Source organism: Acinetobacter sp. YH12218 (assembly GCF_013417925.1).
GTDB lineage: Bacteria > Pseudomonadota > Gammaproteobacteria > Pseudomonadales > Moraxellaceae > Acinetobacter > Acinetobacter amyesii.
Genome location: NZ_VPDB01000011.1, coordinates 1 through 57,671, shown reverse-complemented (window position 1 = coordinate 57,671; position 57,671 = coordinate 1). Strand labels below are relative to the sequence as shown.

Annotated in this window: 54 protein-coding genes (1 of these 54 running past the window's edge); 18 read left to right on the top strand and 36 right to left on the bottom strand. The window is 39.5% G+C overall.

Features of this window, described 5'->3' with window-relative positions:
• Nucleotides 1-563, bottom strand: partial view of a 3-deoxy-7-phosphoheptulonate synthase gene (locus FTV03_RS05225; protein ID WP_180040338.1) — the 5' portion only. 520 nt of this gene lie to the left of the window's left edge; only the first 563 of its 1,083 coding nucleotides appear in the window; its start codon is at nt 561-563; its stop codon lies beyond the left edge, outside the window.
• A gap of 699 nt (nt 564-1,262) precedes the next feature.
• On the opposite strand from FTV03_RS05225, the gene FTV03_RS05220 reads away from it, so the two are divergent.
• Nucleotides 1,263-2,846 carry an ATP-binding cassette domain-containing protein gene (locus FTV03_RS05220; RefSeq protein ID WP_180040336.1) on the top strand — a complete coding sequence of 528 codons (1,584 nt, stop codon included), beginning with the start codon at nt 1,263-1,265 and terminating at the stop codon, nt 2,844-2,846.
• Between the two features lie 123 nt (nt 2,847-2,969).
• Here the strand turns inward: FTV03_RS05220 and FTV03_RS05215 are convergent, their stop codons facing one another.
• From FTV03_RS05215 to FTV03_RS05205, 3 genes are all read right to left on the bottom strand, one after another.
• Entirely contained in the window at nt 2,970-4,139 is a 1,170-nt protein-coding gene (locus FTV03_RS05215) for an acyl-CoA desaturase (RefSeq protein ID WP_180040334.1), read from the bottom strand.
• 35 nt (nt 4,140-4,174) lie between these two features.
• Complete coding sequence (locus FTV03_RS05210) at nt 4,175-5,194, bottom strand: flavin reductase family protein (protein WP_180040332.1); 1,020 nt, start codon at nt 5,192-5,194, stop codon at nt 4,175-4,177.
• A gap of 292 nt (nt 5,195-5,486) precedes the next feature.
• Entirely contained in the window at nt 5,487-6,602 is a 1,116-nt protein-coding gene (locus FTV03_RS05205) for an S-(hydroxymethyl)glutathione dehydrogenase/class III alcohol dehydrogenase (RefSeq protein WP_180040330.1), read from the bottom strand.
• Nucleotides 6,603-6,727: 125 nt separating this feature from the next.
• Between FTV03_RS05205 and FTV03_RS05200 the strand changes: the two genes are divergently transcribed.
• Nucleotides 6,728-8,284, top strand: coding sequence for a phospholipase D family protein (locus tag FTV03_RS05200; protein WP_180040328.1), 1,557 nt, complete (start codon nt 6,728-6,730; stop codon nt 8,282-8,284).
• Nucleotides 8,285-8,384: 100 nt separating this feature from the next.
• Here the strand turns inward: FTV03_RS05200 and FTV03_RS05195 are convergent, their stop codons facing one another.
• Nucleotides 8,385-9,047: a class I SAM-dependent methyltransferase gene (locus FTV03_RS05195; RefSeq protein ID WP_218950613.1), complete on the bottom strand. Its 663-nt coding sequence runs from the start codon at nt 9,045-9,047 to the stop codon at nt 8,385-8,387.
• 138 nt (nt 9,048-9,185) lie between these two features.
• Between FTV03_RS05195 and FTV03_RS05190 the strand changes: the two genes are divergently transcribed.
• The gene (locus FTV03_RS05190) at nt 9,186-9,623 is read left to right on the top strand and encodes a hypothetical protein (RefSeq protein WP_180040326.1); all 438 of its coding nucleotides are present in this window, start codon (nt 9,186-9,188) and stop codon (nt 9,621-9,623) included.
• Nucleotides 9,624-9,697: 74 nt separating this feature from the next.
• Here FTV03_RS05190 and FTV03_RS05185 read toward each other — a convergent pair whose 3' ends face one another.
• Nucleotides 9,698-11,089: a PLP-dependent aminotransferase family protein gene (locus FTV03_RS05185; protein ID WP_180040324.1), complete on the bottom strand. Its 1,392-nt coding sequence runs from the start codon at nt 11,087-11,089 to the stop codon at nt 9,698-9,700.
• Between the two features lie 253 nt (nt 11,090-11,342).
• Here FTV03_RS05185 and FTV03_RS05180 point away from each other — a divergent pair, with 253 nt between their 5' ends.
• Both FTV03_RS05180 and FTV03_RS05175 read left to right on the top strand, forming a co-directional pair.
• A complete protein-coding gene (locus FTV03_RS05180) occupies nt 11,343-12,218 on the top strand; it encodes a DMT family transporter (protein ID WP_180007797.1) in 876 nt (291 codons plus the stop codon).
• A 132-nt stretch (nt 12,219-12,350) separates the two neighbouring features.
• The gene (locus FTV03_RS05175; RefSeq protein WP_180007801.1) at nt 12,351-12,845 is read left to right on the top strand and encodes a pyridoxamine 5'-phosphate oxidase family protein; all 495 of its coding nucleotides are present in this window, start codon (nt 12,351-12,353) and stop codon (nt 12,843-12,845) included.
• A 39-nt stretch (nt 12,846-12,884) separates the two neighbouring features.
• Here FTV03_RS05175 and FTV03_RS05170 read toward each other — a convergent pair whose 3' ends face one another.
• Complete coding sequence (locus FTV03_RS05170; RefSeq protein WP_180007796.1) at nt 12,885-13,493, bottom strand: uracil-DNA glycosylase family protein; 609 nt, start codon at nt 13,491-13,493, stop codon at nt 12,885-12,887.
• A gap of 39 nt (nt 13,494-13,532) precedes the next feature.
• Nucleotides 13,533-14,249 carry an SGNH/GDSL hydrolase family protein gene (locus FTV03_RS05165; protein ID WP_180007795.1) on the bottom strand — a complete coding sequence of 239 codons (717 nt, stop codon included), beginning with the start codon at nt 14,247-14,249 and terminating at the stop codon, nt 13,533-13,535.
• A 192-nt stretch (nt 14,250-14,441) separates the two neighbouring features.
• Between FTV03_RS05165 and FTV03_RS05160 the strand changes: the two genes are divergently transcribed.
• Nucleotides 14,442-15,842, top strand: coding sequence for an alpha/beta hydrolase-fold protein (locus tag FTV03_RS05160; protein WP_180007794.1), 1,401 nt, complete (start codon nt 14,442-14,444; stop codon nt 15,840-15,842).
• 64 nt (nt 15,843-15,906) lie between these two features.
• Here the strand turns inward: FTV03_RS05160 and FTV03_RS05155 are convergent, their stop codons facing one another.
• The 5 genes from FTV03_RS05155 to FTV03_RS05135 all read right to left on the bottom strand — a co-directional run bounded on the left by FTV03_RS05155 (nt 15,907) and on the right by FTV03_RS05135 (nt 21,179).
• Nucleotides 15,907-16,953: a fatty acid desaturase gene (locus FTV03_RS05155; RefSeq protein WP_180040322.1), complete on the bottom strand. Its 1,047-nt coding sequence runs from the start codon at nt 16,951-16,953 to the stop codon at nt 15,907-15,909.
• A 294-nt stretch (nt 16,954-17,247) separates the two neighbouring features.
• A complete protein-coding gene (locus FTV03_RS05150) occupies nt 17,248-17,991 on the bottom strand; it encodes an SDR family oxidoreductase (RefSeq protein WP_078193819.1) in 744 nt (247 codons plus the stop codon).
• Nucleotides 17,992-18,010: 19 nt separating this feature from the next.
• Nucleotides 18,011-18,709, bottom strand: coding sequence for a histidine phosphatase family protein (locus FTV03_RS05145; RefSeq protein WP_078193820.1), 699 nt, complete (start codon nt 18,707-18,709; stop codon nt 18,011-18,013).
• Nucleotides 18,706-19,827 carry a phosphotransferase family protein gene (locus tag FTV03_RS05140; RefSeq protein WP_078193821.1) on the bottom strand — a complete coding sequence of 374 codons (1,122 nt, stop codon included), beginning with the start codon at nt 19,825-19,827 and terminating at the stop codon, nt 18,706-18,708. The genes FTV03_RS05145 and FTV03_RS05140 overlap by 4 nt, the downstream gene beginning before the upstream one ends.
• Nucleotides 19,828-19,937: 110 nt before the next feature.
• Complete coding sequence (locus FTV03_RS05135; protein ID WP_078190971.1) at nt 19,938-21,179, bottom strand: acyl-CoA dehydrogenase family protein; 1,242 nt, start codon at nt 21,177-21,179, stop codon at nt 19,938-19,940.
• A gap of 93 nt (nt 21,180-21,272) precedes the next feature.
• Here FTV03_RS05135 and FTV03_RS05130 point away from each other — a divergent pair, with 93 nt between their 5' ends.
• The 5 genes from FTV03_RS05130 to FTV03_RS05110 all read left to right on the top strand — a co-directional run bounded on the left by FTV03_RS05130 (nt 21,273) and on the right by FTV03_RS05110 (nt 25,667).
• A complete protein-coding gene (locus FTV03_RS05130) occupies nt 21,273-22,190 on the top strand; it encodes a LysR family transcriptional regulator (protein ID WP_180021744.1) in 918 nt (305 codons plus the stop codon).
• Between the two features lie 185 nt (nt 22,191-22,375).
• Nucleotides 22,376-22,930, top strand: coding sequence for a thermonuclease family protein (locus tag FTV03_RS05125; RefSeq protein ID WP_180040320.1), 555 nt, complete (start codon nt 22,376-22,378; stop codon nt 22,928-22,930).
• A gap of 139 nt (nt 22,931-23,069) precedes the next feature.
• On the top strand, nt 23,070-23,846 hold the full coding sequence (locus FTV03_RS05120; protein ID WP_180040318.1) for a DUF805 domain-containing protein: 777 nt from the start codon (nt 23,070-23,072) through the stop codon (nt 23,844-23,846).
• 191 nt (nt 23,847-24,037) lie between these two features.
• Nucleotides 24,038-24,484 (top strand): MarR family transcriptional regulator, encoded by a 447-nt coding sequence (locus tag FTV03_RS05115; protein ID WP_180040316.1) that lies wholly within the window; start codon nt 24,038-24,040, stop codon nt 24,482-24,484.
• Nucleotides 24,468-25,667 (top strand): MFS transporter, encoded by a 1,200-nt coding sequence (locus FTV03_RS05110; protein WP_180040314.1) that lies wholly within the window; start codon nt 24,468-24,470, stop codon nt 25,665-25,667. Before FTV03_RS05115 ends, FTV03_RS05110 begins: the two co-directional genes overlap by 17 nt.
• 7 nt (nt 25,668-25,674) lie before the next feature.
• Here FTV03_RS05110 and FTV03_RS05105 read toward each other — a convergent pair whose 3' ends face one another.
• Complete coding sequence (locus tag FTV03_RS05105) at nt 25,675-26,661, bottom strand: GlxA family transcriptional regulator (RefSeq protein ID WP_180040312.1); 987 nt, start codon at nt 26,659-26,661, stop codon at nt 25,675-25,677.
• A 122-nt stretch (nt 26,662-26,783) separates the two neighbouring features.
• On the opposite strand from FTV03_RS05105, the gene FTV03_RS05100 reads away from it, so the two are divergent.
• Complete coding sequence (locus tag FTV03_RS05100) at nt 26,784-28,571, top strand: acyl-CoA dehydrogenase (protein ID WP_180040310.1); 1,788 nt, start codon at nt 26,784-26,786, stop codon at nt 28,569-28,571.
• Between the two features lie 153 nt (nt 28,572-28,724).
• Here FTV03_RS05100 and FTV03_RS05095 read toward each other — a convergent pair whose 3' ends face one another.
• The 5 genes from FTV03_RS05095 to FTV03_RS05075 all read right to left on the bottom strand — a co-directional run bounded on the left by FTV03_RS05095 (nt 28,725) and on the right by FTV03_RS05075 (nt 34,101).
• A complete protein-coding gene (locus FTV03_RS05095; RefSeq protein ID WP_180035736.1) occupies nt 28,725-29,327 on the bottom strand; it encodes a nitroreductase family protein in 603 nt (200 codons plus the stop codon).
• A 205-nt stretch (nt 29,328-29,532) separates the two neighbouring features.
• Nucleotides 29,533-30,024, bottom strand: coding sequence for a hypothetical protein (locus tag FTV03_RS05090; RefSeq protein ID WP_078193829.1), 492 nt, complete (start codon nt 30,022-30,024; stop codon nt 29,533-29,535).
• Nucleotides 30,025-30,385: 361 nt separating this feature from the next.
• Nucleotides 30,386-31,780, bottom strand: coding sequence for a class II fumarate hydratase (fumC, locus tag FTV03_RS05085; protein ID WP_111884341.1), 1,395 nt, complete (start codon nt 31,778-31,780; stop codon nt 30,386-30,388).
• Nucleotides 31,781-31,978: 198 nt separating this feature from the next.
• Nucleotides 31,979-32,986: an SDR family NAD(P)-dependent oxidoreductase gene (locus tag FTV03_RS05080; RefSeq protein ID WP_180040308.1), complete on the bottom strand. Its 1,008-nt coding sequence runs from the start codon at nt 32,984-32,986 to the stop codon at nt 31,979-31,981.
• A gap of 518 nt (nt 32,987-33,504) precedes the next feature.
• On the bottom strand, nt 33,505-34,101 hold the full coding sequence (locus FTV03_RS05075; RefSeq protein ID WP_168378645.1) for a phosphatase PAP2 family protein: 597 nt from the start codon (nt 34,099-34,101) through the stop codon (nt 33,505-33,507).
• 302 nt (nt 34,102-34,403) lie between these two features.
• Between FTV03_RS05075 and tusD the strand changes: the two genes are divergently transcribed.
• The 4 genes from tusD to FTV03_RS05055 are packed head-to-tail and all read left to right on the top strand — an operon-like array spanning nt 34,404 to nt 35,829.
• Nucleotides 34,404-34,772, top strand: a complete 369-nt coding sequence (tusD, locus tag FTV03_RS05070) for a sulfurtransferase complex subunit TusD (protein WP_180040305.1) — start codon at nt 34,404-34,406, stop codon at nt 34,770-34,772.
• Between the two features lie 45 nt (nt 34,773-34,817).
• Complete coding sequence (locus FTV03_RS05065) at nt 34,818-35,168, top strand: hypothetical protein (protein ID WP_078193833.1); 351 nt, start codon at nt 34,818-34,820, stop codon at nt 35,166-35,168.
• Nucleotides 35,169-35,181: 13 nt separating this feature from the next.
• Nucleotides 35,182-35,469: a DsrH/TusB family sulfur metabolism protein gene (locus FTV03_RS05060; protein WP_078190986.1), complete on the top strand. Its 288-nt coding sequence runs from the start codon at nt 35,182-35,184 to the stop codon at nt 35,467-35,469.
• A gap of 48 nt (nt 35,470-35,517) precedes the next feature.
• Nucleotides 35,518-35,829: a TusE/DsrC/DsvC family sulfur relay protein gene (locus FTV03_RS05055; RefSeq protein WP_111884335.1), complete on the top strand. Its 312-nt coding sequence runs from the start codon at nt 35,518-35,520 to the stop codon at nt 35,827-35,829.
• Nucleotides 35,830-35,911: 82 nt separating this feature from the next.
• Here the strand turns inward: FTV03_RS05055 and FTV03_RS05050 are convergent, their stop codons facing one another.
• Both FTV03_RS05050 and FTV03_RS05045 read right to left on the bottom strand, forming a co-directional pair.
• Complete coding sequence (locus FTV03_RS05050; RefSeq protein ID WP_078191046.1) at nt 35,912-36,391, bottom strand: helix-turn-helix domain-containing protein; 480 nt, start codon at nt 36,389-36,391, stop codon at nt 35,912-35,914.
• Between the two features lie 148 nt (nt 36,392-36,539).
• A complete protein-coding gene (locus FTV03_RS05045) occupies nt 36,540-37,439 on the bottom strand; it encodes a LysR family transcriptional regulator (protein WP_180007851.1) in 900 nt (299 codons plus the stop codon).
• A gap of 97 nt (nt 37,440-37,536) precedes the next feature.
• On the opposite strand from FTV03_RS05045, the gene FTV03_RS05040 reads away from it, so the two are divergent.
• Both FTV03_RS05040 and FTV03_RS05035 read left to right on the top strand, forming a co-directional pair.
• The gene (locus tag FTV03_RS05040; protein ID WP_180040303.1) at nt 37,537-37,989 is read left to right on the top strand and encodes a CidA/LrgA family protein; all 453 of its coding nucleotides are present in this window, start codon (nt 37,537-37,539) and stop codon (nt 37,987-37,989) included.
• The gene (locus tag FTV03_RS05035; RefSeq protein ID WP_171262654.1) at nt 37,986-38,696 is read left to right on the top strand and encodes an LrgB family protein; all 711 of its coding nucleotides are present in this window, start codon (nt 37,986-37,988) and stop codon (nt 38,694-38,696) included. The genes FTV03_RS05040 and FTV03_RS05035 overlap by 4 nt, the downstream gene beginning before the upstream one ends.
• Before the next feature lie 66 nt (nt 38,697-38,762).
• On the opposite strand, the gene FTV03_RS05030 is transcribed toward FTV03_RS05035, so the two are convergent.
• From FTV03_RS05030 to FTV03_RS04960, 15 genes are all read right to left on the bottom strand, one after another.
• Entirely contained in the window at nt 38,763-39,509 is a 747-nt protein-coding gene (locus FTV03_RS05030) for an adenosylcobinamide-GDP ribazoletransferase (RefSeq protein ID WP_180040301.1), read from the bottom strand.
• On the bottom strand, nt 39,506-40,129 hold the full coding sequence (locus FTV03_RS05025) for a histidine phosphatase family protein (RefSeq protein ID WP_180040299.1): 624 nt from the start codon (nt 40,127-40,129) through the stop codon (nt 39,506-39,508). Before FTV03_RS05025 ends, FTV03_RS05030 begins: the two co-directional genes overlap by 4 nt.
• A complete protein-coding gene (gene cobT / locus FTV03_RS05020) occupies nt 40,130-41,182 on the bottom strand; it encodes a nicotinate-nucleotide--dimethylbenzimidazole phosphoribosyltransferase (protein ID WP_180040297.1) in 1,053 nt (350 codons plus the stop codon).
• On the bottom strand, nt 41,179-41,700 hold the full coding sequence (cobU, locus tag FTV03_RS05015) for a bifunctional adenosylcobinamide kinase/adenosylcobinamide-phosphate guanylyltransferase (protein WP_180003751.1): 522 nt from the start codon (nt 41,698-41,700) through the stop codon (nt 41,179-41,181). The genes cobT and cobU overlap by 4 nt, the downstream gene beginning before the upstream one ends.
• Entirely contained in the window at nt 41,697-42,371 is a 675-nt protein-coding gene (locus FTV03_RS05010) for a 2'-5' RNA ligase family protein (RefSeq protein ID WP_180040295.1), read from the bottom strand. The genes cobU and FTV03_RS05010 overlap by 4 nt, the downstream gene beginning before the upstream one ends.
• Nucleotides 42,372-42,561: 190 nt before the next feature.
• Complete coding sequence (gene mtlD, locus FTV03_RS05005) at nt 42,562-44,733, bottom strand: bifunctional mannitol-1-phosphate dehydrogenase/phosphatase (RefSeq protein WP_180040293.1); 2,172 nt, start codon at nt 44,731-44,733, stop codon at nt 42,562-42,564.
• A 234-nt stretch (nt 44,734-44,967) separates the two neighbouring features.
• Complete coding sequence (locus FTV03_RS05000; protein ID WP_180026282.1) at nt 44,968-46,188, bottom strand: MFS transporter; 1,221 nt, start codon at nt 46,186-46,188, stop codon at nt 44,968-44,970.
• A 111-nt stretch (nt 46,189-46,299) separates the two neighbouring features.
• Complete coding sequence (locus tag FTV03_RS04995) at nt 46,300-48,567, bottom strand: TonB-dependent receptor (protein WP_180040291.1); 2,268 nt, start codon at nt 48,565-48,567, stop codon at nt 46,300-46,302.
• A gap of 15 nt (nt 48,568-48,582) precedes the next feature.
• Nucleotides 48,583-49,854 carry an MFS transporter gene (locus FTV03_RS04990; protein ID WP_257220679.1) on the bottom strand — a complete coding sequence of 424 codons (1,272 nt, stop codon included), beginning with the start codon at nt 49,852-49,854 and terminating at the stop codon, nt 48,583-48,585.
• Nucleotides 49,830-50,222, bottom strand: coding sequence for a hypothetical protein (locus FTV03_RS04985; RefSeq protein WP_180040286.1), 393 nt, complete (start codon nt 50,220-50,222; stop codon nt 49,830-49,832). The genes FTV03_RS04990 and FTV03_RS04985 overlap by 25 nt, the downstream gene beginning before the upstream one ends.
• Nucleotides 50,219-50,851 (bottom strand): GNAT family N-acetyltransferase, encoded by a 633-nt coding sequence (locus tag FTV03_RS04980; protein ID WP_180040284.1) that lies wholly within the window; start codon nt 50,849-50,851, stop codon nt 50,219-50,221. Before FTV03_RS04980 ends, FTV03_RS04985 begins: the two co-directional genes overlap by 4 nt.
• Nucleotides 50,852-50,905: 54 nt before the next feature.
• Nucleotides 50,906-52,741 carry an IucA/IucC family siderophore biosynthesis protein gene (locus FTV03_RS04975; RefSeq protein WP_180040282.1) on the bottom strand — a complete coding sequence of 612 codons (1,836 nt, stop codon included), beginning with the start codon at nt 52,739-52,741 and terminating at the stop codon, nt 50,906-50,908.
• On the bottom strand, nt 52,741-54,198 hold the full coding sequence (locus tag FTV03_RS04970) for a lysine N(6)-hydroxylase/L-ornithine N(5)-oxygenase family protein (RefSeq protein ID WP_180040280.1): 1,458 nt from the start codon (nt 54,196-54,198) through the stop codon (nt 52,741-52,743). The genes FTV03_RS04975 and FTV03_RS04970 overlap by 1 nt, the downstream gene beginning before the upstream one ends.
• The gene (locus FTV03_RS04965; protein ID WP_180040278.1) at nt 54,191-55,975 is read right to left on the bottom strand and encodes an IucA/IucC family siderophore biosynthesis protein; all 1,785 of its coding nucleotides are present in this window, start codon (nt 55,973-55,975) and stop codon (nt 54,191-54,193) included. Before FTV03_RS04965 ends, FTV03_RS04970 begins: the two co-directional genes overlap by 8 nt.
• A gap of 590 nt (nt 55,976-56,565) precedes the next feature.
• Entirely contained in the window at nt 56,566-56,835 is a 270-nt protein-coding gene (locus tag FTV03_RS04960; RefSeq protein ID WP_180040275.1) for a hypothetical protein, read from the bottom strand.
• Between the last annotated feature and the right edge of the window lie 836 nt (nt 56,836-57,671).

Genomic DNA, 57,671 nt, shown 5'->3' with positions numbered 1-57,671 from the left:
CTCGAGATTTCACGATGAATTTGTGATTCGCTGGTACGCGCACCGATTGCACCCCAAGCCAAAAGGTCATCAAAATAACCCGTCGCCATTGGGCTTAAAATTTCAGAGGCAATTGGCAAACCCATTTCAATAATTTGTAAGTACAGCTCACGTGATTTTTCTAAGCCCAACTGCATATTAGATGAACCATCTAAACTTGGGTCATACATATAGCCTTTCCAGCCCACTGTAGTACGTGGTTTCTCAATGTATGCGCGCATCACAAGAAAAATTTGATCTGAAACCTGTGCCTGTAATTGTTTTAATTTTTCAGCATATTCCAACGCAGCAATTGGATCATGGATTGAACATGGGCCGCTAATAATCATTAGACGCGGGTCTTGACCCGTCAAAATATTTTGAATCGTTGCACGATGTGCAGCAATTTGCTCTGCAGCATGAACTGATAAAGGTAATTGTTGTTTCAATTGATGTGGCAAGCTCAAAAGTGTTTCTTTTGGCTGTGTAGATTTCTGAATTTCTGAATTTTGAGTTTGTTGTAAAGCTGTATTTAGCGCATTCATTGGTTCTATTCCTTTGGACTGTATACATTAACAGTCCGATCTTTTATCTGAGCGTTATGGGACTTTGGGACTTCAAGGCTTTAGACATAGACTGACTAAAGTAAAACCAATAACCGTTGCTAAAATATGAATTATTTACAGTAAACATGAGATTTCTCCAAAAATATTATAAAAATCAAGACATAAAAAAACCTGATCAGGGTTGCCGATCAGGTATAAACTTGGTGGGCAACCTTTTTCATGCCCGAACGCGTTCAGGCAATTATCTAAACTGCCAGAAGTAATAATATGCGTTTGAGATTAAAGGTTGCTTTAACATCTTGATTTCATCAAAAAGTATCTGTCTGAAAATTAAAATACGCTGTATTCATCGGTTTGACAATAGTTTTTTGCTATTTTGTTGTATTAAATAACTCTGCTGTAAATAATTGCGACCTATTTTTAAAATTTGATGTATTGATTAATAAATAAACATTTATTAGACTGCACAACATTAGGCTGTCTTAAGATTTTTTCCATTTATTTTTAATTCGAGTATTTGCCAATGAAGTAAGCCCTGTTTTTTTCATCATCAAATCCATTTTTTGATGTGCAAACACATGGCTAATGACTTCGACTGCATTTTCTCAAATATTGTCTTTTTTATAGAATAAAATTAGTTATTTGTATTGCGCATCTTTGCTATCGCAAGGTGCATCTATGACTCAAACAGCTTGTACAATTTCCAAACTAAGCTTGGAATTTCCTTCTAAAACACTTTTTAAAAACCTGAAATTTAACCTCAATCAACAACAGCTTTCGGCATGTATTGGTCGCAATGGTTTAGGAAAGTCCTGCCTCCTTAAAATCTTACATGAGCAAAATCTGAAAGATCTCCCCTATGAAGGTGAAATTTTATGGAATGTACCACATGCTTATTTATCACAATTTTCTCGACTAGAAGCTGACACGATTGCTTCTGCACTCGGTGTGGAAGATTTATATAACGCATTTCAACGTATCGAAATAGGCAATGCCAGTTTTGAAGACTTTGAGCTGACTGAAAACCAATGGCACCGTCCTGCACTATGGCAGCAACAACTTAAGCAGGCTTCACTTCCAACAGATTTAAATTTCCCAGTCGCTCAGCTGAGTGAAGGTCAAAAAACCAAATTGGCTTTGTGTGCATTATTTTTAAAACCCGACCATTATTTGCTTTTGGATGAGCCAAGTAATCATTTAGATGTATCTTCACGTTTATGGCTCATCGATCGCTTAAAAAACCATCCTGCCGGTGCATTTTTTGTCAGTCATGATCGAGAGTTGCTGCAACATGTAGAGCATATCTACGCTTTAAATGAGTTTGGAGTCACGCATGTTACTGGTAACTATGAAGAATACATTCAAAAAAATGATCTGCAAAATAAAGCCTTACAGCGTAATGCTATGCAGCATCAGCGTGAGTTAAAACAACTCAAATTACAACAACACGAAACACAAATGAAAGCACAAAAACGAGAACAACAAGGTCATGCACTACGCAAGTCAGGCTCCCAAGCCAAAGTATTACTCGATTTTAAAAAAGAGCAAGCCGGTCAAAGCCTCGCGACAGTTCAAACGCAACAGCAGAAGCAATTGGAAGAAAAGAGAACCCAACTGCTTCAATCACAGCAACAACTTGAGCATATCAAAGAGCAGCAATTTGTTTTTCAACATCGCACTGAAAAAACAGGAGAAATCTTAAGAGTTAAAGATTTTCATAGCAAAACATCTCAGCACCAGCCTTTCGACTTGGCCTTACAGGCAGGTGAAAAAATTCATTTAAAAGGAAAAAATGGTATTAGTAAATCTACATTTCTAAAGTATTTGAGTCAGACCACATCACAGTCTAGCCATGAAACGTTTTTGTCTGTGCATACCCTGTATTTAGATCAAAACTTGAGTAATTTATCACCTGAACTGAGTGTTTTGGACAATTTGGCAAAGTTTAATCCTGAGGTTTCGTCAACGGAATGGCGTAATCAACTCGGTCAACTTAGAATCCGTGGTCAAAAAGCGGAACTGCCATTTCACTGTTTAAGTGGTGGTGAGCGTTTAAAAGTGACCTTGTTAGGCTTAAATTATTTAACACCGAATATTGAGCTTTTATTGTTAGATGAACCTGAAAATCACTTAGATATAGAGTCTAGAATGTTATTGGCTCAAGCCATTCAGCATTATACAGGTGCGGTGATCCTCGTTTCACATGATGCATATTTTGTAGAATCTTGTGGCATTCAGAATAGCGTGCAATTAGTTGAATAACTCTCGCTCGCTAGATATATCTAAAAAAAGCCAAAGTAGATGAACGCTACTTTGGCGAATTTAATGCTTTAGAAATCATCCATTGGAAGCATTAAGGGCAATATTGCTAAACAATACTGTATTTTAACGCCCGATTTTCTTCATGATTTTTTGTTTAACATGCTGCTGAAGTGATGCTGAGCGTTCCTTGAACTCGGCACGCCAGTCATTCGGCACTGAGCATTTCGCGAGGCGAACCCAAACGCTGGCAAACTGTTTTATAAAACTGGCTTCATTGTAGTGAATACCATATTCCTCACAAAGTGCTTTAATTTTAGGTGCGGCTTCTGCATAGCGGTTTGCAGGCATATCAGGGAATAAATGGTGTTCAATTTGGTGACTCAAATTACCACTGAGTATATGCAACCATTGTGTTCCACTAAAATTACTGGAGCCACGAATTTGACGGAGATACCACTCTGCTCGAGTTTCATTTTCGGTATTGTCCATCTCAAAGTTTTCCGCATCTTCAGTAAAATGGCCATTAAAGATGACAGCGGAAGCCCATAAGCTACGAATCACGTTGGCTACAGCATTTCCTGCAAATACAGGAATCGCATTGGGACCTGCAATAAGCGGGAAAAACACATAATCTTTAATCACTTGGCGCTTAATTTTCTGACGTACATCGGCTGCTTCATGCCATACATCTTTCCAAGTTTTGGTTTTATACGCAATAACATCTTCTAAATGTAAACGTTGAATGCCGACATACCACTCAAAGAAAACCATGAGTTGGGCAGCCAGTGGGATATTAAAAAGGAAACGTGGCTCCCACTTTTGCGATTCACTTACACGGATTAAGCCATAGCCGACATCATGGTCCATACCGACAATATTGGTATAGGTATGATGCACATAGTTATGGGTATATTTCCAGTCTTGACCTGTGGCAATGGTATCCCAATCATAATTAGCACCATTTAAACTCGGGTCATTTAACCAATCAAACTGACCATGCATCACATTATGACCGAGTTCCATGTTCTCTACGATTTTAGAAATACCCAATAAACCGGTACCCAGTAACCACACCGGTGGAATCCAGCCTGCAAACATCAACATGCCACGAGATGCGATCTCGCTATAACGGACAAAATTGCGAATTTTATAAATATACGCTGCATCTTTTTCACCTACACTCTGCATGATTTCACGGCGAATTTGCTCAACTTTTTCGCCAAATTCAGCAGTTTGTTCTGGAGATAAATAACGTGACTTACTATTCGGACGAATATATATCGATTGATTCATGATGATGCCCTTGATTTGTTTTTATGCGGCTTGGGTTAGAGTTGAATACGTACAGGTGAAATGGCCTGAGAGACACATAATTTGATTTGTGTGTTATTCGCATGATCGATTTCGCCAGTGAGTAAGTTTTTCACCGAACCCTGTAATTTGGTACACGAACAAGTATTACAAATACCCATCCGACAGCCATGCGCAGGTTTTAAACCGGCTTTTTCAGCACTTTCAAGTAAGTTACCTTCTGCTAAAAAATCTTGCTGGGCTAAACTAAAAGTGACAGGTTGAGCAGGTACTGAATCATCAGCAATCATTTGAAAATATTCAGTGTATAAATAATCTGAAAGCTTGAACTCACGATACAGTTGCTCAATGCTTTGCATCATTGGCGCTGCACCACAGGCATAGCAATCTCGCTGCTTAAAATCAGGGACCATGTGATTTAGCACCTCTGGTGTGATATGCAATTTGGTTTTCAGCGTATTAATCCCATGTAAATGTGCATGGTTAGATTGCTTCGCCAGTTGAATCAATTCATCCAAATAAGCATCATCTCGATTGAAATAAATCAGGTCAACCGTACGCCCAAGCTGAATTGCTTGTTTAAACAAAGCCATGATTGAGGTAATGCCACTACCAAAAGCAAGCAGCAAAATTGGTCGATCCGAATTTAGCTTTAAGCCAAACTCACCTTGCGGTTGCGATAATTCAACAACCTCACCTTTTTTTGAATGAGTTAAGCAGTTGGAAACTTTGCCTTGTTGTTTGACTGCGATTACTACATGACCAGATGTATTGATTTCGACGATGCTATAGCTACGTTGATGACGTACACCATCTTTGACAACTGTCACCAGAACACATTGGCCTGGTCGATAGTTTGCTGCTTTAAAATTTTGATTCGCTAAAAAACTCAGTTCATAAAACCCGATCCCCACACAACGTGATTTGACTAATTGTGCTTTTACACGTTTGTAGGCCCAAATTGCATCAAATTTTTCTGCAATAAAATCAATAAAATCTTCCCGAATCCACTCAGGCTTGTAACTTGTAGTTGTCATTTTTTGCCTCGGATAATGCATTAATATACATTTGTTTTTTAAATTATGCTTACATTAAGTTTAGTGCTAATTCCCCACCATGTGAATTCGGGACAAAATCTATCATTTGGCATTTTTTATCATTTTATGTCTAACAATCTGTCACTTTTTGCAAATCCAAATTTGAAGTTCTGATTTGTCGTAACAACACAAATAAAAAAAACTAGGCCAAAGCCTAGTTTTTAAAACAGTGAAAGTTAACGCATTAATATTTAATGATTAGTAGATAAATCAATAATATTTAAATCAATGTTTAGTCTTCAAAATGCACAACAGAGCGAATTGATTTACCTTCATGCATTAAATCAAACGCTTCATTGATTTTATCCAACCCCATGGTATGGGTCACGAATGGTTCAAGTTTGATCTCACCTGACATGGCTTCTTCTACCATACCCGGTAATTGTGAACGACCTTTAACACCACCGAATGCAGTGCCTTTCCAAGTACGACCAGTAACCAATTGGAATGGACGGGTTGAAATTTCTTGACCTGCACCTGCCACACCAATAATCACAGATTGACCCCAACCACGGTGAGCACATTCCAAAGCAGAGCGCATCACATTGGTATTGCCAATACATTCAAATGAATGGTCGACGCCCCAGCCCGTCATTTCTACAATCACTTCCTGTACAGGACGTTCATAATCTTTTGGATTAACAAAATCTGTAGCGCCAAATTCTTCAGCCAGTTTGAATTTGTCAGGATTGGTATCTACGGCAATGATACGACCTGCTTTGGCTTTTTTAGCACCTTGTACCACAGCCAAACCAATACCACCTAAACCAAAGACTGCAACTGAGTCACCTTCCTGAACTTTAGCGGTATTTTTAACTGCGCCTAAACCTGTAGTTACGCCGCAACCCAACAAACATACATGTTCGTGGTTCGCTTCAGGGTTAATTTTTGCCAAAGACACTTCTGCAACCACAGTATATTCAGAGAATGTTGAACAGCCCATATAGTGATAAATCGGCTGACCATTATACGAAAAACGTGTTGTGCCATCCGGCATTAAACCTTTCCCTTGTGTCGCTCGTACAGATACACAAAGATTTGTTTTACCCGATTGACAGAATAAACATTCACCACATTCTGCGGTATAAAGTGGAATAACATGATCACCTGGTTGCACTGAAGTCACACCTTCACCGACTTCAACCACAACACCTGCACCTTCATGCCCTAAAATTGCTGGAAATACGCCTTCAGGATCATCACCTGACAATGTAAATGCATCTGTATGACACACACCTGTATGGCTAATTTTGACTAAAACCTCACCTGCTTTAGGTGGTGCCACATCAATTTCTACAATTTCTAAAGGCTGACCCGGTCCAAAAGCAACGGCTGCACGTGATTTCATGTCTAAAAACATCCTGTATGGCTTATATTAACAGATGAGTTACAGTAACCTCTTTTTAAGCCTAAATACAACCTTAAAACATGATGTTATGATGAATTTTTCAAGGAATGATTAATGCTATTCGAATGATACAATTACGTGAAATAAGTTGTACTGTCGGTTTAACTGTTTCGATCAGCCTATTAACTGGATGCAGCTTACCTAGCAATCAGTCAAAAAAAGATGTCCCTATACAATCACATGCAGAAAAATGGATTACGTCTGCTACGGATTTTGAAAAATTAAAACAAAAACAAACGGCTTATTTAGCCTTAGATGATGCTTTCTTAAGCATTGCTTCTCGCCTACATTTAATTCGAAATGCAAAATACACCATCGATTTGCAATATTACATTTGGGGAAATGATGCTATTGGGCATCTGATGTTTCGAGAATTACTGCATGCCGCTGACCGTGGGGTAAAAGTAAGGCTATTAATTGATGATCAAAACGGGACGAAACTCGATCCGACCTTACAATCCCTTTCAGCTCATCCCAATATTTCAATCAAACTGTTTAATCCCTATAAATTCAGAAATTTACGTGTCATTGATTATGCATTTCGCTTAAAGCACATTAACCATCGTATGCATAATAAATTAATTATTGCCGATGGTTTTATGGGCGTAACTGGCGGTCGTAACATCAGTAATGAATATTTTGATGCCAGTGAAAGTTTTCAATTTACAGATTTGGACATCCTTTTCTATGGCGAAGCCATACAACAAGCCAATCAGGTGTTTTTGAACTTTTGGAATGATGATTTGAGTTATTCTGTCCAGCAATGGATTGGTGCAGGTACAAAAGAAGAATTAAATCAATTAAGACAAACATACCAAGAAAATTCTACAACGTTAACTAAAGATCAGCAGCGCATTAACTATGCACAGCAACAACTGGCGGCTCAGCTTAAACTAATACCGGTGAATTGGGCCGAAGCACATTTCATTGCGGATAGTCCGAATAAAATACGTGGTGAAGCCAAAGAACAAGAATTGATTTATAACCAATTTTCGACCTTGATGGGACAGCCCAAAGAACGCATGGAATTGGTTTCAGCTTATTTTGTTCCCACACAACAAGGGACTGACTTTCTGACAGGCCTTGCAGGTAAAAATGTAGAAGTCCGCGTCTTAACCAACTCATTTTTAGCCAATGACGTCGCTGTCGTTCATGCCTTTTATCAAAAATATCGCAAAGACTTACTCGAAAATGGCGTGAAAATATATGAATTTAAACCCTATATAGAACGCTCTAAACGCACATGGTATGAAGTCATGACTGGAAATATCATCCCTGCGAAAGGCAAAAATGCCTCTAGTTTGCATGCAAAATTTTTCGATATTGACGGTATGGTGTTTATTGGATCGTTTAACTTTGATCCACGTTCCGCAAATTTAAACTCAGAAGTTGGCCTAGTCGTTAAATCTGATCGATTACAAAACGATATTTCTGCCGCATTAAAACAGTATTTACCGCAAATTGCATATGAATTAAAACTGGATAAGAACGGCGAAATCATTTGGTTAGAGCATCAAAAAAATGGAAAAATCAAAACCTATACTCATGAACCTGAAACAACTCGATTCCAACGATTTAGCATAAAAGCAGTGTCATACCTCCCGATTGAATGGATGATGTAATGACAATGTACTGCTAATTAGCTAAGTTTTTCTCATCAATAAGATCTAATAGGAACGATTTAAGCAGTTTCAAGCAACTCAATAATGCTCTTATTCAGTCTCATTCATTTGAGTGTTGGCTTTTGAAAATAACCAAACCATTGATTTCGCCAAGAAATTCCACTTGCCCATAATTGGCTGCTTTAAGCGCTGTTAAATGCTCCTCAACTGACATATACAACTCATGATTTTGCTGCGCATGTGGTGCATATAAATGATCACATACAAAATACACGCCTTGAGTATTTAACAACGTTTTTACAGTCCGATGAAACTCTGCTGCATACGCCTTATGTCTCAATTCATGTAAGGCCTGATGAATAATAATCACATCAAAGGTACTTTTTTCATTGAAGTGAAGAGATTTTTCCCAATCCGATTGTTTGAAATCCCCTGTTATAAAATTGCATTTTAAGCGTTGCGCTACACTTAGTTTTCCTTTTGCCAAGTCATGCATAGCTTCGGAAAAATCAAATGCTGTGTAGTGAATATTTGGACAATGATTAATTAAAAATTCAGCCAAATAACCTGGACCTGAACCCAGTTCAAGTACACGGGCATTCGGGTTGAAAGCCAAAATAGAGTCAACATACATTTGAAAGATGTCATAACGCCACGGTCGTTTAAGATTCACTTCAGCGGCCCATTGTTTAGCTTCGATTGTATCTTTTAAGTCTATAGGGCTGTGCACATCATTTATGTGAATATTATTTTCGCAATTCATTTTTCTTAGACTTAATTTAGATAGATTGAATGCTATTTATACATAAAATATCTCAATAAAAGCAAAGGTTTTACTCACACTTGATGATGCTTTAACATCCACCTCTTATTTTGTTTTATCTCCCTCTAAAGTTTTCTAATGCAATTTTTTGATTTAAGCCGCCAATTTAATTTAAGTGATATTTTAACGCCTTTTACAACGCTCTCTGACCTTGGTCATCAAGAATGGTTTTTGTCGAAAGTGCGGGTTGAGCATGACTGCTTATCTGACAATGAAATGATTGAAGGCCAAGCTGTACTTAAATCTAATCACAATATACAAATTGAGTTGGAATGGTTAATCCAAGATACAGGTCATGAATTACAGCTTTTATTTAAAGGCATTGAAACTGCAGCTAGCGAAGAAACTTTGGTGATCGTGAAAGGCGCGCAAATTGTAGATGATGCAAACAAAAAAGTTTCATCTCAGACATTGAGTTTATGGATCGATGGCACTTTACTACCTATGCTGCCGAATATTCGCAAAGAAATTAAAGCGCGTTTAAACCTTTGGGATTATGTTGAATATGATGGCTAATGCCTCGCCTGAAAAACTGTTTGGCCTTAAAAAAGGTAATCAATCACAGACCTGAAATCTGCATCATTTTTTAGTTAAGCTGTATCTTGCAATTTCAGCTCATTCAGACACTGCTGCAAAACATCAAATACTTTTTTGTCGATGCACTGCGCGACATTAAAACGCATGTATTGCCCTGCGTTCTGTGCTGAGCTGAATGAATTGCCTGGTGCAAGAATGATACCTTGCGTCAAACAGCTTTTTGATAGCTGTGCTGCATCAATATTTGCAGGTAATTGACACCATAAAAAAATGCCAGCTTTGGGCATAACGACTGGATGAATGTCTAGAGCTGCAAGTTTCTTTACGGCATCCATCATATGTTTTTGTAGCTGTTTTTTGACCCATTCAATATGCCTTATATAACTACTGTCCATAAGGGCTTGATAAATAATCTCTGCATTTAAATGACTGGTATTAAAATGAGTTGCAATATTCAAATCAATCAGCTGATCAATTATTGATTCGTGAGCAATGATATAACCACAGCGCACCGCAGCAGAAAGCGTTTTGGTAAAACTGCCAATTTGAATTACCTGCTTTAAACCCAATAAAGTTAAATAACGTGGCGCATGTAGATACTCAAATTCGGCAAAAATATCATCTTCAACGATGATTAACCCACTTTGCTCTGCCAATTTAGCAATTTCAAATGCCGTTTGCATAGAAAGTGCTGCACCAGTTGGGTTGTGTATGCCTGAGTTGGTTAAATAGATTTTGGGCTGAAACTGCAGCACTTGCTTAAATACTTCTACATCTGGACCATTTTTGCCATACGGTAATGTAATGCAATTCAGCCCATGTGCCTTAATCAGTGCCCTAAAATTAAAGTAACATGGATCATCGATCAGAACCGTATCACCAGTTTTAAGTAAATGCCGAAAAATCAGATCAATAGAATGTGTTGCAGAATCACTAATGAAAATCTGCTTCAAATTAAGCATTACATCATAAACCTCACCTTTACGAGCAATATAGCGGCGTAAATTTGTATGACCGTGTGGCGCCGAATAATCTATTAAGAAACTGCTATCAGATTTAGCAGCCGTTTTTAAGGCTTTACGTAAAGTCTGCTCTGGCATCCATTCTTTTGGCAGCCAGCCGCAACCGGGAATCAGCATACCTTCATGAGCATCTAGCGATTGGCGTGAAATCCACAACGGATCGACCTCTCGGTTATATTCAATAGCATGCTCACTTAATAAAACATTTGCAGTAGAACGTTTGCAGACATAATAGCCAGCTCCAATTCTTGACTCCAATACACCGCTACTGACCAACCGTGCATAGGCTTCTACAACAGTTGAAACCGAACAGCCCAACTGTTGGGAAAATTGACGTACCGAAGGAATGCGGCAGCCTTCAGAAAGCTGTTTCTGATCGATCAGTGTTTGGACTTGCTGCATGACCCATTCGATTTTTGTCATCTTTTCATTTCCTTATTCATGCAGTTTTAGTGAAATATTACGACACACTTTGAACTTATTAACTGACAGTTCAGTCTATTAATCGTTCTAAATCTTGGCTTTACAGCTTATTCAAAGATGGCTATAGATGCAAATTGTATGGGTATTTTATCCATAACAGTTCTTTTTAATTGTATTTGACTGTATCTATTTCAGTCATACAGTACGGTATAAATTTTATTACATATCTTTAGACCAAAAATATGGAATGAACATGCAATTTGACCTCAAAGAAGTTCATCAGGGCTGGCTCAACGGTTTTATTGGCGTTGTTATTTTTGCAGGTTCTATGCCTGCAACCCGTGTTGCCGTTCAAGGCTTTAGCCCCGAATTTCTGACAGGCGCTCGCGCCTGTATTGCAGCTATTTTAGCATTGATACTTTTATTCGTTTTAAAGCAGCCTAAGCCATCTATGCTGCAAATTAAATCCTTATGTATTGTTTCAACAGGTGTTGTCATTGGTTTTCCATTATTTACGGCACTGGCTTTACAAACAGAAACTGCGGCTCACTCTTTAATTTTTGTAGCTTTACTACCATTGGCCACGGCTTTTTTTGCAGTGCTACGTGCCAAAGAAATCCCTAAAAATGCCTTTTGGCTGTTTGCAGGTGCAGGCAGTGCTTTAGTCATCTTTTTCATGCTACATCAATCTGGTGTTAAAGGAATTTCTCTCGGTGACATCTATATGATTATTGCTGTTCTGCTCTGCGGATTGGGCTATGCCGAAGGTGGCGTACTGTCTAGAGCTTTAGGTGGATGGCAGGTCATTTGCTGGGCTTTAATCATTGCTTTGCCACTGATGCTGCCACTCTGCTGGCTCTATTTCCCAAACGATTTTCAACATATTCCTCTCAGCGCATATATTGGCTTAGCGTATGTGTCATTGTTCAGCATGTTAATCGGCTTCTTTTTTTGGTACAAAGGCTTAGCTTTGGGTGGAATTGCCAAAGTCGGTCAAATCCAGCTAGTACAGCCCTTTATTGGCCTTATGCTGTGCGCCGTATTATTAAATGAACAGATTAGCCTACTGATGATTGCGGTATCTTTAGCTGTAGTGAGCTGTGTTGTTCTAGCTAAAAAGTACGCTTAAATATTTTTTAAATTGCCTAATTTTAAAGCAAATACAGTGGCATGAATGACCAGTTTATTGCCATTGTTTAGCACAAAAATAGTGAAAAACTCTGATAGAGTGATATGCATAGACAATAATAAAAAAGGCAAAATCATGAATCATCAGAATTGGACTCAAATTCGTAAAGTCGTTGCAAATGCCCAACGTGCGTCTATGCATTGCTCGATTGCTACGGTTGATCAAAATTACCAACCAACAATCACCCCAATTGGCACTTTATTTTTACATGAATCAACCTTTTCAGGTTTCTTCTTTGATACTTATTCAGCGTCACTGCGGGATAATTTAACAATGAATCCAAAAGCCTGCATACAAGCGATAAATAGCAGCAAAGCCTTTTGGCTAAAATCATTAATCAATGGTCAATTTCAAGAATATCCAGGGATACGCCTATATGCTGAAATTGGTGAGTTACGGCCAGCAAGTGAAACAGAATTCGCTTTGGTTCAACAAAGAATTAAGGCATTAAAATGGACTAAAGGTAGCCGCCTAATTTGGAATAATTTTCATCAAGTGCGTGATTTTTCTGTACATGACTTCAAATGGGTACAATATCCTGCAATGATGCCTAAATCATCTTTCTAAGGAAAGCAACCATTGATAAAAGATTACACCAAAGCTTTCTTATAGTAAGTCAATTTCTTTAAATAATTTACTATACGCTTCGGCTTTTTTTTCCAATGCTAGTGGATAAGCTCTAGATGATGACGGCATACGGTATAAAGTCAAATCTCTGCCTGCAAATTCGGTACGAACAGCATGCCCAATGCGTGGTTTTTCAGTATTTTCTGGCATCGAGAGCATCAACGTATCAGTCGCCTTGTCTCCCGTCGTCATAATACTGCGGCAATTCGGCATCTGCGTGAGTAACTTCGCAATATCGGTTGGCTGATAAATCTGTAAAAACTTGTCTGATGCATTACCTTTCAAACGAATCACTTGATAGGCAGTATCAAAAATGCCTATACCTTTTTCATTTAAAAAATCTCGAATGAGCTGTTCTTTAAAAGTCTTGCTCTCTAGATTGAGAAAATGATTTTTATCCTGAAAAAAACATAGGCCAAAGATTTTCCACATGTCATTTTGAAAATTTGGATAATAAAAATCCATCTTCCAGCGGGTTTTTGGAGGTGGAAAACTCCCTAACATCAAGAGTTTCCCATTTGATGGCAAAAATGGCGCTAAAGGATGTGTTTCGATTTGCGGATTCACGCCTGAAATATCTTTGCTCATGTAAATTTAACTTCGCCCAGTGGTTGAATCATAAAATGTCTATGAAAATTGTTCAGTGATTTGTTTTGCTATTTTTTCAGCCCATAACTGATAAATTTCTTTGCTCGGGTGAAAGCCGTCTTTTGCCATTTGTAAATTTTTTTCACGATATTCTTGTAAATCGTATTCAATTAGCCTCGTATTAGGCTTTGTTTTAATAAAATTTTTTAACAGCGCATTCATCTTCTGAGAATATTGTCCAAACAGCCATGACAATGGAAACGGTAAAGCTGGAAACTCATCCATTGGTGGCACACCTGAAATGATCAATAGCTGTGGTTGAAACTTTTCCTCGACAGTTTGATATAAACGCTGCTGGAGCTTCAACCACTGGTCTGGTTGTTTTAATGCTGTGACATCATTGACACCAACAGAGCTGATCACGACATCAAAGTTCTGCGTTGTGACATTATCCAAAGCATTGATGATTTGCTGGCTGTTAAGCCCCGTTGTGGCTTCAAGGCAAAAGTGAACTTGATAATCAGGCGATAAAATTTTAAGCAATTGTCCCAATAGCGCATCTGACTGATGCTCGACGCCGACACCTGCTGCTGCTGAATCACCTAGTATTAATAGCGATAATGGTCGATTACCCTGACCACTCATCCCACAACGTTCTCCCATCGGTTCTGCTAAACGTGGGGTATTTTTTTTCACACGGTAACCTTGGATCAGTAACGCAGGTAACAGCAGCAGTGTTGATACTTTGACTAGCATAATATTTGGGTAATGATTTAAAGCTTATCGTCTTCATTATTTTAAATAGTTTAAGAAACAAAGCATTGACTCTATTGTTATTTTTCTACATTTTCTTTTATTAAAAGCATCATTCTGGGGCATATTGCTAGTTTTTTATATTAATAATGATTATCATTTATTGGTTTTCATCCTACCTATTTTATTATTTCAATGAAAGAACTTTCCCCACTTTTTTTAGCTTGCTCAATTAGCTTTGCTGTTACTTCTGCTTTTGCCCAAACTCAAAATTCACCCGCTTTAACCGATACAATAGAAAAAAAACATTTTCCCTATGCTGCTGCATGTGAAGATGTCAAAGCGCAAAGCCAAATATTATTAAACCTACAACATCAGTTAAATCAAAATCCAAAACAACATGCTCAAATTATTGAAGATTTTTGGAAGCGTGTAGAGCTTATAGGTACACCAATCATTGAAAACTATGATGAAAAACATGACCGTATAATTTTTTTATGGAAAGGTGCGCAGCATAATGTACGCCTTATTGGTGGCCCGAGTAATGACCATGAATGGTTAACACGCCTACCAAATACCGATATTTGGTTTAAAGAATCGATTATTGATCATCGTTATATTGGCAGTTATAGCTTTGCTGTCGACTTACCGAACTTAGAAGGTTATCTGTCAAATTATTGTCCGCATCTGAATCCTAAACTTAAAGAATCAAGAACGCAGCGTCGTGCTGTGATACAAGTGCAACGGATTGATCCTTTCAACAAAAACACTTATCTCGCAAGTAATGATACATCAGGCTTGCGTAATGAAAATTTAGTGGCGCTTAAAGATGCCCCGCCTTTTATTGATCCAAAACAATATCCAAATGTGAAACAGCCCAAATTACTAGAGTTTGTTCTAGATAGCAAAATTTTGAATAACTCACGTAAAATCCTAATTTACCAATCTAAAGCCAAGAAAAACCAAAGCTATATCACTGCTATATTTTTTGATGGTCAGCAATATAACGAGTTGCTTAATGTTCCAAAGGCATTAGATATATTAGTTGAGCAAGGTCAGTTACCGCCAATTCAAGCCATTTTTGTTTCTCCACCGAATGATCAGGAACGACCGAAAGAATTAACACCCAATGCTAAATTTTCAGCATTTTTTAGTGATGAACTGATGCCTTGGATTCAAAAAAATGCACCGGCAAAAGTCGATTCGAAAAAAACGGTATTACTCGGCTCAAGCCTAGGCGGTTTAAGTTCAGCTTATTTAGCCTTAGAAAATCCAAATCAAATTAGTCACGTCGTACCGTTATCTGGATCATTTTGGTGGCAAAATGAAGCGACAGACCTCCCAAATGGCATGAGTAAAATCATTCGTGATAAAACCTCACAACCTAAACAGCATTGGTTTATTACTGCCAATAGTTATGAAAGCTCACGAAATAATAATGAACTGAGTATTTTAGAGACTTCGCCTATTGTTGCAGCCGACTTAAAAAATAAAGGTCATGATGTGCATTATCAATCGTATATCGGCGGACATTCCTACGCGGTATGGCAAGTTGCCTTGCAAGATGCACTCAAACATTTTTTTGCGCAAAAGTAGTTTATAAACGTTTAGATCATAAAAAAGCCCTCAATTGAGGGCTTTTTTTGAAGATTGTATTTAATTAATTCCAGCGGTTTATGCGTTTAAAGGTTCCAAAATCATTGAAACGTACACCAACTTCACGCATGACTTGGTGTGCCGTTTTTGCAGTTAGGTGACGAATATAAAACGGCTCTTTGACCACAAAATGGTGAATGGCATGGGTCGAACCGAAGTTAAAGCAAAACAATTGCATTGGGAACAACCACCACGGATTTAACACCTGAGTTTGTTTAATGACATCACGTGGGTCAATATCACCATAATAATGCATATTTGAGCTGATAAATTGTAAGCAGAAAGAGCGTATAAAGTTCGGAATAATCCAAACCACGGCTAGAAAATTAATCGTTGGAATTAACTTCACTAAATTAACTGACCAACTAATACTTTGTCCTAACATCGGAGCAATACCATTCACCACATGATAAATGACAAAAACATACCAAATGCCGTAATAAACAAAACTTAAAGGAAAAAATCCAGTCAGTTGAGAGATCAATGCAGTTTTACGTTCTTTTTCAGGTTGTTTTTCAATGAATGTCCCAATCATTTTAAACATTTGAAATGGGCGCAAATACACCGTCATCAATTGATCGCTAATGACCAATAGACGACGCAATCCCCACGGCATGCCATTACTGATGCCCCGTTCTTCCAAGTCATATTCTGAACCTGAATACTTGTGATGATTGAGGTGCAAACGACGACGTGCCCAAGGACTAATGGTATTGGGACGTGCTAACCAAACCAAAGCCAACATGAGATGGTGAGCCCATGGCATCTTTTTAAAATACATATAATGAATCAGGTCATGTTCTAATTCATGTGTCAGTGAAGCAAACATCGCCACCAAAATCACACAAGCCCATGCAGGTAAAATGCCAACAGCAAACGCCCAAGCTGAACCCAACATTCCCAGTAGCGCAAAAATAAGGATGGCTGCGCCTATAAAGTTTTGATGCTTTAAAATGGGATATTGCTGACGTAAGTCTTCACCAGCTTTCGTTACGACAGTTCTGACTTTGTTAATTCGCTGTTGATCTGTCATATCGGAAGACATAGACATAGTACAAACCTAAAAATTAATGAACAGTTGTACATTAAAGCAAATTAAAAAAAAGGAAATCGCTATTTTGAGAACAAATCATCGTCTGTTCAAATATTCAACATTTTATTTATTTTCAATATCTTATTTATAAATAATCTGAGTAATTACTCCATTTTTTCTTTGCAAAATCGGCTGCTTTTAATGTCTTTTCATCACAGGTTTTATGTATTCCTTTTTAACCTACAGAGGATGGCGAATATTATTTGAGAATAAAAAAGCCCTAATATTGGAGCTTTTTTATTATATAAAGAATTAACCTAATTTATTCACGATCTTCAACGGCAATACTTTCATCGCAAGACCTAAAGGCAACCACGGCCATTGTGGTACATAAGCTTTAACTGGTGCTTTCTCAATGGCTTTTGCTAAAAGATGTGAACCAGTTTTTTCATCGACTTCAAATGGCAGTTTTTTCGCACCTTCATTGATCTCCGTACGAATATAACCTGGGAAAATAGTCGTCACTTTAATTGGGGTATCAATCAGCTCTGCACGAATACCTTCAGCTAAAGCAGCAACACCTGCTTTACTTGCACCATAAGCCGTTAAATGTTTAGGCATACCACGCATAGCACTCATCGACGAAATCACCACCAAATGCCCTGCATTTTGGCTACGGAAAATTTCAACCGCAGCTTCGCATTGCGCTAATGCAGAGATAAAGTTAGTTTCAACTGTGGCACGGTTAATTTCAAAATTGCCTTTACCAATACGACGACCTTCACCGACACCTGCGTTGACAATAACACGATCAATACTGCCAAAATCTGCTTTAAAGGCACGGAATACTTCAAACACTTGATCGTAATTTGTGACATCGAGGGTTTTCGCAATCACTTTGATGCCATATTGGCTTTCCAGTTCATTTTTTAGCGTTTCTAGACGCTCTAAACGACGTGCGCAAATGGCCAAGTTGTAGCCTTTTTGTGCAAACTCGCGTGCCATTCCTGCACCAATCCCTGAGCTTGCACCTGTAATTAAAATTGTTTTAGCCATGATAATTCCTTTGTTTATCTTAGATCCAAGTCAATAAATTTGGATCAACTGCTTTTATAAAATGGTGTTCATTTAAACTGAGTAATTGCGGTTCATTTCCAACCAAACGCAGTGTTGTCATACTGGTATTGGCAATGGCCCAATTGAGTGCAAATGTTTTTTCTGGACTCAGCCCTAAAATTTTACCTACGGCAACGGAGATCACTCCACCTGAACTAAACACAACAGCATAGCGTGGTTTGGTTTCAGCCAGTTGAGTGCATAACTTTTCTAGCGCTGTTTCGACTCGACTTTTAAAATGTGGCCAAGATTCATCATATTCATGATGAAATTCTCCACCTGTCCAACGCTCAATGGCGCCTTCAAAAATTTTCGATAAATAAGCACGTGGGTTTTCATGCTTAGATACATCTTCTTTTAATAAATGCGGTTGGTTAAATCGAGGTTCATATTGAGCAAAAACTTGCTGATGATTAAATTCATTCCATGCGTTATCTGTATCAACTTGTGCTTCTGGAAAGCATTCAGCCAATGCAAGATTGGCTGTTTGTTGATGACGTTGCATGGAGCCCGCAACCACATAAGGACTTTCTTTTAAAATACGGTCGAAATACTGTCCCAGCACCTTAGCCTGTAGCTCACCGTTGGGAGAAAGCTTGTCATAGCTTTCCGCACCAAAAGAAGCCTGACCGTGCCGAATTAAATATATCGTGGTCATTTCCCTAAAATATCCTTCATTTTTTCAATATATTTTTGTGCCACGTCATTGGCTTCAAGTTTTTGCAAACCAATAAGTTTTAATGCACGAATATGTAAAGCATGGATCACAATCCAAAAATCTTTGAATGCAGGATTATTGGTTTGTTTGTGGTAAAAGCGATAATAAATTTGCTGTGCGATCACGGCTAAACGGAAAATGCCGAACACTTCATAAAATGTCCAGTTGTCTGTTTGTAGACCAGTTTTTTCTAAGTAATATTCAACGACTTCTTTACGACTAAACATACCTTTCAAGTTAGTCGGCTGGCGTCGAGTCGCTTTAAAAATTGCGTTATCGCCACTTTCAACCCAATACGCTAAAGCTGAACCTAAGTCCATCAGTGGATCGCCAAGCGTTGCCATTTCCCAATCCAATACGCCAATCACTTGGGTAGGATCATTTGGATCTAAAATGACGTTGTCAAAACGCCAATCGTTATGAATTACACAGGTTTTAGAGTCAGCAGGAATATTGTCTTTGAGCCAATTACGGACATATTTAAAAGAAGGAACATTTAAGGTTTTGGCTTTTTCATAGCGTGCGTCCCAACCTTCCACTTGACGACGACAGTAGCCGTCGCCCTTGCCTATTTTTTCTAAAGCTGTGCCTTCATAAGGCACTTGATGCAGTTCAATTAACTTATCGATGACGTTGGTACACAACGCTCGAACTTGAGTTTCATCAAAATTAATTTCTTTGGGTAAGTTTGCACGTGGAATGATGCCTTCTACGCGCTTCATTACGTAGAAATCACAGCCAATCACTGATTCGTCCTGACATAGCGCCACCATTTCAGGGAGTACTGGATAAAATTCTGATAATGCTTTCTGTACGTTATACTCACGTGCCATATCATGTGCAGACTTGGCTTTGGTGCCTTTTGGTGGACGACGTAAGATTAAATCAGCATTGTCGTATTTTAAGCGATAAGTCCAATTTGATGCACCACCTGAATATTGAGTGACTTCTACAGGCCCTTCTATTTCAACGCCATGTTCAATCAACCAATTTCCTACAGCACGGACATCCAGTTCTTCACCCTCACGAACTGAACCGCCTACATCTATCACTGACATGCTTTTCTTCCTAAACTTGAATCTATCATGATGATAAAAATATAATTTTCTATAGTTTTATAGCATGGACAATTCGGGGTTGCCATGCCAAATATGTGACTACAACTTGTTTATTTTTTACGACGGCTGCTGTAACCGCGCTTAGCCAATTCTAATTTAGCAATCATGCCTTTATGTACTTCATCAGGGCCATCAGCTAGACGCAGTGAACGTGCTTGGGCAAAGAAACCTGTGAGCGGTGTATCTCGAGAAACCCCAGCACCACCGTGAATTTGAATCGCCATATCAACGACTTTTTCTAAGACACTTGGCGCAACCACTTTAATTGCCGAAATCTCGGTTAATGCAGCCATATTCCCTAGAGTATCCATTTTATATGCTGCATAGAGGGTCAGTAAACGTGCTTGATCGATCGCAACACGTGCTTCTGCAACACGCTCTAAATTGCCACCGAGTTTTAAAATTTCTTTACCAAAAGCAGTACGGCTCATACCACGGTCAATCATCAGTTCTAGCGATTTTTCAGCTGCACCAATACACCGCATACAGTGATGAATACGGCCTGGGCCTAAGCGACCTTGTGCAATTTCAAAACCTTGACCAGCGCCGCCAATAAAGTTTGCAACAGGAACACGTACATTTGTGAAGCTAATTTCTCCATGTCCATGAGGTGCATCATAATCACCAAAGACTGGAAGCATACGTTCGATTTTCACTCCAGCAGTTTCAACTGGTACTAAAACCATAGAATGCTGATGATGACGGTCTTTGCTTTCATCTGGTGTATGTGCCATAAAAATAATGATTTTGGCATTTGGATCACCTAAACCTGAAGACCACCATTTACGGCCATTCAACACAATTTCGTCGCCTTCAACGACAGCTGTTGCTTCCATATTGGTGGCATCACTTGAAGCAACAGCAGGTTCTGTCATGCAAAACACCGAACGGATTTTGCCGTCTAGTAATGGTGTTAACCACTGCTGCTTTTGTTGTTCCGTACCATAGCGCCAAATCACTTCCATATTGCCGCTGTCTGGTGCATTACAATTGAATACCGTGGGTGCAAGTAAGCTACGGCCTGAAAGTTCTGCGATGTGTGCATATTCTTGTACAGATAAGCCTTGCCCAAGTTCAGGACAAGGTAAGAACATATTCCATAAGCCTGCAGCTTTGGCTTTATCCTTTAAAACCTCTAACTGTGCCGGCCATTGCCATTTGGTCCAATCACCACCTTGGTTCAACTCATGAACTTCTGCCCAAAACTCAGTTTCTACAGGCTCAATTTCATCTTTAATAAATTTTTTTGTTCTTTCAATATAATCTTGTGCACGTGCTGAAAGTTCAAACATGACAATATCCTTTAAATATTATGTTCTTTACGCTTTACAACACCATAACCTGAAATCTAATATGAACAAAATGATTTAATTCAATAGATGAACATGAATAGTATTCATAAAAACACCGTCATTGATATGGGTGTTTTCCACCGTATGGATATCAATTTATATCCACTGTATATCGCAGTTTATGAACAAAAAAGCATTTCAAAAGCAGCACAAATTTTGTGTATTACTCAGTCTGCAGCGAGTCATGCACTTCAACGTTTAAGACAACATTTACAAGATGACTTATTTGTACGTGCTGGGGCAAAAATGCTCCCGACTCCATTTGCTGAACAGATTTATCCCGTAATTAAAAATGCGCTTATTGCGATTCAAAGTATTTCTATCCAAAAACAACAATTTACTCCTTCAATGGTACAGAGCTTGAAAATTGCGGTACATGATGAAATTGAACCGATTATTTTTCCTAAGTTAGTTGAACACTTTCAACAGCAACAGTTTCAGATCCAATTTTCCAGTATTAAATTAGACCGCAAAACCATTGTGGCTGACCTTGCTGCACAGCAAATCGATTTTGCGATTGATCTTGAGCAAAACTTTGGTGAAAAAATAAATTTTCAAACTTTAGTTGAAGACCAATTCGTGGTTTGTAGTCAACATTCCAAGATGGATGAATCTATTTATCTTTCTGCTCCTCACATTGGGGTTTCTTCCCGACGTGCAGGTGTATTAGTTGAAGATATTTATTTAAATCGTAAAAAACACTCTAGAGAGATTTTTTTACGCTGTCAGCATTACTCTACTGCGCTACAAATTTTGGCACAGCAACCCAAGGCGATATTGACGATTCCGCAAAATATTTTGACGCATTTACAGGTTGCTCCCGAACTGAATATTTTTGATGTACCTGTAGACTTGCCGAAAATTAAACTAGGGATGTATTGGCATAATGATTTGGAATTAAATTCACGGCATGTTTTTTTGCGAAGCCAAATTTCTAAAATTTTTGCTTAGGCTATTTAAATGGGTTTAGATTGAATTCTGGGTGATGAAACTTGCTGTATATTTATAGATCAAATGCTGATTATTTAAGGTATTTTTAACTGACCGTCGGTTTATTCGACAGCCATAAATCATGAGTTCTTATAAAATCTAAATTCCTGTTTTTATGCGATATGAGCTCGTTCATATCATTGTGTATGCTTTCAAATCTCTCCGCGAATTGGCTCATGGCGTTAGGTGCAGTTTTGTGCCTGATCACAGTCTATGTTCTCTATAAAGTCACCATTTTCTTAAAGGATTTTTTTCACCCCTTTAAGAAAGGAAAATCGTACCTCTGCCGTGTATCCGATATTAGTGATGGCGACACCCTCACCTGCTATCGGATGAATCTAAGACGTTCTAAAACCAAACTTCGCTTTGCTTATGTGGATGCGCCAGAATCGACACAAGCCTACGGTAAAGAGTCCGCTCGACTGATCAAATCCATGGTTTACAAGAAATTTGTTCGCGTAAAAATCACTGATGTAGACCGTTATGGCCGCTGCGTTGGGGTTATTTATCGCTATCGTAAATGCATGAATGAAGAAATGGTAAAACGTGGTGCTGCGTGGGTTTACGAAGAATACATCCGTGACCAAAAGCATTTGCACTATATGATGAATTTACAAAGCAAAGCACGTAAACAAAAGAAAGGTTTGTGGAAAGCCAGTCGTCCAATGCGCCCTAAAGAGTATCGTAAATTACATAAATAACAGACCACATTACAGCATGGCTAAGGAATATTTGACGACTTAGCCATGTCTAATATTTGACCTTTTTTTACTTCGCTATACAATAATGCTGCCCTTTTGGGCATAGAAAATAAATTAGATAATTAAAATTGGAATAATAATGACTGAACTTACTTCAAGCGAATTGAATCCGTTTCAACAAGATCAAAATATTCAGCCTCAAATTCAAAAAGCCGATCATCCACTGTCTCCTGAAGGACGTTTTGGCCGCCTGTCCTATTTAGCGTGGTTATTTATCATTAGCATGATTTATACCTGCCTATTGGGCATCAGCGTCGCGCTGGGTCTTTTTGCATTTTTCAATTCAGCAGAACGTAGTATTGAAGCACTTTTTAATTCATTCTTAGGACTCAGTGCAATCGCACTGATTGTCGTTTCCATCGTTGCAATGTTTGCTGCAATGATCTGTATTACGATTCGTCGCTTACATGATCTGAATAAAAACGGTTGGCTCTGTTTAATTTTTCTCATCCCTCTCGTCGGTACCATCTTTAGCATTTATGTGATGGCTGCAAAAGGCACTGAAGGTGAAAATAAATATGGAATTAAGCGTCCAACGGAACAAACAGAGAAAGTTATTGGGTCATTGTATCTAATCCTGATGATTGTTTATTTATTGGTCATGATCCCATTGATGTTCAATATGCAAAGTATGATGAGCAATTTAGAACAAGCCCAATTACAAGAACAAGCAATGATGTCTGAAGGTGAACCTGAAGAATTAACAGATGAACAACTTGCAGCATATTTAGAGCAAGCTGAATCAGAAGGTGAAGAACTTGCTTATGCAGATGGTGAAAGTGTAGAAATTTCAGAAAATGCTGATAGCTCAGCGGAAGATGCAGCAATTGCAGCTGCAGAAGCATCTGTAGAATAAACACGTATTGTTTAAGGTATCAATTCAACGATATGCATTGAACGATAAGCTTTAAATGAAATGTTATGCAAGAAAACCTGTGTGCGCACAGGTTTTTTTATCCCTGTTTTTTATGCTGTGAGTTATTCGCTTGAATTCAAAATAAATTAGGCGTAAAGTTGCCGATAATTTAGTTACCCTAGTTAACTATTATGAATTCCGCATTAGGTTTCCGCTCTTCACTTCTGCGCTGTGCGCGTCTGATGAGTGATGAAATCAACACGATATTACTGCCCTATCAATTGAACTATTCGCTTTGGCAAGTCATGTTTGTCATCCGTGAAAAAACCGCTTGTACATCTATTGAAATGGCGGAATATTTAAACGTATCCAAGCCATCCATCACTAAGCGTGTCAAAATTCTTGCTCAGATGGATATTTTGGCACATGTGCAAACTGACGATAAACGTCAAAAGAAAATGATGCTCAGCAAGCCTGGACGTGAGTTATTTCAGCAATGTGCAAAAGACATAGATGCCTTTGAGCAGCGCTTGATCGCGCCATTAGCTAGCCAAGATATCCAACACTCCATTCAAATTTTACACCGTGTCATGCAAGAACTTGAACAAAACACTGTAGGTGATGATCATGCAAGATAAAGCACCACTTTGGACTCGAAATTTTATTTTAGTCAGCGCCATTAACTTCCAATTGGTTTTAACCTTTTATCTCTTGGTTGTGGTGATCGTAGGCTATGCGGTAGCTGAATTAGGTGCGACAACTGCTCAAGCCGGTCTAGTTTCAGGCTTGTTCATTGTCGGCACATTGGTCGGGCGTTTATTGGTGGGTAAGTTCCTAGAGCGTTTTGGTCGTAAAACAACACTGATCGTTGGTTTAATTGGCTTTTTAGTCTTTTCTGGTTTTTACTTCATTCAGTTTGGCGTCGGCATGTTGCTCTTCATACGCTTTATGCATGGCTTTATGATGGGTATGGCATCAACAGTGCTGGGTACCTTAATTGCCCAAATCTTACCAGCGACACGTCGCGGTGAAGGCATTGGCTACTACAGCATGAGTAGTACTTTAGGTACAGCTATTGGGCCATTTCTTGCCATTTGGATGATGTTACACTTTGGTTATCACGCGATTTTTATCGTTTCTACGATTATCGCATTGAGCTGCCTATTGGTTGCCTTGCTGATTCAAGTGCCCGATTTACCCAAAATCAATAAACCCCTCGATACTGTTGAAGCTGTCAAAAAACCGAGTTGGATTGCTCAATTTGTAGAGCCTAAAGCATTACCGATATCATTCATCATGCTTTTCGCTTCAATCTGCTATTCAGGTGTTTTATCTTTCATTAACTTCTATGCCAAAGAAATCGATTTGGTTGAAACAGCCTCGTTTTTCTTTTTGATGTATGCCATTGCGATTTTAATTTCTCGCCCATTTACAGGCCCGTTAATGGACAGTAAAGGTGAAAATGTAGTGATCTACCCTGCTTTTGTGATTATGGGCGTGGCATTGGTATTACTCAGCATCACTCAGAGTTCATGGATGCTTTTACTTTGTGCAGGGCTACTCGGACTCGGTTATGGCAATATTCAGTCGGTCTGCCAAACAGTTGCCGTGAAAAGTGCGCCGCTTGAACGTATGGGCTTTGCCACTTCAACTTTCTTTATCTTTTTAGATGCCGGCTTAGGCTTTGGACCATACTTTATCGGTAAATTGCTCGACCATATTGGCTACTCACAATTGTATTTGTATAGCGCATTTGCTGCCTTTGCATGTATTGGTGCCTACTACATTTTACATGGTCGTTATACCGTTCGAACCGCTTAAACTATAACTAAACATCAAATCGTCGGCTGAAACGTCGACGATATTCTAAGGGGCTCAGCCCCGTTTTTTTTTGAAATAACCGTCGAAATGAGCTTGGGTCACTATAGCCAACCTCTCGCATAATCAGATCTAAAGCATGTCCCGTTTCTTCTAAACGCTTTCGTGCAGCTTCAATCCGTATCGATTGTAAGTATTGATTCGGTGGAATATCCAAAGCCGTTTTAAAATGTCGAATCAATGTCCTCGTTGTCACATTAAACTGCGCTGCAAGTTCATCTAAGACAATATTTTCATGATAATGCTGTTCTAACCAATCTTGAACTTTTTGCACCAAACCATCCTGATGCGGTTTAGATATTTTCAATAATGAATAGGACAACTGACTATCACGACGATAATCCAGTACAAATGATTTTGCCGTATGGATTGCCGTTTCAAAACCATAAAAACGTTCTATTAGGTGTAGCCCCAAATCAAACCATGCTAAGCCGCCGCCTGCACAGTAAATATTTTGGTCATGGCTAATGAGCTGATCTGCATTCAGTTTGACCAAAGGATAGCGTTCACGAAACATTTGCTGAAAGCCCCAATGCGTCGTTGCCTGCTTACCATCTAAAAGCCCTGCTTCCGCCAGAAAAAAATTACCCGTACAATTTCCTGCGATCATTCCGCTCTGCACTTGCTGAGTTTTTAATAACTCGATCAGCGCTGAATTTTGCGCTAAAACATCTAAAATCGCCGCGCCTATCGTTGGAACAATGATGATATCTGCATCTGTTATTTCAGAAAATGCTAAATCTGCATAAAGCTTGATGCCATTGATACATTGCACAGCTTGACCATGTTGTGAGGCAATTTTGACCTGAAATAGCCGCTGCACATTCTGTTTTTGGATCCGGTTCCAACTGACACCCGCCATTGCAAATAGATCAACAACCCCAGTAATCGCGGAAGCCAAAGCACCATCAAATGCTAAAATTATGATTTTCTTCATTTAAAGTTCAAATTATCAAAATGTCATTTTTAACTTATTAAGTGTCATTATTGACAATTCTATATCTAAAAATCAACTGCTAGGCTTAAGGCATAAAATTCAACCCGATTAGAGATTGAGCAATGGCGCAGTTAATCAATGACAAAGATTTAAATTTTTTGCTATTTGACGTGTTTAAAGCGCAAGACTTAACGCATTACCCACGTTTTGCTGAGCATGATACTGAAACCTTCAAAAGCATCCTAGAAACTGCACAAGGTATTGCTCAAGACTTTTTTGCACCACATAACGCAACAGCCGATCAAAACGAACCTACCTTTGATGGTCAACAGGTTAAAACCATTGCAGAAGTCAAAACGGCATGGAAGCAATTTGCAGATGCCGGCTTGCTTTGTGCGCAGCATGATTATGATGCAGGCGGTATGCAACTTCCGACTTTGATCAACATGGCTGCAAATGCTTATTTCATGTCAGCAAATCCTTCATCAGTGGCTTATTCATTTCTAACCGCTGCGGCTGCAAATGTGATTCAAGCTTTCGGTACGACTGAACAAAAAGATATGTTTGTACCGCATATGTTCAGTGGTCGCTTTGCAGGAACGATGGCTATGACTGAACCTGATGTGGGTTCATCTTTAGGTGATTTGACCACAAAAGCCATACCACAAGCCGATGGTACCTACCTCATCAAAGGCCAAAAGATGTTTATTTCAGGGGGTGACCAAGACATCACTGAAAATATCGTCCATTTGGTCCTTGCTCGGATACAAGATGCACCTCAGGGCGTGAAAGGTATATCGCTATTTATTGTTCCGAAGTTTAAAACCCTAAGCGATGGTTCACTTGCAGATGCCAATGACGTACAACTGGCTGGCTTATTACATAAAATGGGCTACCGAGGTACAACATCGACAGTACTGAGCTTTGGTGAAAAAGACCAATGTACTGGCTATCTGATTGGCGAAGCAGGTGCTGGTCTTAAATATATGTTTAAGATGATGAATGAAGCGCGAGTGGGTGTCGGCTTAGGTGCAGCCATGATTGGATACCGTGGCTATTTAGAATCGCTCGAATATGCCAAAAACCGCCCACAAGGTCGCTTAGTATCAGATAAAAATCCTGCTGCGAAACCTGTCTATATCATTCAACATACAGATGTGAAACGAATGCTTTTGGCGCAAAAATCCTATGTGGAAGGCGCACTTGCATTATGCCTATTTGCTGCACGTTTAATTGATGAACATCAAGCCGCTAACAATGAAGACAGCGCGCTGTTATTAGATTTAATTATCCCTGTCGTCAAATCATTCCCTTCTGCCTATGGTCCAAAAGCCAATGATTTAGCCATCCAAGTTTTAGGTGGTGCGGGCTATACCCGTGAGTATCCGCTTGAACAATGTTATCGCGACAACCGCTTAAATCCGATCCATGAAGGCACATTTGGCATTCAATCTTTGGATTTGTTGGGTCGTAAGCTTTGGCAGCACAACAGTAAAGGTTTGATGCTGTTATTACAACGTATGCAAAATACGATTGATCAAGCTCAACATCCAAAAACTCAGGCGCTTGCAGCGATTTTTTCAGGGCATTTAAACACGGTGAAGAAAACCACACAAAGTTTGGGACAAGTCCTCGCCCAAGGTCGTGTCGATCAGGCACTGGGAAATTCTGCGTTGTATCTAGACATGATGGGCAAAGTCATCATTTCATGGCTATGGCTTGAAATGGCCAATCAAGCCCTTGTGAAATTTGAACATTCAGATTTAGCTGAAGATCAACAATACTTAGCTGGTAAATTACAAGCCGCGCAATATTTTATCCGCTGGGAGTTACCTGAAATAGAACATCAAGCCAAGTTATTGCTAGAACTTGATGATACTTGCCTCAACATGCAAGAAAGCTGGTTCTAGTCACCCGTTTAGCTCAGTCCTCAATGGGCTAATCTGGACAAGGTTTTCACGGATGAAAATCTTGTCCAACCCTATCTATTTCAATATAACTGCAATAAAAAAGGAACATAGTTTCGTTCCTTTTTTATCAAGATAGTGTGCTATACGCCGCAATTATTGGAAGACTTTAAAACGAGCGGCATCATCCATATAGCCTTTTTCTTTCGCTTCACCTTCCACTGAACCAAAAACCAATTGAGCACGAAGTTTCCAATGCGCAGGAATGTCCCATTCAGCATGTACTTGTTCATCCACAATTGGGTTGTAATGCTGTAGTGATGCGCCTAAACCTTCGGTGTGTAACGCAGTCCAAGTCGCAAATTGGGCAATGGCAGTTGAATGTTCTGCCCAAATTGGAAAGTTTTCTGCATAAGAAGGAAACTGTGCTTGTAGAGCACTGACCACATCTAAATCTTCAAAGAACAGAACCGTACCCAATCCTGCTGCAAAACTTGCCATTTTATCCGTGGTCTTCGCAGCACTTTCTTCATCTTTTGCATAAGATTTTAATTTGTCAGCGACTAAGCCCCAAAATTTTTCGCTTTCACCATTAAATAAAATAACAGCACGAGAAGATTGTGAATTAAATGAAGACGGGCTTTGTTTAATCGCTGTTTGGATCAAATCAGTTAAATATTCTGTGCTTTGGCTTACATTGTCCCCAATAGCATAAATAGTGCGACGTTTGCTTATCAGGTCAATAAACTGATTTGACATATAAAATGATCCTTTAGAATATAATGTGCAGATGAGTCAGAAACATTTGGAATGATAAGTATCGCGACTTTCCAAATGTTGGAATGCTTCACTTGCTTGATGGGTCACTATGAAACAGTCACTTGCCGCAGTAAATCTGAAGTTCTGCTGTGCATATAAAAAATCCTCCTAAGCGGAGGATTTTTCGACTAAAACTGTGTGCAGTTTAGAATTTTGCTTCTAATACATTCGCTGACACTTGGTTTTTCCAAAGCTCACGTAAAGTCGGTAGATAGAATTTTTCACCTAGCTCGACCAACTCTGCATCAATCAAACCATGAACTTCGTGCATGAATAGATAATCCAGTTCAACAGTTTGTAATTTTGACTGTGCTTTTTTATATTCTTTGCGCTTTTGCTGTGCTTTTTTTACCAAGTTATCTGCATAAGCACGGTCTTTATATTGGGCAATAGCATTCAAACGTAGTTCGATTACGCCCCAACCACTGAGTAGCAATTTAAATTTTTCAAAATCTGTCGTTGTCGATTCCCAGCTCATTTCTTCTAGATTTTCATTTTCAGGCAAAACTGGTAGCAAAAGCTCCATAACACTTGGGAAAATCTTTTTAAAATTCAAAACAAATTTAACAGGATGCTCGCCCGGATAGTCTTTAAATTGAACGTTCTTTTGGACATCTGTCAAATAGATGGTGAGCATTGGGGGAAATCCTTAAATAAAACACTGTCTTGCAAATATTTATTCAAACAAATGTCAAATAGCAACGAAAACAGAAAAAGAAAGGCATTTTAACAAGTGTGCCAATGAATTCAAAGCCCAATCCAATGAATTACTCGCTTCATCATCAGGCCTTTCTTCATTTTGTTCGTTCCCCTATTTTTAATAAATCGTCTGGTTTCTATACATACATTTCAAGATGAATATGAATCCAAAGAATCTGTGTTAGGCAATAACTAGTTGAAAAATAATTCAATCATATATCCAATAAAAAGAGAGGCTGAATATGAATCAGCCCCTCTTTTTATTTTCAAACACTCTAGATGAATGATCTCAAAACAATTTATTTGGTATTGGGTGAAACCATTTGCTCAGGACGAACCACTTCATCAAATTGCTCTGCAGTGACTAAACCGAGTTCTACCGCAACTTGCTTTAGAGTTTTACCTTCTTTATATGCAGTTTTAGCAACTTTTGCAGCATTTTCATAACCAATTACAGGATTGAGTGCCGTAACTAACATTAATGAATCATGTAAGAAATGATCGATTTTTTCACGGTTTGGCTCAATGCCTACTGCACAGTGGTCATTAAAGCTATTACATGCATCACCGAGGAGTTGAATAGATTGCAATAAGTTAAAGGCAATAACAGGCATAAACACGTTTAATTCAAAGTTACCCGATGCACCGGCAACATTAATGGTTGTGTCATTTCCAAGTACTTGAGCAACCACCATTGTCATGGCTTCACTTTGAGTTGGATTGACCTTACCTGGCATGATGCTTGAGCCTGGTTCATTTTCTGGAATACGTAGCTCACCAAAACCACAGCGTGGGCCACTGGCTAACCAGCGCACATCATTGGCGATTTTATTTAAACTTGCAGCAAGTGTTTTTAAAGCCCCCGAAGCAAATACAGCTGCATCACGCCCTGCTAGTGCTTCAAATTTATTTGGCGCAGTGACAAATGGCAGACCCGTTTGTTTCGCAAGTTCTGCTGCTGCTTTTACAGCATATTCAGGATGTGCATTCAGACCTGTACCGACCGCTGTACCACCTAGTGGTAATTCATACAGTCCTTCTAAAGCTTGATTTAAACGCTTCAAACCATGATCGAGCTGTGAAACATAGCCGCTAAACTCTTGGCCTAATGTTAAAGGCGTTGCGTCCTGTAAATGTGTACGGCCAATTTTAACAATATCTTTAAAATCGTTAGATTTAGCTTCTAAGGTATTACGCAGTTTTGTTACTGCAGGAATTAAAAGCTCATTGATTTGTAGACTTGCAGCCACATGAATTGCGGTTGGGAATGAATCGTTGGTCGATTGAGCACGATTGACATGATCATTGGGATGGACAGGTTTTTGTGAGCCCAACGGATTACCCAGTTTTTGATTGGCAATATTGGCAATTACCTCATTACAGTTCATGTTACTTTGCGTACCTGAACCAGTTTGCCAAACTACCAGTGGAAATTGTGCATCCCACTGCCCTGAGATCACTTCTTCGGCTGCATTGACGATATAACCAGAAAGTTCCTGAGGGATTTGACCCAATGCTGCGTTAGTAATCGCTGCTGATTTTTTAACGAGACCCATTGCACGAATCATTGGACGTGGTAAACGTTCACCACCAATTTTAAAGTTTTGCAAACTACGCTGTGTTTGTGCACCCCACATCGCATCGCTAGGTACTTCAACATCGCCCATTGTGTCATGTTCAATACGTGTTTGCATAAATGACCTCATATCCTTATCTATAAAATTGAACGTCTGTGCAGAATCAAATTCTGCTGATAAATACAGTTTAGGTAACTTGTTTAGACTTGTAAATAATAACCATTATCAATTACAAGTGGTTTATTTGATAATCTTTATCGTGATTTTATAAAGAAAATCATGCACGATGATTAAATTCACCCAATACAAGACGAGTTAATTACCTCTTAATGTTTGTTGATAGAAACGCCATTCATCTTCTAGCATTTTCTTTAAATCTTGTTCAGGCTGCCAATCAAAAGTACTTTTCGCTTTCTGTGTACTTGCCCCAAGCTGGTCATATTCATGGCTTGGATAAAAAGTAGATTCGACAGTCTTAATCTCGGCCTTAGTTACTTCTGAAAGCGTATCTAATAGTTGCTGTATCGAAACCAACTCACCTGAAATATTAAAGGCCTCACAGCTGAATTGTTGCTGCGACAACCATTGCAAACATTGCCACACCGCCTTACAACAGTCGAGTACATGCAAGAAACTCCGTTCCACAGTACCATCTTCAGTTTTAGCTTGTTTGCGAAGTTCAATAAAGTCTCGTTGTAAAGCCCCGACTTGCATCGCAAGCGGCACGATATTTTTTGGCAATGGCGCAACAAACTCACCTAAAACTGCATGTTCGAATGCACCTGCGACGTTTCCTAAACGCAAAATCGCAATTTTCCACTCGTTATCAGTACGTGCGGTATCCCGTATAATTTCTTCCACCATTTGTTGAGATTTCACATAGGGATTTGGATAAGTAAAATTGATTTCTGTGTCTTCTGTTAAATCTGCCGAAGACTGACCATATACCGCCAAACTTGATAAATGGATCAGTGTTCGTACACCTGTTCGCTGCATGGCACGCAGCAAACTCATGATACAACTGACATTATCATTATAATATTCAAGTGGTTTAAGGACGGATTCTTCCAATGACTTAAAGCCTGCCGTATGAATGACAGCATCGACGGTATATTGTTCAAATACTTTATTGAGTGCGGGAGTATTGCGAATATCGAGTTTGACAAAAGGCACATACATGCCTGAAATAAATTCTAGTCGTTCAAGTGTTTGTAAATTTGCATTGGATAAATTATCCACAATAATGACTTCTTGACCTTGAGCCATTAAACTCAAGGCTATATGTGAACCTATAAAGCCTAAACCACCAGTCACTAAAATCATTGTTTAGATACTCCTTATAGTTATCAAGCTTTTACAACTCTTTGGCATCATCTTGGTGTCGTCACCAACTTATCTACAGATCTAAATTTTGAAACTTCGCCTCAGCATTTTTCATGAGCCGAACAATCTGCAAGAGCATTCTAGTTTTATCTTACTGCTTTAGAATTTTGACTGTGTTGCAGTTATGGATATTAACTGTATTTGATTTACGACAAATGACCTCGCTAGCGATTCATTTTGAAGACAACACAATTATTCGTGGCATTTGAGTGAACGCATTTAGAAGAAGATATTTAAAAATAATCGCACTAGAAAGCATATTTCACAGCAATAAAAAGTATTAGAAGTGATCTACTCGAATGAGCAAATAGCATTGAGCAGTCTGACTATTTTTTGAGGTATAGGATCTGGATGTGAATGCCAGATGAATCATCAGAAATATTCATCTGGCAAGATGTTGGCAATGTAACTATAACAGCAGCAAACGTTTGAAATCGCAAATATCTAAGCAACTTAATTTAGCGGATATAGCCTTTTTTGATCATGGCTGAGAATAGGAACTCGTAAACTTTTAAGATCATGCTCACCAAATAAAACCCATATTTTCGCCATAAAGACAGCCCAACAAAATTCAGCAAAACCGCAATGATCAGCGCCCCTGCCATATCCATTGGATAATGCACACCTAAATAGACTCTCGACCACGCCACAAGAAAAGCGAATGCGAGAAATACATAGCCGACAGTTTTTTGCTTTGAAAATATATAAGAAAATGCAATCGTGCTAAAAAACAGCATGTGATCACTCGGGAAGGATCCATTCGGTGAATGTTCTATAATCGTGCGTCCAACATCCAAGACAAAAGGTCTAGGATAGTAAAAGAAACTTGAAATCACTTGGCTGAAAAGAAAAGCGACAATTGTAAAAACAGTGGCTTTAACGATTTGTTTTTTGGTGTCAAAACTGCCTTTAAACCAAGCCAAAAACATCAAAAGAATCACGATATAAAATAGATCATTGGCTATAAATATGGCAAAAGAAATAGTGAAATCTAAAGCATTGTCCGATGCATTGATTGAATTAAATAAACTTAAGTTAAATTTCTCTATATTCATGAGATGGTTTAAAAAATGAAAAGATCATAGCACTCTGCAAAATCAAAAATTGCGTTTTATTCATATAAAGATTTTTCAGTATGTAACCGTAGAGTTTATTTATGAAAAAGTGATGGCTCGAGGTTGAATCCAAAATAAACCAAAAGTTATATTTGAAGAAAAATTGGCAATGACTTCGCCGCCTAAATAAGCAAAACTTTGCAAATATTCAGATCATTGAGTAAATCATTGTATACTAGCTTTTTCTTCTGAACTCAGAACAAACTGTCGATCTAGACCGTTTATTCATTTAGTGAATTTCGATGAGTACTCTATTACTAATTACCTCCTCACCCACTTCGATACTGGCTTGGCATGCTTTGGGTCTTGCCCAAGCGCTGAAGCAGAAAGGCGAAAACTTTCGAGTTTTTTTCTATCAAGATGGTGTAAATGTGGCAAATGCTCTGCAATGGGTGCCAGATGATCAGCGCAAACTCAGTAGTGAATGGCAAAAACTCAGCATTCGCTTACCTGTTTGTGTAAGTGCAGCGCTCGCACGTGGGATCACAGATCAGGAAAATGCTCAGCGTCATAATATTCAGCAACATAATCTAGCTGAACAATTTGAACTTGTGGGCCTAGGCGAACTTGCCGATGCCGTACAAACTGCAGACCGTTTATTGCAATTCTAAGTATTTTTATTGCCGCGCATTTGTAGCATTGAAAAGGAAAATTACGTGAAATCTGTACTGGTTGTTTTAACCCATGCAAATCTTGCAAGCTTACAAGTACATGAAAGTCTTTCTGCGACCATGGTGCTTGCAACCTTCGGTTGTGACGTAAAAGTGTTGCTCAAAGATGCTGCGCTAAGCTTACTTCAAGCAGAACAAGAGTTTAGTCAGCTCAAGCATGCGTTTAAACTCGCTTCCAACATGGTTGATAGCTTTGAGTTTTATGATCTCACCCCGATTTATATTGAACAAAAAAATTCACAGCATCCATTTGTAATCAACAGTGAACAAGAACTTGAGTTTGTTCAATTCAATACTGAATTGATTCAACAATTTGATCATGTGTTGTATTGGTAAAAGAGGAATGATGATGTCAAATTCTACGCTGTATTTAGTCCAAGCCAGCTATGCCAATACCCTACAGCACATCCAGCAGTTAGCCAGTTTAATCAACCCTGAAGATGCAATCATCCTGATGGGTGAAGCAGTCTTACATATTGCAGATGAACAAATTCAGCAATTTGGCACATGTTATGTACTTGAAAATGATGCTGAGATTTTAGGTAAAAGTATGAATTATAGTCATATGAAAGTGATCGACTATGCCGCTTTTGCTGATCTATGCCTCAGATTTAAAAGATGTATTTCACTCAAATAATTTGAGTGAAAGCGATCCATTTCTACAATCTTCTCTTTTGGAACGAATATGAATCTTGAATTAGACCAAGATGGCCATTTGGTGGATTACACTATTTGGAATGAAGCTGTTGCCCAAGAACTGGCTAAAAGTTTAGAACTTGAGTTAAGCCCTTGGCATTTTGAAGTTTTACAAGCTGTGCGACAGTTTTATCAACAGTTTGGTCACTCGCCGGCAACTCGCCCACTCATTAAATTTTTAATGAAAACCGTGAGTGCAGATATTAATAATGCAGTATTACAAGACAAATTTAATACGGGCTTGGTCGCTCGACATTTAAGTCGTTTAGCGGGAATTCCTAAACCTGCAAATTGTTTGTAATTTTAAAGCAATCTAAATACCGCTTAGGCTATTTTGGCTAAATAGATGCAAATCAGCATCTTGAAGAAAGCCATAAAACAGCTTAAGCAGGTTTTAATTGATTTAGAGCAATGTAATAGGCTTGGGTAAATATCGGTTTGACCTGTTTGGCTTGGATCGGTTCAGCACAACATGAGCACACTAAAACCGGTTTAAATTTTTGCCCACATGCCTGATGTACATATTCAACTGGAGATCCCAAGCCCTGATCCATATATTGATCGGCCCAATGTGTCATAGCTAAAAGGATTGGATACAAGTCTAAGCCTTTTTGCGTCAGTCGATATTCAAAACGTTCCTGACGCTCGACATAAGCAACTTTGGTTAAAATACCCTCTTCAACCAAACGCTTTAATCGGTCGGATAACACATGACGCGTCACACCGAGATTTTGTTGAAAGTCATCAAAACGTCGAATGCCCATAAATGCATTACGGATAATCAACATGGTCCAACGATCCCCTAGCACTGAAAGCGCACGAGCGATTGAACACGGTTGTTGACCAATATCATCCCATTTCATTTTATGAACCATCAAAAATAACGACCAACACCCAATTTAATTCATGCCTGTTGATTTTGCAAAATCCTTTTCAATAATCTTTGATATACAAATCATAAATCAACCTTCATTTCCAATCATTTATTTATCGGCTTGATCTGTGAATGAACTAAAAATGTATTTTGTCTTTATTGTCTTCAATGATTTCTAGCCATGCACGCGTTGCGGGACTCATGGCAACAGTGGTATTCCAGGCCATACTGAGTTTCCAGTCTAGGTTTGGATTTTCTAATTCAGCCATATGGTATTTTGCCGCATCAAGTTGTTCACAATAAATTTTAGGCAGGAGTGCAATCCCGACATTTGAATCTACCATTTTGGCGATGAAGTCCCACTGGCTACTTTTACACACTACATTGGGCTCAAATCCGACGTAGTTTGCCGCCTGTATAATGATGTCATTGAGTGTGAAGGTATCATCATATAATAAAAAGGATTCTTCTTTTAATTCAATCAGCGATACTGTTTTTCGCTTACGCCACTGTGAGTTTTTTTTGGACAATAGACACAAAGGTGACTCCATCACTGGAATACCACTCAGCACCGGTTTCAAGTGACCCAAAATAATCCCGACGTCGACCTGTTTTTTTAAAATGGCACTTTCTATACCTGTCGCCCCAACCTCAAAAAAGCTCAGTTCAATATTGGGGTATTTTTTATGAAACAGCGCGATTAACTGACTGAACAACACTGATGCCAATGGCGGTAAACCTAGGGTCAATTTACCTTGTTTTAAGGCACGAACTTGGGTAACGGTATCAAGCATCCGTTGTTGTTCATTCAATATCACTAAGGCATGCTGATAAATCTGCTCTCCCATATAGGTGAGCTGTGCTTCCCTTTTTCGACCTGCTTCTCCTTTATGAAATAAAGGCACGCCGATCTCGTCTTCTAACTGACGAATTAATTTACTAATGGTCGGCTGAGTGACAAAAAGCGCTTCTGCTGCATGACTAAAACTCTGTTTTTGTACGATGGTCACAAAGACTTTTAGGCTTTTAATGTCCATTATTATTCCATTTAAGCATAATTAATAATTAATTATTCATAATTATACAGGGTATGCACTTTTAAAATAGCGTCATCTCCTATTCTACTGTCGTCTCATGGATACGTTTCCACAATCTACTTCCAAATTTACCCAGTTTCTTAAAACTTTAGCGCAGCTAAGTTTATTGATATTGATCTGGTGGATTGGCTCTTGCATTCAATCTTGGTTTAACTTGCCGATCTCTGCTGGCGTGATTGGTTTATTGCTCCTTTTAGCCGCATTGTTGAGTGGTTTATTTAAAATGCAGTGGATCAAACAAGGCTCAGATTTTATTTTGGCTGAACTGGTTCTATTCTTTATCCCCTGTGTAGTTGGATTAATTAAATATCAAGATTTATTACTCAGCTCTGGCTGGCAGTTAATTTTAGCCGTGGTACTGGGTACCGTCTGTGTCATGGTGTTTACAGCATTTACGGTTTATTGGGGCTTTAAACTCGAGGCAAAACTTAAAGCGAAACACCAAACTGCGATAGATCATGATGTCAACACAGCAGGTAAAACCTTATGAACGATTTTGGGTTGAACAGCATCTCTGTATTGTTTTTCGTCCTGACCCTTGTCGGTTATATTTTGGCGAAAAAGCTACATCGTAAGTTACCGTATATGGTTCTTTCCCCTGCACTATTCGTCCCGTTTGTGCTGATTATACTCATGCTTTGCTTTCATATTTCATATGACACCTATATGCAAGAAAGCCAATGGATTGTATGGATGCTCGGCCCGGCAACTGTGGCCTTTGCTATTCCCATCTATGAATATCGGCAAATTATCCGTCAGCATGCGCTGAGTATTAGTTTGGGCATCGTGATTGGCATGTTAGCAGGAATTATCAGTGCTTTTTATTTGGCACAGTTGTTTCAGTTTGACCAAGAAACGTCTTATAGCTTAATGGCACGTTCCATTTCTACCCCCTTTGCCATGGAACTTACCTCGAATATTGGGGGTTCAGTCGAATTGGTGATTCTATTTACCATGATTACTGGGATTGCCGGCGTGGCTTTGGCTGACCTAGTTTTGGCTGGGCTTAAATTGCATTCACGCTTTGCGCAAGGTGCGGCTCTTGGCAATGCTGCACATGGATTTGGTACAAGTAAGGCGTTATCACGTCATAAAGAAGAAGGTGTTGCAGCCTGCTTGAGCATGGTACTAGCTGGGGTCTTTATGGTATTGCTTGGGCCATCACTTATTCATTTGGTCATTTATCTATTAGGATAAAATAAAAAGCCCAGTGCATTAGCTGGGCTTTTTTTAAATCAGGAGTTAAGTCATTTCACTGTAAAACTAAGCAATTACATAATGAAGTGCTATGACAAACGCTAAAAGACTCATCACCTCTGTGATTTCAATCGCTGCACCAATTGTATCTCCAGTCACACCACCTATACGCTGAATAAATTTCCATCGCAAATACAATAAAGTACAAATAAATGTAAGAATACTGACCACTCCAAGCCAGCTAAAATACAAACATGCACTTAGGCAGAGTATAAAGACCAGGTATGCCGACTTTCGTGGAATAGTTGCTGCTATCGATGAGCCTAAGCCTTTTTCACGGACATACTGAGTTGTTAAAAACAAAAATAAAGGGGCTAAACGACCCAACATTGGAAATACAATCAATGCCAAATACATTTGCTGTTGTAGCAAAACATAAAGTGCCGACCATTTGAGTAAGCAAATCACGACGAGGCTCAACACACCAATCGGCCCACATGCAGGGTCTTTCATGATTTTAAGTGTACGTTCGGCATCACCAAAGCCACCGACCCATGCATCTGCCGTATCGGCTAAACCATCTAGATGTAACCCACCTGTGAGCCAAATCCAAACTACCAGCAAAATACTGCTGAGTAAGATAATCGGCAGACTATGCAATGTAAAAGCAAGCAAGGCAAGAATGCAACCGATCAACAATCCCACCGCTGGATAAAACAACAAAGACTGTCCATTTTGCTGTTTCGATGGCATCGCTTTAAGTTGAATCGGGAAAGTCGTGAGAAACTGTAGAGCAATCCAAAAAGGTGTCATTCACTTTGCTCCAAAAGACGAATATTTGCACGATTTTGCACAATGAATGAATTTAATTGTCCCAATTCAGCAGTCATTTTTAATAAATCATCTAAGTGACTCTTCTGTGCCATACATTTTAATAATTTAATCACGCCACCATGGGAAACCAATAAAACGCGGTGCCAATGATGCTGTTGAGCCTGCAAGACTAACTCATCTAGACCGCTTAATATCCGATGTTGAAATTGCTGAAGAGTTTCTGCATTCGGTGGCGTAAATGTGCTGGGACTTTGCCAAAACTGTGCGAGTAACTCTGGGGTGTTTTCATAGATATGCTTGGTTGATATCGCTTCCCAGTCGCCAAAATGAATTTCTTGAAACTTCGCATTTTCAAACATTGGACATTTGAGTTGTTGAGATAAATCTAAAGCAAATAAACGGCAGCGCTGTAAGTCAGAAGTAATGATGACATCCCAGCTCGCTAAACCGTGTGTATGTATGACGTTCAATACATCATCTATGGTCTGCTGCATCTGCTGCCAACCTTTTTGCGTCAAAGTATCATCTGTAGAGCCACGTAAGGTATGGCTCAGTTCAGTCTCACCATGACGCAATATATCTAAACGGAAATGTTCCATTTAAACTTTTTCACCAATCACAGCAGCTTGTGCGAAAGTCGCCATGTTGTTATGTAAACGACATGCCAAACGAATTAAACCCAAGGCCGCACCAGCACCGCTGCCTTCACCTAAACGTAAATTCAACTTCAAAAGTGGTTCAGCTTCAAGAGCTTGAAGTAAACGTTGGTGCCCATATTCAGCCGATTGATGACCAAAGAGCATCCACTCACGTACAGCTGAATTTAAACGAACAGCGACCAAGGCAGAAACCGTACTAATAAATCCATCCACGATCATTGCCAGACCCAATTGCGCACAGCGAATGTATGCTCCAACCATTGCGGCAATTTCCAAACCACCTACAGCACATAGCGCTTTAAAGACATCTTGGCCGACATAGTCCTGATGTAAAGCTAAAGCTTGATCAATCACTTGTTTCTTATGTGCCAATTGTTCAGCACGAATACCTGTACCAACACCTGTCAGTTTTTCGGCCGGCTCATTAAATAAAAAACATGCGACAGCAGAAGCCGAACAGGTATTGCCAATGCCCATTTCCCCTGCGACATAAATAGACGCACCTGCAGCGATAGCATCTTCAACACTTTTACGGCCAAGATTCATCGCTTCAATACATTGTGATTCGGTCATCGCAACAGTTTTAGCAAAATTTGCCGTACCCGCTGCAATACAGTAGCGCTCTACCCCTGCATATTCATAGGCTTCACCCACCGAACCACAGTCAATCACTTGTAGTTTGGCTTGATACTCACGTGCAATGACACTAATACACGCACCACCGGTCGTGAAGTTTTGTAGCATTTGGCGTGTGACGGCTTGTGGGTAGGCTGAAATATTTTCTTCCATCACACCATGATCACCAGCAAAGATGGCAATCCATGGAAAATCGATATTGGGTTGATCCGTGTTTTGTAATGATGCAAGTTGCACCGCAACATTTTCAAGTTCTGAAAGCGAGCCCGTAGGTTTGGTTAGCTGTAACTGGTGATTTGACGCCTGTTGCTTAGCTTCGATACTCGGATTTTGACAGGGTTCTTGCCACCAGTTCATGCTTTATCTCCTTTTAAGATCATTGGAAAACCTGCAACACAAAACACCACATGGTCAGCTATTTGACCAATTTGTTGATGTAAGCGCCCAGATTCATCGACGAATTTTCGACTGATTTGTCCCATGGGAACAACGCCCAGTCCAGTTTCGTTACTGACTAAAATAATGTCTGACTTTAATATTGGCAGCACCGTAAGTAATTTTTGGCATTGTTGCTGTTGAAAATCTGCTTGTTCATGCAGCAATAAATTACTCATCCACAGCGTTAAACAATCGATAAGAATGGTTTGATGAGCTTGGTCTATTTCAACTAAGCGATCGGCTAAATACAAAGGCTCTTCAATCAGCCCCCAATGTTCAGGTCGGTCCGCTTGATGATGCTGAATTCGCTCCTGCATTTCCTCATCATAGGCTTGTGCTGTCGCCACATAGATGACGGCTTGAGCACTTTCTTTGGCTTTTTGTTCTGCAAGTCGGCTCTTACCTGAACGCGCCCCACCCAAAATGAAATGAATCATGACTGTGCCATCTCTATATTTTGTCTGAACTGATGTTGATAATAAGGACTCAAAGCCCCTTGTAATACTTGAGCCTGATAATGACCAAAAGTCAGTTGCTCGCTTTCAAAATCAAAGCTGTGCTGCTCAATTTGTTGGATTCTTTCAAAAATATCATCGCTATTCCACGCCTGTTTATACAAGCCCAATGTGATATGCGGACAATATTCGATCGGTGCAATTTCATTCGAACTAAAATTCAAAGCTTGACGTAGATGGTCTAACTTACGTTCTAAATCCACAATTTCAATAAACAGCGCGCTTTGAAAGCTATGGATCTGACCTGTACATAACCGAATATTAGATAGCGATAACTGTCGAAGTTGTTGTTGGTGCAGTGCCAATTCATCTGCTGAGAAATTATCATTCCATCGTTGTTCAGAATGATCGAATAATTGGGTTTTATTCAGCTCTTGAAAAAAACCACAAATAAACACGGTAATATGAAATTGGCGCGTATTCGGCGTGTATAAAAGATCTGAAAACTGCGCTCGAAGTGCTGTGAGATATGCCAATAATTCAGGATCCTGTATTTCTAGATACCACAAAGCATAGTGCTGACGACCTTGATGCCAATCGGGATAATCCTGATTGAGCGTAGGTACGACTTGCGTTGAAGGTTTTAGAAACACAGATAAATCACTTTAAATTCAATCTGCTTTATTAAAGCATGAATCAAAACAGACTTTGCCCAATTTTGATTTAGTAATATTCATTTAAAGCTGAAATTCATTCATCTAAAGCTTCTTTGTAAGAAAAAAATGCCGAGTCATACTCAGCATTTTGATTCAATATACATTGCGCACAGATAAGCATTATATTTTAGGCAAATTTCACAGTATCTTTTTGATCTTGCGTTACAGCATGGTTTTTCCAAGATGTGAACTGCTCTGTGGACTGATCAGAAAAATGCTGCAACTGTATCATTACATTGGCCTCAATCTGTTCAATACGTTCCAGTTGTTCAAGCTCGTTGGTCTTTTTCAGTTCTGAAAATTGCAACCGGATAAAGTTGATAGCCTGATCCATCGTACATTGATTTACACTCACGGCATACATCAAACCATAGACAATCCCTTGTTGTAGATGTGTTGTCTCCAGTCCATATTTCACATTGGTCGCCAACGAGCCCAACACTCGTTCATTAATTGCAAGTTTACGTAAAGGATCTCGTGCCACACGCGCACATGGATCTTTATACGCATGTTCACAAGAGTTTATAAAGCTTTCTGCCAGTCGTGTTAAATCAAAAGCACGATTTGGTAAGCGCAGTGCTAAACCAGCCTGCACCTCGTCAATGAGTTCATGCATAAATTGATCAACACGATGATCTGCAAGTGCCACACCTATGGTTTGATGATTGAACAGTGCAGATTGCCAAGCCAACATGGCATGTACGCCATTCCATAAGCGATTTTTGATTAGCTGAATATCTTCAATATGATCGACCAAAATCATTTGACGCATTTTTTCTAACAAAGGACTGTTATTTTCTACATAGATCGGCATGTCAGATTCTGCGTTAAATAAAATTAAATCCATGCTTTGCAATATATGACTTGGGTGGAAATTTCGGCGCATATCCTCAACATATAAAGTGGCTTGACGTTCCTGATCAGGATTTAATTTCGTCGCATCTTCTAAGTCTAATTGAGCATTCACTTCAACTTCATCTAATTGAAATTGTTTGAAGATATTATATTTTATACGGAGCTGACGATATAAGTTTTGGTCACTTAACTTAGATACCATGCGGTTGACCACGGTGTCGCAAAAATAGTGTTGTTGCATGATTTTCTCTGCAACGACAGCTCCTGCAAGCTCAGTTAAAGCCTGATTTAAATGTGACATTAATAATTGTTTTGCTCCGACTTTGTTCAAAATGATCAGCATCGTTAGAGGTTCGATGGCTTTCTCATCATGTGCAATATGTCGTGCATACAGGCCTTGTGCAATGGTTTTGGCCTCTTCTGCAATCGCTTTTTCAGGCAAACAGATGGCAACCAAACTTGACTCTGTGTACATCTCTTGCATCTGCTGAATATTTTCAGCATCAATGACTGCCATGTTTTCAATGCGTTCGTCATAAGACAATTGACCATAGCGAATACAATAGGTACCAAATGCATTGACCGCAGAGCGATATAAAGGGTTACGAGTCGATGCATAAATTTTTTTCGGGCGTGTATAACCATCCCAATGCGACAAAATTTGTGCTAAATAACCACCACCAATCGCCCCAAAACCATGAATACCAACAGTGAGCTGATTAAGGGTTTGTGGAAAAGCCTCTTGCACATGCGGCATCTCTAAATGCGCAGTGAACGGGTCAAGTTCCGTCAAACAGTCATACATACATTCATAATAATATTTGGCTTTGGACAGCATGTTTTGATTGGGCGATTTAATATCTTTAAACAGTACGGTAATACCGCCAGCGTCAAAGGCCGAAGTCACACCATTTTCCGAGTCTTCAAACATCAAACAATCAGCAGGATTTAAATTCAGCTTTGCGGCAGCACGCATAAATATTTCAGGATGTGGCTTACCATTTTCAACTTCATCGCCACAGACTAAGACATCAAAGAACTTATACACATTGGCATTGATTAGATATTCTTCTGCGATTGCACGGCGACTCGATGTTGCCACGGCCATCCTCAGTCCTGACTTGCGTAAGCGTTCTAATACTTGAACCAAGCCTTTTTTGATCGGTACACCAAACTGGCGAACATGCTCCAGCTCTAATTCATCTGCGCGTTTGCGAATATCTGCGTATGGAATATTTTCATCATATTCGGCTTGGGCCAATCGATGCGCGCTTTGTGCACTTAGCCCCAAACAATTCATCAGATAAGATTCGGAAAACTCAACACCGGTCAATTCAAGAGATGCCTGTTTCAATGTTTGAAACCGTAAACGTTCAGTATCAAACATTGTTCCATCCATATCAAAAATGGCGCCCAGAACCAAATCATTATTAAATTTAAGCATTTAACCTCCGTTATTTTTTATGTGAAAAGAATAACGGAGAAAACTATTGATTCAGTACTTTGAGAATTAATGAAACAATTGTGATTATTTTTTAATCAAAGTGCTTGCTCTAAACATCTATTTTGTAAGATCAATCACCAATCAAGTAACATCATGTAATCAAAACCCACTGTTGTCAGGATGGTACGGTCTACACAGTGATCTATTGCTGTAAATATACAATTCACTGCAATTTCACTCAGTTACTCGCTTCACGGTTTGAATTTTGGTTTGAAATAAAAAGAATACGATCAGACCAAGCATCACTAAAAATAAAAAATAATACGGAAATTCTTTGTGCCACTGGTATAAACCCGTGCTAATCAGTGGCCCGACAACAAAGCTCAAAGCCTGAGTGGCTGTACACCAACTTGCCACCTTAGTCTGTAACGCACTGGGCGCCGTTTGCGCTGCACCCGTTGTAAATGCAGGGATTAAACATGCAACCGATATACCATATAAAAGATATGTAGCTTGAAATATCTGTAATTCAGTGGTGAAAACCGAAATCAGCAAGGCTGCTGCCATGCTAAACAGCCCAACCCACAGTAAGCGATATACGGACCAATTTAAATACTTAGAAATCAGCGTTTGCATAATCACCAAAGCAATACCTACGACGAGAGAACATTCTGCAAAATGCACTGCGCCTTCTGCAGCAGTCATATTAAAGCGGTCTTGAATATAAAACCCGGCCGTTAAATTTACGGTCACGATGGCAAGATAGAGACTGAATCCCAACATTAACCATGGATAGCATTGCTGAATGCTCAAATCCGTAGATGGTATCTCATTCTTAGCTGTCACTGGCTTTTCAACGCTATGCTGTTCTGTATGTCGGTCAAAGCTGAACACCAAGACCACAGAAATCAACGCTAAAATAATGATTGCAGCCCACAGCGGCGTCATGATTCCACCGAAGCCCAGCAGCAAGGTTGTTAGAAATGGACCAATGATCACGCCTGCACTATTTAATGCACCGAATTTTGACATTGCTTGTGAACGCTGCTGCTCATTGCTAAAACGGGTCATCACATAAGTTTGCAAGGCAATCTGTGGCATCGCCATAAATACCCCAGTCGCTGCGCGTGACAACATTAATAAACTAAATAGCAGCAACATCCCTATATGAACAGTAAGGCCATACATCAACACGGCTGTAAATAGCCCCCATGTCACAGCCATGCCCACAAAACCGATACTCAAGAGTTGATAAATCGAAAACTTAGATTGATTTTTTGAAATGTAAATGGCACCGACAGCCATCAGCAGCGCACCGACGGAAACCATCGCGCCACCTTGTAGCTCAGTAAGTTTTAACTCACGAACCAATGGCGCCAACAGCGGCAATATCATCGAGAAACTTGCACCATTGGCAAGACTGGCAGCAATAAACAGTTTGTTATTTCGATCCATTATTTTTGTTATCCATTTTTAATGGCTACGTTATAAACAATAGAGGTGACTTAAGCCACCTCTATTTTGTAAGTCACGATACCGTGCTTTAAACACGATTCAGGATTTAAATCAGTATTTCACTGTATAACTTAAACCGTAGGTACGACCTTGTGCAGCTAGGCTAGAAATTGGGCCATAGACAGTTTCAACCGACTGGCTGTACACCGACTTATAATCCGTATTCCACACGTTGTAGACACCAAAGCCCACATTACCCGGTCCTACTTTTGCATTGGCAATCACGTCCATCGTTGCAAAGCCTTTAATTGCCGCTGCTGGAGCAGATCCATATTTCATAGCATCTTTTTGGGCTTTGTCTGTACCGCCAATCGCTAAAGCTTGAACACGTAGGCTCATGTCATTATCAAACTGCCATTCTGAAAATGCTGTTCCTTTTAAAGGTGCCACACGAATGGCATCCAATTCTTGCCAGTCACCTTGGGTATTTTTAAATTGGCCCGTGGTATATGCAACTGTGCCGCCAACCGTCCAATTTGGTTGAACTTCATAACTGGCATTGGCTTCGACACCATAGATACGTTCATCGGTATCAATAACATCAATGGTGTAATTCGGCGCACCAAATTTCAGGCTTTTATCTGAGTCATTATAAAAAGCTGTCACTCCTGCATTTAAACCACCGGCATTTTGTACACGCCAACCGAGTTCATAGTTATTGACTTTAATCGGGTCAATGGTTTGGCTATTAATCACAGAATTTGCCGGCACATCGCGCAGCATACGTTGCACATCGGGCAAGTTTGAACCTTGTGAGAAATTAGCAAACACTTGCTGTGCATCTGTTAAGTGATACACCGCGCCAACATTAAACAGCGTTGCATCATGTTTTACTTTGCCGCCATTCAGTGTTTTCGCCACATAACCTGGGGTTAAATCTGCAGTAATTGCTTCCATATAAGGCACAGATGAATCGACATCGCTTTCTACACGTTCATGGCGAATGCCTGCTTGTAAGCCAAGTCGGTCGGTTAATTCATATTGCGCTTGGGCAAATACGCCAAGTTTTTCTGTTTCAACATCTGGGCCAAAGGCATAGTAGTTAAACGGCTGATAACTCAAACCATTACTTTGAATAAACGTTGCGCTGTCATACATTTGGATATTTTGTTGATCTTTTTCATTTTCATAGTCCACACCATAGGTTAAACCCAGTTCACGACCATTTAAGTTAAGATCTTTTTGTAGAGCAACACGCGCGCCTAAAACATCGATATCGGTTTCTGACTGATACACCAAGAAGAGTTCAGGTGCCATTTGACGTGCAGATGGGAACCACCGTGCTTTTTCATTTCGATAATAGGTTTCAGCGTTTAGACGGTGGCCTAAAATATCTTGATTTTCATATTGTGCATTGACGCTATAACGTTCAGTTTGTGGTTGTTCAGCAAGTTGTAAGCCTTTTACCGCATTTAATGACAACGGCAGCTTGCCACCCACGGGCTGTGAGCGCAGCGCATTTAAATTTGGACCATAGTCAGGGCCATAGTCACTATCTTGCTCATCATTATAATATTGCGCGCCAAAACTCAGCGTTTGACCATCGGCAATTTTCCAACTGACACGACCATTTAGATCTAAAGTGTCGGTATCTTGACGGTCTGTTTGTGCAATTTCAGGTCCAATACGGTTGCCATGACTATCTTGTATTTCACCACGTTTGGTATAGCTTGCACCTAAAGTTCCGCGTAAATTGCCTTGATTAAAGTTCATGGTTTGTGCAGCTTCATAAGCCAGAGCATCAGACTTAAAGTTATTACCAGAAGTAACACCGACTTTCGTTTCAAAACTCAGCGGTTCAGATCCACCTCGTTTGGTGATGATATTGATAATACCGCCTGTCGCACCTGAACCATAAATACTACTTGCGCCAGAGACCACTTCAATTCGTTCAATCATCGACGGGCTAATACTCGCCAGTTGTCGAGATCCATCACGATATCCCGTTTGCGGCACACCATCGATCATGTATTGCACCACACGTCCACGCATGGTCATCCCATAGTTAGACGTTGTACCACTCGATGGAGTCAGTGATGGCACCAATAAACCAACAATATCAGCTGTGCTTTTACCTGCATTGGCTTGTTTTTCAATTTCTTCTTTAGGAATGCTGTACACCGTACCCGCAATATCTGCAATGCTTTTCGCAGAACGAGTTGCCGTCACAACAATCGGTGCCATTTTAGTAGCTACTGCAGTTTGTGTTTCAACTGCAGTATTTTGTGCTGTGTCCGTTGTGACGTCTTGTGCATAAAGCTGAGTGCAAATTGCAAGGCTGAGACACGTCAGTTGCATCGGTAGAGCTAAACGTTTCATATTCTTTTCCATTTCTTAGAGTTCCGATTGAGTCGGAAGTGTTTGAGTTTTAAAATTTTGTGTTTTTAAAACAATGCGCTGACTAATTAAGACGCTGATTACTGAGCCAATTGCCAATACCAAGTAAAAATGTCCATAGCCTAATGATTTTGCGAGAAAGCCTGAAAATGCACCGCTAATGAAGTAAACGAGCAATTCAAAGCACACTAATATGGTGAAATCGGTACCCGCCTGTTCTTTAGAACTGGTCTGCATGAAATAGGCATAGAGTGATGTCATGGCGATATAACGAATGGCTAGCATCAACACGACAAATAGACCTAAAAGCAGATGCCATTGATTCAACCACTCCAATACAACGGCTGCCCCAATGACGGCATATAGCAATGTACGTAACCATCCTGCCCAGACCAACAATTGCGTCGCTTTGATTTTTTTCAGCAATACAGCTGCACTAACAGCTGCAATCAGACCGACACCGGCACCGACCACAGACATCAACACCCCGATCTGAGACAGTGACCATTTTTGATCGATCAACATGGGATTCAGCATTGCCATAGCGGGTGCTTCCACCACGCGATAACAAACGATGAGCAGCAAGGCCCAACGAATCGCAGGTCGTTTAAACGCTTGTCGTAGGCTTGGTTTGGCTTTGGTAATTTGAGTTTCTGGCTCTTCTTGAATAAAAAACACCGCAAACATGGTTAAAAATGTCAGCAGCGCTAAAGTTGTGAGCGCTGACTGCCAACCCCAATATTGGTAAATCCATAAAGTCGCAGCGCCACCGAGCATACTACCGACGGCTACCCCAATACTTTGTGCCATACTGCCCAGACGATAATTGCCTTCGGTAAATTTCTCAACGGTATAACCATCAATTGCAATATCTTGCGTTGCCGCAAACGTTGAAATCCATAAACCAACAATGACAAATAAAGTCAGCCCATAAGAAAACTGCGTAAAGGCTAAAACCAGTACCCCCAGTACCAATGCGATTTGCGTAAACAACAGCCATGTTTTACGTTTACCGAGTTTTTTGACATAGAGCTGATCGATCCAAGGCGCCCAAAAAAACTTGAATGCCCATGGAATGTAAAGCAGCGATAACATGCCGATCCAGCGTAAATCTACCCCTTGATGTCGTAAAATGGCAGGCAAAGCTACATTGTAAAAATACAAAGGTAATGCATGTGCTAAGTACAAAATGATCACGACGCTCAAACTCAGGACTGAAATTTGAGATGGTGAAATTGCATGATTTAATTTTCTTGAGTGTTGTTGCATATCCACCTCTGCACTGCCCATTGCAGCGCATCAGACTGTTCTAATGAAACGTAATAAGGCACACGCCACGCTGCATGCAGTGCGGGTGTATTTAAACGTTTGAAGTCATCTGAATCTTGCGCAATACGCACCAGACCCAAACAATATTGAAAAAAGAGATGTTTAAACTTCTTGTACCAAACGGCCTGTATTTGCCGATATTCTTCAGGAAAAGTCGTTCCCTCAGCCGTTTGCATAACCAAAACAAAGGGCTGACTTTTTAGAAAAAAGCGCTCAACTTGAGTCAACCATTGTTCAAACTCGTCCACTGAAACATGCGCTGAAAAGCGCATGTCCAGTATGTGCATGTGGGTGCAGCGATAACTCATGACACCGCCTTAGCTTGTTGCTGATGCTGAAATGCCTTGGAGTCGTTTAGGTAATGACCGAATTTTTCATAAAAAGTTTCTCTAAAGCAGTAATACAACATGGCAGTCTTTTCAGGCATTGGGATTAGGCGCTGCGCTTCATAGCACATGTCTTCAACTACGACGGCATAAGGCTTCACACTATGATCAGGCTCTCCCACAATCTTGGCTGATGCAGCATTTTCAAAGATATAAAAACTCAATAAACGCATGACGGGACGTAAATAGCCTTTACCAAAAACGGACTTTTCACCAAATAACAAATGCCAACCTAGATCCAGCTCATCACCGTCGTAGTACAAACCTAAACGATCCCGTTTTCCCTCGTAAATCTCTGTGTAGCCCACATCTTCACCATTGACTCCTACAATCAAAATTCGGTGATGATCATCTGCCAGCATTTTTTCGTAATACACTTTTAGTTCAGTTTCTGACTTATTGAGCTGCCACTGTGGAATAACATGCGGTTCATGCATCCATTTATGAACCAAAGCCATATCTTCTGGATATTGCATTTGTCGTAAGTAGTATTGCGTCTCATTCTCATGGTATTCATAAAAATCAGGTAGTTGTCGTGATAACGTTGTCATGATGTCGTCCTTTAAATTTGTTTAATCTTTTCTGTTCTTAGCTCAAAAATCTGCTTATGACGCAATACGGTTAGTTGTCGCTTTCTGTTCTACGGCATGCTGTTGTTTCGCCCACTGATTTAACGTGCTTGGACTCACAGGGTTTGCAATTGGATCTAAAAATACAGGTACTGGGCGTTCTGCTTCGTCGTTATAACTGGTAGTAAACAGTCGAACTCGGTTCAGACAAATTTTCTCGAACCTTGGACGGAACATACTGAATTTTTCAATACGATCTGCCAATTCAGGATGTGCCTGATGAAATTCATCGATCACGCTGGAGATGGTTTGCCAAAACTCAAGTTCTGTATGCTCTGGATAATCTTCAAGGAAGACATTACAGATATAGCGGTAATGCACCATGAACAAACCTGTAAAGATAAAGTGACTAAGTTCTTCAGCAGGATGACGCAGTAAAATTTGCCCTTCAGGTGGTAAATTTTCGAGTTCTGGAAAATCTTCATCAACTAAATTGACATCATCAATAAAGTCCTTCAGCACCATTTTTTTTGGTAGACCATTTTCATGGATTAACATGGTGTTTTCACCGTGGGGAGAAAAAGCCAAACCATATTTGTATAAACAAATCAGTAGTGGTGTTACACAAACTTCGGCAAATCGTTTCAGCCACTGCAAAGGCGTCAAACCTGAAGCCTGAATCAACACAGATAAAATAGACTGACCGTTTATGTCTCGATGCAACAAAGCTGCTTGGGAAAGCGCTAACTGATGTTCACCGATGTAAGGCTCTACACTTTCACGCCATAAGCAACCAAACAATTCTTTAAATTGATAAGGCGCACCGTCTATCTGATCAAAACACGGCTGCTGTAAAGTTAGACTTGCGACTTCACCCAAAAATGCTACCTGTGTTTTTTGCAGGTCTACATCATGATGTTGAATGTCCTTCAGCCAAGCGGTCACCGCAGGTGCAGCTAAATTTCGTTTTGAAGGCAAACCTCGATATACCGCCGTATTAAAGATACTGACAGGTAACTTTACATAATGACGTTCAGGATGACTGGTATTGCATAAAGTACGAATTGATTGCATTGGCGCATAGTCATCTTGTCCAATGTCCAGCTCTACAATGCGCTGATCGACGATTTCATTGGCATAGGTCGGGATTAACCACTGATGCCATTGCCATGCATGTACAGGAATAAAGTAATACTCAGTAGCATTTAAGGCGTTGTCCGCCAATTGCTGTTGAAAATCGTGTAATTGCGCAGAATTCAATTCATGGCGATATAAGCTTTTCGCATCCCAAGCCTCGGTCGAACGAAACTCAGCTAAATCACGATGAACAGCTAACCATAAGACTTTGACCGTTGGAGAAATCTCTGGTGCGGAGCTTAAATAATCATCATAGCCAAAGCCCATACGGCCTTTACTCATAATGAGCCATGGGTGTCCACGTAACATGCCTTCAATTTGATAGTGTGGCGCTGACAAGACAGCATGACTCAGCAATCGCTGTTCATCAAAAACATGGGCTTCTGCTAACCATGTATTGTTCATTTCTTTAATCAAATATGCCTTGGTAAATGGTTTCACCTCAGCTTGATTTGAAAAAGCACGAATAAATTCATGCAGATTCCATGCGGGCTCTGTTGTCGATTCACTTAACTCTCGAACGCTCCCTTCAACAATACGCCAATGCCCAAGCAGAAACTGAGTCGCTTCAAATTGATACGTTTTATCATCCAGTTTGAGTTGCCAAGTGTTATTTTCCACTTGCTGAATCTGAATAATTTCTTCATATAAAAACTCAGCAATCGCCATTTCAATCAGTCTTTGTCCTGCATGGCGCCACTGCGTTTGATTTATCTTTAATTTTGCAAATGTCATTATAATTTCTCGAGTTTAACCGCATTCTGTTCTTGCTTATTCGGCATTGTTGTATTGCGGTTCATTGCATAGTTGGCAATGGTTTTTTTTACGGAAAATGGTCTTTGGATATTGGTTGGCGCTGATTTCTTTACAATGCCCATACTGTGCATTTCAGCATTTTCACTGGGTGAAAAATGTTGGAAACTTTGAGCTTGATCACCTAAATCGTATAAGTTAAAACCCAATAATTGATTGGCAATGATCGCTGCACGGTGAGCACCCAACCCTAAATCAGGAGTCCCGACACCGTGACTGTGCATTTCCTGATTTTGAACAAAGATCTCCCCGACAGCATCATGCTGTACGCGGTAGTCCTGACTAATTTTCCAGCGACCGAATTCATCACATTGAATCAGTGGTTTTAGATATTTGAGATATTGCCACTCGGGACTGTGATATCCCGTTGAAGCCACGACAAAGTCGGCATCCAGATAGAATTGTTCTGCCGTGACTTTATGCTGAAACTGCAAACGGATGCCCGCGCTATGCGGTTCGGCAGCGACCAAACCCACCTGAGCATGTAAATGCGTCTGTTGAATATTTTGACCAATGCTCCGGTGATATAGTTTTTGGTAAATATCACGGATGGTTTTTGCACTGATGCCCTTATATAACAAGCCTTGTTGCTTCAGTTGTTCGGCTTTATTTTCGGGGCTTAGTTGATAAAAATGCGCGGTATAATCTGGACTAAAATGCTCTAAACCCAGCGGTGCATATTCCATCGGGAAAAACCCATTAGAACGGGTCATCCAATGCAATTTAAACTGCGCTGTTGTAGTCTGATCCTGCAAATATTGACGATCAAACAGATCCATAAAGACTTCGGCCGAAGACTGGCCTGATCCCAGTACAACCACATTACCTTTCAAATGATTTAACTCTGCATTGCAATAATTTGCAGAATGTAAGCAGCGCTCAGGATATTGCTGCTGTATGTCTTTTAGACACTGTGGTAAATGCGGAACATTCCCCGAACCAATGACCAAATTTCGGCATTGATAACGTCTAAAACGTCCATCTTGCTCAACCATGACTTCAAAGCCTTGCTCTTGGGCATAAATGGCTTTTACGGTTGATTGATATTGATTATGCTCTAGTTGGTCTGCAACCCACTGACAATAATGGTTATATTCACGTCTAGGAATCTGCGCTTGTTCTAAAAAATAGAATTTGTATAAACGCTGCTGCGCCTTTAAGTAATTTAAAAAACTAAAAGGACTGGTTGGATCAACCATGGAAACCAGATCAGCCATGAACGGCACTTGCAGCACTGTATTGGGCAATTGCATACCCGCATGCCAGTCGAACTGTGGTTTCTTTTCAAAAAATTGATATTGCAAATGATTTTGCTTATGTAGCAAACTCGCCAAACTAAGGTTAAATGGCCCTAAGCCTATCCCAATAAAATCAAGCATATTGCACATCCTTCTGTTCCACACATAAAGGATTTGGCAACTGTACATAAACCGATTGCTGATCGACTGGGGCAATCAATTCATCCAGCTCATACAAGCGCGTCAACAGATTACCCTTATACGGCAAGGTCGGCTGATACAGTAATGAATGAATCAATGAACTCTCTGGATAAACCTGATGTAAGTCCAACAGTTCATTTTGCAATATCGATATCAACACTTGCTCTGTGACATATCCAGTTGCACCAATTGCATTGATGATGCCGAATAAAGTATTACCAAAGAAATAATAGCTAAAGCGCTCATCGACAAAGGCTTTTGAACCCACGGCATGCGCTTTTTCTTGCAACTCTGGAAACGCGCTTAAGACATCACCTGCAAGTTCTTCAATATAGTAAAAGCCTTGATTGTCACGCAGCCATAGATATTTAGGCATTGCATGTTCCAGCTCAAGTAAGAGATTTTGCTGATGTGATTCAAAGGCCATTCCGTATTGATGGTACAAATACATCAGTGGTTTCAGACTAATTGCCAAAAATTGTTTAAACCAATTGATCGCAATGGTACATTGATCAAGTTCAGGTTGTTGTTTTGCGACCTGTTCAAATAAGGCATTAAAACGGCTTTTCGGCTGTGCAGGATGCTCTTGGCACAATGACGCAATACAACTCACCTGCTGCTTTTCACTGAAAGGCTGATCACGGAAGATACAAATCGTTTCTTCGACGATTTCATCATCTATGTTCAATGCCATCCAAGCAGAATCATTCACCGCTTTGAGCGTTGGGCATTGTTGTAAAATATGTTCACCGAGGCTTGAATGCCAAAGTCGATGGGTCATTTCACCACGGTGGCATTCTTTGGCCAGATTGACTCGGATTGAATTGGTGATCATCACGGATAGCGATGGTTTCAACATCCACGGCGCCGCAAAACTTGCCATGGTGCGTACAGATGTTGTTGGTGAAAATGTCCAACCCTTTTCGCCGAAGTCGATAATTTTTAATTTGGTTTTTAAGTTTTTAAACCATGCTTTTGACTGTAAATAGCGTGCTTGCCAAGGATGCAAAGGTAATAACTTATAATGCGAATAGGCATTGAGCAGTGCTTGATCTGTTTCTGATAAATGCCATTGCAATTCGCTTTTCAATTGCGTTGATACAGTTTGATCTAAAGCTGAACCTTCTTGAATATATTCTGGAGCAACCAACCAATAATGCAGTTGGCTGAGACCTTTGGCTTCTGGCGAATACCTTTCCCAATCTTCATGCACAAAACCAACCCGACTTTTCGGTGCAGGATGCATGCTGTGCCCTAAAATTAAGGCCTGTTCTGATTCAATGAAACTTTGTTCCGCTTGGACCAAGGCCTCTAAATCATGTTCACGTAGTGTCAAAAATTGTGTAAGCGCTTCACGACTTTCGATCCAACGCTCTAATAATGATGAAGCATCCAGTGTATGACCTGACTCTTGTACGAGCTGTTCAAGCAATAAACTCGCGATCGCGGTGATACTAAATGACAGTTTCTGTCCTTTATTAAAAACGTATGGGAGATCTGCAAGACGATGTCTACCAACAAGGCTGACATAAGATAGTGGTACAAATAACTGTGATTGAATGCAATCTAAAGGGATGCATAACAACGTCAAGCCTTGGCTAAACGTCAATTGTGATGAATTCTGTTGATACTTTTCCAGCAAAATACCTTTACCGGTTTCTTGTGAGTATGCATTGACAAGATGCTGCATCGCCAAGCGATTAGCAAGCTCTTTCATCTGACCATATCCTCTATTTTTAAGCTTTTCCAAGCTTTGTCATGTAATTATGTTTCTTTAACTGTGCAAGTCATGCTTAGTACGCTGGCCAGCGTGAAACTATGTTAATGATAATCATTATTATTAATAATTGCATTTTTGTGAAGATTTGCTACAGGATTGCAAATTTGGTCTTATCTCTATGTATTTAAAAATTAATTTTTTTGATATGAACTTTTCTGTTTTTATTTATACAATTTTCTGAAATGGAACTAAATGATAATTTTCTCATTTAGCATAGAACAAATGAATCGAATTGCTTATTTTTTAGCCAAATTATCACATTGTGCAACTTAAACTAAAAACCCATGTCTTTTACATGGGTTTTTATATTCTGCTTTGAACCAAGCTTTTATTTAAATCAAAGAACGAAATGTGCAGTTAAATTTTAATCATTGAAGACTTTACTGGCATCATACTGATCATGCATCTTTATTGACTATAAGCATGTATTTCATAACAAACACCTACTGATTTCTGATCCATATCCTCTATTCAGACTGGCTATACAGCATGAATGATGAATATGTACTCAAACGATTGGGTTGAAATCAATCAATTGATTTAACAACCCAATCCAAAAACTTGTGCTTATCAAAAAAGTCTGGCGCAGCATTCGCAAATACACTTTTTTCTCTGTTGTTAAATATTCCTTTGTAATAAAAAGACCTATCTGCGGTAAATTTTGACTCATCCCCTTCATGTAATTCTTTAAAGAAAATCGATAACTGCATAAATCGACTTTTAGACGCTAAACCATGTTTTTCTAATACAAAATTATAGATTTGCTCAATAATCGCTTTAATATTTGAATAAGGCATTTTGTTGTCTCTTTATTAGATCGCTCTTTCAAATTACAGCTTTTAAATTAAAATACAACTGTTCTAGTCGGATTTTAAATACCTATTTTTTATAGGTATTTTTACATTTAAATATAATTAAGCACTATTAATGAATGAGCCTCTAAACATGAAGTTTTACTAAATTTTGCTTCTGCAACTTCATGGATTTTCGTTATTCAAAGCTAAAAATAAGCCCACATTTTGGCGAGCATTTTGTACTTACTGAATTAAGACAATTTCGTCCACTATTGCAGAAACATCTTAGATACCCTGATCAAGGTCTAATTCTCAATTTGCACTTCTAACTTTGCTTTAATACTATTCACCTAAGCACTTAAAAAAGCATATAAGCGGATTCAAGAAACATTACATATGTAATTTAACTTCAGTTTTGATATAGCCCTCTTTACAACAATATTTACTATTTATTTATTTGTTTGCGGTTACTTTTACTACGATGGTTTAATCAGCTACTACGGATTTAATTAAGTTTCACTTGGCATATCTATTCAAGACTATCTAATGTATGGATGGGTAAACGGTTTGTCAGGGCTAGTAGTAGGCTTCTTAATACTTTTACTCGCTGCTTTGGTACATACTGTCTACCAAAATAATTTATATGAAGTGATGATAAAATTTATATTTGTCTTTATTACATTTATCCTTCTCTTTATTTTCAACCTGATTTTTAGGGTCTGTTGACATTTGTTGATTAAAAAAATAGCGAGATAGTAAAATTAAATCGCCAAACCCAATTTTACACTCGCTATGCCTCGAACAATGCTAAATGATCAACACTGGTCCAAGTTACTTGC

Bases quoted from the DNA above. Each gene is read 5' to 3' on its own strand.
- FTV03_RS05220 (WP_180040336.1), top strand. From the start codon at position 1,263: ATGACTCAAACAGCTTGTACAATTTCCAAACTAAGCTTGGAATTTCCT.
- FTV03_RS05215 (WP_180040334.1), bottom strand. From the start codon at position 4,139: ATGAATCAATCGATATATATTCGTCCGAATAGTAAGTCACGTTATTTA.
- FTV03_RS05210 (WP_180040332.1), bottom strand. From the start codon at position 5,194: ATGACAACTACAAGTTACAAGCCTGAGTGGATTCGGGAAGATTTTATT.
- FTV03_RS05205 (WP_180040330.1), bottom strand. From the start codon at position 6,602: ATGAAATCACGTGCAGCCGTTGCTTTTGGACCGGGTCAGCCTTTAGAA.
- FTV03_RS05200 (WP_180040328.1), top strand. From the start codon at position 6,728: ATGATACAATTACGTGAAATAAGTTGTACTGTCGGTTTAACTGTTTCG.
- FTV03_RS05195 (WP_218950613.1), bottom strand. From the start codon at position 9,047: ATGAATTGCGAAAATAATATTCACATAAATGATGTGCACAGCCCTATA.
- FTV03_RS05190 (WP_180040326.1), top strand. From the start codon at position 9,186: ATGCAATTTTTTGATTTAAGCCGCCAATTTAATTTAAGTGATATTTTA.
- FTV03_RS05185 (WP_180040324.1), bottom strand. From the start codon at position 11,089: ATGACAAAAATCGAATGGGTCATGCAGCAAGTCCAAACACTGATCGAT.
- FTV03_RS05180 (WP_180007797.1), top strand. From the start codon at position 11,343: ATGCAATTTGACCTCAAAGAAGTTCATCAGGGCTGGCTCAACGGTTTT.
- FTV03_RS05170 (WP_180007796.1), bottom strand. From the start codon at position 13,493: ATGAGCAAAGATATTTCAGGCGTGAATCCGCAAATCGAAACACATCCT.
- FTV03_RS05165 (WP_180007795.1), bottom strand. From the start codon at position 14,249: ATGCTAGTCAAAGTATCAACACTGCTGCTGTTACCTGCGTTACTGATC.
- FTV03_RS05160 (WP_180007794.1), top strand. From the start codon at position 14,442: ATGAAAGAACTTTCCCCACTTTTTTTAGCTTGCTCAATTAGCTTTGCT.
- FTV03_RS05155 (WP_180040322.1), bottom strand. From the start codon at position 16,953: ATGTCTATGTCTTCCGATATGACAGATCAACAGCGAATTAACAAAGTC.
- FTV03_RS05150 (WP_078193819.1), bottom strand. From the start codon at position 17,991: ATGGCTAAAACAATTTTAATTACAGGTGCAAGCTCAGGGATTGGTGCA.
- FTV03_RS05145 (WP_078193820.1), bottom strand. From the start codon at position 18,709: ATGACCACGATATATTTAATTCGGCACGGTCAGGCTTCTTTTGGTGCG.
- FTV03_RS05140 (WP_078193821.1), bottom strand. From the start codon at position 19,827: ATGTCAGTGATAGATGTAGGCGGTTCAGTTCGTGAGGGTGAAGAACTG.
- FTV03_RS05135 (WP_078190971.1), bottom strand. From the start codon at position 21,179: ATGTTTGAACTTTCAGCACGTGCACAAGATTATATTGAAAGAACAAAA.
- FTV03_RS05130 (WP_180021744.1), top strand. From the start codon at position 21,273: ATGAATAGTATTCATAAAAACACCGTCATTGATATGGGTGTTTTCCAC.
- FTV03_RS05125 (WP_180040320.1), top strand. From the start codon at position 22,376: ATGCTTTCAAATCTCTCCGCGAATTGGCTCATGGCGTTAGGTGCAGTT.
- FTV03_RS05120 (WP_180040318.1), top strand. From the start codon at position 23,070: ATGACTGAACTTACTTCAAGCGAATTGAATCCGTTTCAACAAGATCAA.
- FTV03_RS05115 (WP_180040316.1), top strand. From the start codon at position 24,038: ATGAATTCCGCATTAGGTTTCCGCTCTTCACTTCTGCGCTGTGCGCGT.
- FTV03_RS05110 (WP_180040314.1), top strand. From the start codon at position 24,468: ATGATCATGCAAGATAAAGCACCACTTTGGACTCGAAATTTTATTTTA.
- FTV03_RS05105 (WP_180040312.1), bottom strand. From the start codon at position 26,661: ATGAAGAAAATCATAATTTTAGCATTTGATGGTGCTTTGGCTTCCGCG.
- FTV03_RS05100 (WP_180040310.1), top strand. From the start codon at position 26,784: ATGGCGCAGTTAATCAATGACAAAGATTTAAATTTTTTGCTATTTGAC.
- FTV03_RS05095 (WP_180035736.1), bottom strand. From the start codon at position 29,327: ATGTCAAATCAGTTTATTGACCTGATAAGCAAACGTCGCACTATTTAT.
- FTV03_RS05090 (WP_078193829.1), bottom strand. From the start codon at position 30,024: ATGCTCACCATCTATTTGACAGATGTCCAAAAGAACGTTCAATTTAAA.
- fumC (WP_111884341.1), bottom strand. From the start codon at position 31,780: ATGCAAACACGTATTGAACATGACACAATGGGCGATGTTGAAGTACCT.
- FTV03_RS05080 (WP_180040308.1), bottom strand. From the start codon at position 32,986: ATGATTTTAGTGACTGGTGGTTTAGGCTTTATAGGTTCACATATAGCC.
- FTV03_RS05075 (WP_168378645.1), bottom strand. From the start codon at position 34,101: ATGAATATAGAGAAATTTAACTTAAGTTTATTTAATTCAATCAATGCA.
- tusD (WP_180040305.1), top strand. From the start codon at position 34,404: ATGAGTACTCTATTACTAATTACCTCCTCACCCACTTCGATACTGGCT.
- FTV03_RS05060 (WP_078190986.1), top strand. From the start codon at position 35,182: ATGTCAAATTCTACGCTGTATTTAGTCCAAGCCAGCTATGCCAATACC.
- FTV03_RS05055 (WP_111884335.1), top strand. From the start codon at position 35,518: ATGAATCTTGAATTAGACCAAGATGGCCATTTGGTGGATTACACTATT.
- FTV03_RS05050 (WP_078191046.1), bottom strand. From the start codon at position 36,391: ATGAAATGGGATGATATTGGTCAACAACCGTGTTCAATCGCTCGTGCG.
- FTV03_RS05045 (WP_180007851.1), bottom strand. From the start codon at position 37,439: ATGGACATTAAAAGCCTAAAAGTCTTTGTGACCATCGTACAAAAACAG.
- FTV03_RS05040 (WP_180040303.1), top strand. From the start codon at position 37,537: ATGGATACGTTTCCACAATCTACTTCCAAATTTACCCAGTTTCTTAAA.
- FTV03_RS05035 (WP_171262654.1), top strand. From the start codon at position 37,986: ATGAACGATTTTGGGTTGAACAGCATCTCTGTATTGTTTTTCGTCCTG.
- FTV03_RS05030 (WP_180040301.1), bottom strand. From the start codon at position 39,509: ATGACACCTTTTTGGATTGCTCTACAGTTTCTCACGACTTTCCCGATT.
- FTV03_RS05025 (WP_180040299.1), bottom strand. From the start codon at position 40,129: ATGGAACATTTCCGTTTAGATATATTGCGTCATGGTGAGACTGAACTG.
- cobT (WP_180040297.1), bottom strand. From the start codon at position 41,182: ATGAACTGGTGGCAAGAACCCTGTCAAAATCCGAGTATCGAAGCTAAG.
- cobU (WP_180003751.1), bottom strand. From the start codon at position 41,700: ATGATTCATTTCATTTTGGGTGGGGCGCGTTCAGGTAAGAGCCGACTT.
- mtlD (WP_180040293.1), bottom strand. From the start codon at position 44,733: ATGCTTAAATTTAATAATGATTTGGTTCTGGGCGCCATTTTTGATATG.
- FTV03_RS05000 (WP_180026282.1), bottom strand. From the start codon at position 46,188: ATGGATCGAAATAACAAACTGTTTATTGCTGCCAGTCTTGCCAATGGT.
- FTV03_RS04995 (WP_180040291.1), bottom strand. From the start codon at position 48,567: ATGAAACGTTTAGCTCTACCGATGCAACTGACGTGTCTCAGCCTTGCA.
- FTV03_RS04990 (WP_257220679.1), bottom strand. From the start codon at position 49,854: ATGCAACAACACTCAAGAAAATTAAATCATGCAATTTCACCATCTCAA.
- FTV03_RS04985 (WP_180040286.1), bottom strand. From the start codon at position 50,222: ATGAGTTATCGCTGCACCCACATGCACATACTGGACATGCGCTTTTCA.
- FTV03_RS04980 (WP_180040284.1), bottom strand. From the start codon at position 50,851: ATGACAACGTTATCACGACAACTACCTGATTTTTATGAATACCATGAG.
- FTV03_RS04975 (WP_180040282.1), bottom strand. From the start codon at position 52,741: ATGACATTTGCAAAATTAAAGATAAATCAAACGCAGTGGCGCCATGCA.
- FTV03_RS04970 (WP_180040280.1), bottom strand. From the start codon at position 54,198: ATGCTTGATTTTATTGGGATAGGCTTAGGGCCATTTAACCTTAGTTTG.
- FTV03_RS04965 (WP_180040278.1), bottom strand. From the start codon at position 55,975: ATGAAAGAGCTTGCTAATCGCTTGGCGATGCAGCATCTTGTCAATGCA.
- FTV03_RS04960 (WP_180040275.1), bottom strand. From the start codon at position 56,835: ATGCCTTATTCAAATATTAAAGCGATTATTGAGCAAATCTATAATTTT.